We start from the raw sequence: 56340 nt of genomic DNA, 5'->3' as shown, positions 1-56340 counted from the left end.
GCCGCGCGGCGAGGTTCGGATCGTGGACGATCGCGAGCACGCCGAGCCGCCATTCGCGCGCGACCGTGCGCACCGTGTCGAGCAGGCGATGCTGATGCGCGAGATCGAGCGCGGCGGTCGGCTCGTCGAGCAGCAGGTAGCGCGGGCCGGCTTCCGGCGCGTCATCGTCCGGCCACAACTGCGCGAGCACGCGCGCGAATTGCACGCGGGCGAGTTCACCGCCGGACAGTGTCGTCACGTCGCGGCCGACGAGCGCGTCGGCGCCCGCGCGTTCGAGCGCTTGCCGCGCGATGTCGCGATCGCGATGCGCGATCACGTGCCGCGCGCCGCTGCGGCGCGCATGCGGATAGCGGCCGAGCAGCACGATTTCGTCGACGCTGAACGGAAACGCCGGCTGCGCGGCCTGCGGCAGCACGGCGCGCAGGCACGCGAGGCGCGGCGCGGCGATGCGCGCGAGCGGTTCGCCGTTCAGCGTGATGTCGCCGGTCACACGCACGCCGTTCGGCGCGGCGCTGCCGGTCAGCTCGCCCGCGAAGGTTTTCAGCAGCGTGCTTTTGCCCGCGCCGTTGCGGCCGAGCAGCGCGGTCACGCGGCCGGGTTCGATCGACAGCGACAGGTCGTGCAGAACGGCGCGGTGCCCGCGCGCGACGTCGAGATGGTGGGCGGTCAGCATGATGAGTGAGTGAAGGTCAGCCGCCGAGCGCGCCGCGGCTTTTCCACAGCAGCGCGAGAAAGAACGGCGCGCCGAGCAGCGCGGTGAGTACGCCGAGCGGAATCTCGGCGGGCGCGGCGACCGTGCGCGCGGCGAGATCGGCGGCGAGCGTCAGCAGTGCGCCGAGCAAGGCGGCGCCCGGCAGCACGACGCGCTGGTCGGGGCCGCACGCGAGGCGCACGCAGTGCGGCGCGACGAGGCCGATGAAACCGATGATGCCCGCGCACGACACGAGCGCGCCGACCGCGAGCGCCACCGCGACGAGCACGCGGCGCTTGAGCCGCTGCACGGGCACGCCGAGATGCAGCGCTTCGGTTTCGCCGAGCTGCAACGCGTTCAGCGCGTCGCGGTCGCGCGCGAGCAGCACGCAGCCGATCGCGACGCACGGCGCGACGGCCGCCAGCGCGGACCATTGCGCGCCGCCGAGGCTGCCGAGGCTCCAGAAGGTGAGCGAGCGCAGTTGCGCGTCGTCGGCGACGAACGTGAGCAAGCCGATCGCCGCGCCGACCAGCGCGTTGATCGCGATGCCGGCGAGCAGCAGCAGCGGCAGCGCGAGCCGGCCGCGCGACGCGGCGAGCCGGTAGACGAGCGCGGCGACCGCGAGCGCGCCCGCGAACGCGGCGACGGGTAGCACGGCGGCGCTCACGTGCGCGCCGAACAGCGCGGGGCCGAGCACGATCGTCGTGGTCGCGCCGAGCGCCGCACCGCTCGACACGCCGACTAGCCCCGGGTCGGCGAGCGGATTGCGAAACAGCGCCTGCATCGCGGCGCCGGCCGCGCCGAAGCCGCCACCGACCAGCAGCGCAAGCACGACGCGCGGCGCGCGGATGTCGAGCAGCACGGCGCGCGCCTGTTGTGCGGCCGGATCGCCTGCAAGCGCGGCCCAGGCTTCGGCGAACGGAATCCGGTATGCGCCCACACACAGCGCGACGACGGACATCACACACACGAGGACGGCGAGCGCGGCGAGCGCGAATGGTGCAACGCGCCGCGATGCGCCGACACGCGCGGCACCGGCCGCCGCGCCGCCACCTGCACGCGAGGCCGACGACGGCGCGGGGAAAGACGAAGCATGAGCACGCATCGGAACGATCCAGTATCAGGCGAGCGCATCCGACAGGCGTCGGTGCAGGGTCGTGACGGCGAGCGGCAAGCGCGGGCCGAAGCCGAGCAGGAACAGCGCGTCGAGCGACACGACGCGTTGCGCGCGGCCGGCCGGCGTCGCGCCGAAGCCGGGCGCGGCGAGCAGCGCGGCGCGACCGCCGACCGCCGCGAGCCCTTCGTCGGAGATCAGCACGATGTCGGGCGCGGCGGCGGCGAGCGCCTCGGTCGTCAGCGGCTTGTAGTGATCGAAGCCCTGCATCGCATTGCGCGCGCCAGCGTAGCGGATCATCGCGTCGGCGGCCGTGCGCTGGCCGGCGACGAGCGCCTGGTTGCCGGTATGGTTCAGCACGAACAGCACGCGCGGCGGCTGCGCGCCGCCGCCGGGCACGCGTGCGGCCACCGCGTCGCGGGCTGCCTGCCAGTCGCGATCGAAGCGTTGCAGCAGCGCGTTGCCGGCATCGCGTACGTCGAGTGCCTGCGCGACGCCGGTGATCTTCGCGCGCACCGAATCGACATCGTGGCGTTCGTCGAACGTCGTCACGGTGACGCCCGCGCTTTTCACCTGCGCGATCGCGGCAGGCGGGCCGGCTTCGGCCGATGCGAGCACGAGATCGGGCCGCAGCGACAGCAGCCCCTCGGCCGACAGCGCGCGCTGGTAGCCGACCTTCGGCAGCCGCTTCGCGGCGTCGGGGTACGTGCAGGTCGTGTCGGTGCCGACGAGCCGGTAGCCGCGCGCGTCGGCGCCGCCGAGCGCGAACGCGGTTTCCGCGAGCGCACCGCCGACCACGACGACGCGCTTCTCGCCAACCTTGGCAACCCGCGCGCCCTGCGCGAGCACGCGACCGGACAGCGCACCCGCGAGCGTCCCGGCGACCGCGACCGCGCTCGCGAGCACGACGCGGCGTCGCGGCACGAACGACTGCGCGCTCACCGCGCGCCTCCGCGCGCCGCGGACGGCAGCGTCGCGACGAGCGCGCGCCAGTCGTCGCGTTCGGCCTTGCCCGGCTTGCGTTCGCCGAACAGCAGCGCGACGTGGTCGCCCTGCCGGTCGAACAGTTCGAGCGACGTGACGATGCCGTCGCTCGTCGGCTTCTTCACGACCCACGCGGCGGCGATCAGGTCCTCGCGCACGTGCAAGTTGAAGCCCGGGTCGAGCACGTTGATCCACGCGCCGACCTCGCGCACGTTCGCGACGGGGCCCGTATGGATCTGGATCATCCCTGCATTGCCGACGAACACCATGATCGGCTGGCCGCTCGCCGCGGCCTGCTCGAGCACGTGCCGCAGCGCGCGCGCCGCTTCGACCGGATACGCGTATTGCGGATCGGCGAGGCGCAGCGCCTGCATCCGGCTGACGCCGAAGCGCTGCGTGATGCCGAAGAACTGGTGCGTGTCGGTCAGCGCATCCCACGCGGCACGAAAACCCGCGACGTCGATCTCGGTGTCCGCGCGCTCGGGCGTCTTCGCTGCGGCGGGCACGACATCGAGCCCCGGCTCCTGCGCCGCCGCGCGCCAGCGCTCGACGAACGCGTCGTACGCGGCGTGATCGCTGTGCGCGCGCAGGTAGACCTTGTGGATCGCACGACCTTGCGCGTCGAAGAATTGCAGGCTCTTCAGCGGACCATGCGCGGTCTCGTCGCGCACCGCGAACGCCGACACCCAGTGACGATAGAAGATGCGCAGGTCGATGTCGCCGAGCGCGAGGCCGACCGGGCCATCGTGGCTCATCTGCGCATATTCGCCGTCCTTCTCGTGGAGGGCCGCGTCGTTGCGCGTGAGCGCCATCACGCGGCCGAGGCGCGGCATTTCCTCGAACATCGCCGGAAAGCGTGCGTCGAGCCGCACCACGTGCTCGCCGACGAACGCGGCGAGCGCCTCGCCTTCGCTGACGCCGAGCGCCTGCGCGACGTCGCGATTGCGAAGCTGGCGCTCGGCCTTGAGCTTGACGAATGCGTCGCGCAACGCGGCGGGCGCGCGGGCCGGCGTGGCAGGCTGACCGGGAAGGGCGGAATGCATCATGTCGGACTCCTTCAAGTAACGGTTGGAGCAGGAACGCGCGACCGCGCGCATCGGTAAATCAGAAATCCACCTTCATGCTGACGGCGACGGTGCGTCCGGATGACGTATAGGCGTCGAGCACCTGCGAATCGGCCGCGATGCCGCGCACGTCCGACCAGTTCCAGTATTTGCGGTCGAACAGGTTGCGGATGCCGATCGTCGCGCTCACGTGCTTGTTGAAGCGGTAGCCGCCGCGCAGGTCGACGACGAACGACGACGGCGGCGCGAAGCACGCCTTGTTCGAGCAGTCGGACTTGTCGATGTCCTTGTCGCGTTTGCCGGCCTGGAACAGCAGGTCGGTCTGCACGAACCAGCGTTCGCCCGGTTCGTAGCGCACGCCGAACACAGCCGAAAAAGGGTTGATCGTGTTCAGCGGCTGGCTCGCCGCGCCATCGTTCCGCGTCGAGCCCTTCGTGAACGCCATCGCCGTCTTCAGCGTGATGCCGTTCGGCATGATCCATTCGGCGCGGCCTTCGAGGCCGTGAATGCGCGCATCGGCGAAGTTCACGTACTGGAACACGAACGGATCGATCGGGCGGCCGCTGCCGGCGACCGTCGTGCGCGAGATGAAGTTGCGGTAGCGGCCGGTGAACGCGGCCGCGCTATAGCGCACGACGCCGTAGCCGGTGTCGGCCTTGCCGCGCAGGCCCGCTTCGAACGTGTCGCTGGTCTCCGGCTTCAGGTTCGGATTGCCGATCGACGTGTAGCCGTACACCGGATTCGAGAAGCTGCTGTTCACCTGGTCGGGCGTCGGCGCGCGGAAGCCGTGCGCGTACTGCGCATACGGAATCAGCGCGGGCGTGATCTCGTAGAGCACCGCGACGCGCGGCGACACTTCGTTCGCGCGCGTCGACACCGCGGTGCCCGTGAACAGCGAATCGTTCCGTGTAGGGCTCAGCCGGTACGTATCGAAGCGCAGCCCCGGCGTGACGAGCAGGCGGCCGTAGCCGATCTGATCCTGCACGAACGCGCCGAACAGCGTGTAGTCGGTATCGGGAAACGCCTTGTTCGGGGACGCTTCGCCGACGCCCGGCACCGTGCCGTCGCGCAGGTTCGTCACGCGCGACAGGCTGCCGTCGACGCCATAGAGCAGCTTGTGCGCGAGCGGGCCGGTCGAGAATCCGCTTTCGGCGAACGCGGCGCCGCCGAACGTGCGCTCCTTGTACTGGTTGTCGCGCGAGCGAGAAGGCTGCGTGCCGCGCGTCTCGAATGCGTACTGATCCTGCTTCGCGTCCTGGTAGTAGAACTGCACGTGCGCGTTCTGGAACCCGCCGAACGCATCGTCGCGGAAGTCGTAGTCGACGCTGAAGCGGTTGCGCTCGAGCCGGTCGTGGGTCGTGAGCCCGAGCGTGACGGGCCGATTGAGCGCCGACAGCACGTCGGTGCTCACGCGGCGCTGCACGGTTTCGGCGGTGAACCTGATCGTGTCGCGTGCGGTGGGCGTCAGCACGAGCTTGCCGAGCAGTGACTCCGAATAGACGTCCTGCGGGTTCGACGTCGTGCGCCGCGTGCTCGCCGAGTTGTCGCTGCCGCGCGTGTCGACCTCGTGGCCGCGGCGGCCGTCGGCGATGATCATCCCCTGCACGCGGTCGTTGCCGCCGGCGGCCGACACCGTCGCGCCGATGCTGCGGTCGGCCGAATCGTAGCTCGGCCGGAACGAGAAGTAGGAAGGCTTGCCGTAGATCGACAGCAGGTCGCGCGGATCCTTCGTGATGAAGTTCACCGCGCCGGTGAGCCCGTCGCTGCCGTACAGCGCCGACGCCGGCCCGCGCAGGATCTCGATGCGCTTGAGCGTGTCGAGATCCGCGTAGTCGCCGCGGCCGGCTTCGAGCGGCCCGAACGAGAACGCGTTCGGCAGCCGGATGCCATCTTCCATCAGCAGCACGCGATTGCCTTCGAGGCCGCGGATGTTGATGCTCGAATCGCCGTCGCGGCCGCCACCGAGCGCGGCGCTGCCGGGGCGGTACGCGGTGCGGCGCACCGTGACGCCCGGCTCGTAGCGCAGCGCGTCCTTGATGTTGGCGGCCTGCTGTTCGTCGAGATCGTCGGCGGTGATCACCGACACGGACGCGGCCGTGCGGCTCGCGGCAGTGGCGGTGCGGGTTGCCGTGACGGTGACGGGGTCGAGCAGCGCCGCGTCGCCGCGCGTGGACGCGGCGGCGGTCAGGACGGCAGGCGGCGGGTTGGCGCCTTGTGGCGACGAAGCGGCGTAAGCCGGGGCGGCGGACAGGCCGAACGCGCCGAACAGCGCGGCACAGATCGGCCGCCGCGCCAGCGGATAGCAATGCACAGGTGGTCTCCCATTGACGATAACGAGCCCGAAGGCTGGCTGGGTGACGCATTCACCTGGCTGGCCCGTTCGCGCGCGACAGGCGGCGAACGGCGAATTGAAAGGCAACTGATAACTCGACAAGTGTAAATGAGAATCATTATCGATACAAGGACGAGACGCGGCATGGGCGGACGCGCGCCGTCGGCGCGGTTCGGGCGAACCGCGCGCGGAGACAGTCGGGAAAAACGGGCCGGCGCTAGGCCAGCGATTCGATGCGAATCAACAGGTTGCGCGCATGCGCGATGAACGCGTCGTGCGTTGCGCGATCGCCGTGGCCTTCGAAGCCGGTTTGTTCGGCGAACGCGAGCTGTTCGGCGTAGAGATCGACGAGCGCGCGGCGTGCATCGGGCGGCAGCGTGCGGATCATCGAGACGAGCAGCAGTTCCTGCGCGCGCAGCATGCCGGACAGCGTTTGGGCGTTCATGCCGACCTCCTCGAACGATGCGGCGGCGTGCCGCTCATTCAATAGTAGGTGGTCGGCGCGCGCAGCGGAAATCAGCCGGCGGCCGTTGCCGCGCGTGCATCGCGCACGATCTGCGCGACGCGTTCGACGAACTCGGCATCGACGCTCGACAGCGCCTCGCGTTTGCCGTCGGGCATCTCGACCATCAGCCGATATGTGACGTCCTGCGTGGCCCAGGCGAGATAGCCGACGACGGCGAGCATCACGCCCACGACGAGCGCGGCGCTCGACGCGGCGATGCCGCCGGCGATGGCGGTCGCCACGCCGATCAGCGAGATCAGCCAGGGCACGAGACGATTCTTCGGGATCTTGACGACGTCGACGGTGCGGATGTCACGCAGCGGGAAGACCTGGCCGGCGGCCGACAGGCCGTTGCGCGTGACCATCACGCCGCGTTCGTTGAATGCGTTTTCCATCGTGTGTTGCGTGGACGAAAACGCGCAGCGTAGCAGACTTCGTTGCCGCGTCAAACGGGACCGAGTGCCGCACGATGCGTGCGGGCCGGCCGCAATGCGCGCGGCGACGGGGAATGAGGGGGAGTCAGAACTGCAGCTGGCCGTCGCCGTACAGCCGGCCCGGCACGTGCGACGCGACGACCTCGGCGATCTCTTCGTCGGTCGATTCGGCCGGCACGATCTGGCGTCGCGCCGGGGCGTCGAGATGCATCGTCCATTCGACGAGCCGGTACGGGCGGCCCCACGGGCGCTGCATTTCCACCGACACGCGGCAGCTCTGGACCGGGAGCGAATGCTGGCGCGTCAGAATCGCGTGCAGATGGCTGAAAACGGTATCTTCGATCATCTTGGCCTCCGATCCTGTCTTGTGGGCAGTTGATGGCGGTGCCGTGGTGGGTCTCAAAAAAAAAGCCGCCGATGCTCATGCGGCCAACAGGGGGGGTGGGAGCATCCTCTCAGCCCAGAATTAAGCGAAACTTAAAAGCCCCATAAAAAAGCGCCCCGCGTGGAGCGGGGCGCTTCGTGCCGTCGTGATCCGTGGAATCCGCAGGATTCGCGAATCGTTAAGCGGATGCTTTAGAACTTGTGACGGATACCGACGCGAGCGGCGATCTGGTTCGACGCACCGTTGCCCGACGTGTTGAAGTAGCTCGTGCTCGAGCCGATCTGCGCTTGCACGTTGTTGCCCGACGCCTTCTGGCCGACGACCAGCGCGTACACGTCCGTACGCTTGCTGAGCGCGTAGTCCAGCGCCAGGTTGCCCTGGTTCCAGTGCGCCGAGCCGCCGTTTTGCGTGGCGTTCGTGTACGTGTAGCCGAGTGCTGCCGACAGGGCCGGCGTGATCGCATACTTCACGCCTGCTTCGTATGCGTTGTAGAACGTGCCCGATGCGCCTGCCGTGACCGGGGTGAACTGCGTGCGCGTCCACAGCAGCCATGCCGTTGCCGGGCCGAAGATGTAGCGGCCGCCGACGCCGTACGTGCGCAGGTCGCGGATGTTGCCCGTGCTGATGTTCGCGATCGTCGTCGAGAATGCCGGCGACGACTGGCTCGGGAAGCGGATGTCCGTGTAGGCCGCGCCGAGTGCGAACGGGCCGTTCGCGTAGTTCACGCCGAAGCTGTATGCACGCGACGAGCCTGCCGTCGTCGTGGTGCCCGTCGTCGTTGCCGGTGCGCCGGCGAAGTCGGTCGAGTTCGAGAAGCCGTACAACGCGCCGAACGTGAAGCCGGCGTAGTTCGCGCTCTGGAACTTCACTGCGTTGTTGATGCGGCTCGACGTGAGCTGGTCGACGTCGTTCACGTGGTAAGCGTAGTTGCCCGCGACCGTGTTGCCGCCCGTCGAGTAGTTCGAACCGAGGACGTCGGTCGAGAACGAGTACTGACGGCCGAGCGTGACCGTGCCGAATTGCGACTGGCTCAGGCCGACATAAGCCTGGCGGCCGAAGATCGCGCCGCCCTGGCCGATCGTGCCGTTGCCGCTGTTGAAGCCGTTTTCGAGCACGAAGAGCGCCTTCAGGCCGCCACCGAGGTCTTCGGTGCCGCGCAGGCCCCAACGGCTGCCCTGGGCCACGCCGTCGTCGTACTTGAACAGCTTGCCGCTGCCGCCGTTGGCGGTCTTGCTGTGGTTCACGTAGCTGATACCCGCATCGATCACGCCGTACAGGGTGAAGCTGCTTTGTGCGTGTGCCGTGCCGGCCGTTGCTGCGAGGATGGCGATGGTCAACAGTTTCTTGTTCAAAGGATTCTCCGAGCGATTAATGGCGTGTCCAGTTGCGGTTCCGGCGCTCTCTGCGGGCGCTTTCACGTACCGGCCGCAACTTTATCGGCGGGTCACGTAATGAATATGACAGCGACTGTCACATAACGAATGTGTGGTGCCGATGCGACACCGGATTTTGCCCGGTTGTACAGCAGGGAGTTATACCGATTCCGCCTGAGATTCTGTCGGGATGAGGAATATGCACATGACATAAGCTTGGTTGGCGCCGTTCCAGCCCCGTGCCACGATGCGCGCTTCCACAACGACACGGGACAAGAGGACACCATGCGACGTTCGATCCTGACCGGCCTCGGCGCGCTTGCCGCCGCGCTGGCTTTTGCCGCGCCCGGCGCGCACGCCGATTCCCAAACGCTGAAGATCGGCACGATGAGCGGCCCCGACGCGCAGATCTGGACCGAGGTGACGAAAGTCGCCGCCCGCGAAGGCCTCGCGATCAAGGTCATCGAATTCAACGACTACGTGCAGCCGAACGCGGCGCTCGACGCGGGCGACCTCGATGCGAACGGCTTCCAGCACCAGCCGTTTCTCGACAGCCAGATCAAGCAGCGCGGCTACAAGATCGTCAACGTCGGGCTGACCTATACGGCGCCGATGGGCTTTTACTCGAAGAAGCTCAAGTCGCTGAAGGACTTGCCGGCGGGCGCGAAGGTCGGGATCCAGAACGATCCGTCGAACGGCAACCGCGCGCTTCTGCTGCTGCAGAAATACGGCGTGATCAAGCTGAAGCCGGGCGTCGGCACGAACGGCGTGAACGCGACGCCGCTCGACATCGCCGAGAATCCGAAGAAGATCAAGATCGTCGAGCTTGATTCCGCGCAGCTGCCGCGCGCGCTGCCCGACCTCGACGCCGCGTCGATCAACACCGACTACGCGGTGAAGGCGGGGCTCACGCCGGTCAAGGATGCGATCGCGATCGAGGACCTGCGCGGGCCCTATGCGAACCTGATCGCCGTTCGCGCGCAGGACAAGGACAAGCCGTGGGTGAAGAAGCTCGTCGCGGCCTATGAATCGAACGACGTGCGCAAGTTCATCGAGCAGAAGTTCGGCGGCGCGATCGTGCCGGCGTTCTGAGCGCCGGCAGCGCGCCGCACCGCGGCCCGGCCGCGTTGCCGGGCGTCGCGCCAGGCCCAAAAGCAAATCGCCCGCGCAAGCGGGCGATTTCGTTTCGTGGGTGCGCGCCGTGATGCCGGCGCGCCGGCCCGTGACTGTGACTCAAGCGACTTGAGCGGCTTGTATCACTTGAGCCGCACGGCCCGCACCCTCCGCTCAGGCCGACAGCAGCGACCCGGTGCGGATCGGCGTCGCGCCGGCGATCCGCGCGACTTCCATCCCGGCGGTGGCGAAGCGCACGACCTGGCGCGCGTACAGCACGCCCGACACGCTGCTCTTCAGCGTGATCACGCGATCGGTGATCGGATCGACGATGTCGGCCACTTCCTGGCCGGCCTCGATCCACGCGCCGACCGGCGTGCGGAACACGATCACGCCGGACACCGGCGCGACGAGCGGATCGGTGCCCGCGAGCGGCGTGGCCGGATGCGAGAGCGGCGGCAGCGGCGCGGGCGTGCCGTCGATGACGCCGCGCTCGGTCAGGTATTCGACGATCGCCTGCGAATCCTTTTCCGCGAACTCGTACGACACGTCGCGCTCGCTGCGCAGTTCGACCGTGACCGAAATCGCGCCGTTCGGGATCGGGAAACGATCGCCGAAGCGGTTGCGCAGATCCGACCAGCAGAAGCTGTGGATCTCGTCGAACGGATTGCCGACCGAATTCAGCGCGAGCAGCGACGCCTGCGCATCGAGGTAGCGAGCCAGCGGTTCGACGTCTTCCCACAGGTCGGGGTTCGTGTACAGGTGCATCACCGCGTCGTTGTCGCAATGCAGGTCGAGCACGATGTCCGCGTCGAACGACAGCTTCTGCAGCGCGAGGCGCTGCGATTCGAGCTCGGTGCGCGGCTTCTGCTCGTGAAGCGCGTCGCGCATCGCGGCGCGTACCGCGGCGATGTTGCGCTGCGCGTCGTTCGTCAGCTGGCCTTCGATGCGCGGCAGCACGAGCGCCGCGAGATCGTGGAAATTGCGGTTGAAGTTCTGCATCGAGCCGAGCTCGAAGCGGCCGAGGTGATCGCCGAACACGTGCTGCGACAGGCCGATCGGGTTCGGCACCGGGACGATGACCACTTCGCCGCGCAGCTTGCCGGCCGCCTCGAGCGCGGCGATCTTGCGGCGCAGCAGCGCGGCGACCAGCATGCCGGGCAGTTCGTCCGCATGCAGCGACGACTGGATGTAGACCTTCTTGCCGCCGCGCGGGCCGTAGTGGAAGCTCGTGATCTGGCGTTCGGTGCCGACGGCGGGGGAAATCAGCGGATGGGTCTGCGTTTGCATGATGGGGGGAGGGCGGCGCAGCCGCGAGTGATCCGGTATGCGTGGAAGATCGATTGTACGTTGCCTTCCGCGAACCTATCAAACCGCCCGCCGCGTACGCAGTTTTCCTTTGCGAATCATCGGGTTGACGCGTAAAAAATTACGCTGGCGCGGCCCTTCAGGGATGCGCTTTTCGCAACTTCCGGTCGCCTGCACGCAAAAAAAACGGGCTCCTTGCGGAGCCCGTCTGCGCGGATGAGAAGCGCGCTTTTACGCGGTATTACTTGCCGTACACGTCGAAATCGAAGTACTTCTTCGCGATCTTCTGGTACGTGCCGTCCTTGCGCATGCCGCTGATCGCCCCGTCGATCTTCGCCTTCAGGTCGGTGTCTTCCTTGCGCAGGCCGATGCCCGCGCCGTTGCCGAGCGTCTTCGGATCGTCGATGTCCTTGCCGGCGAAATCGAAGCCCGCACCGCGCGGCGTCTTCAGGAAGCCGATGTCAGCCTGCACCGCGTCCTGCAGCGCTGCGTCCAGACGGCCCGCGATCAGGTCGGCGTAGACCTGGTCCTGGTTCTGGTAGGGCACGACCTTCACGCCCTTCGAGGCCCAGTACGTCTTCGCGTAGGTTTCCTGGATCGTGCCTTGCTCGACGCCGACCGACTTGCCCTTCAGCGATTCGGCGGTCGGCAGCAGGCCGGCACCCTTCTTCGCGACGAGGCGGGTCGGCGTGTTGAACAGCTTCTCGGAGAACGCGATCTGTTCCTGGCGCGCCGGCGTCATCGACATCGACGACAGGACGCCGTCGAACTTGCGTGCCTTCAGTGCCGGGATCATCCCGTCGAAGTCGTTTTCGATCCACACGCACTTGGCGTTGATGCGGCGGCAGATCTCGTTGCCGAGATCGACGTCGAAGCCGACCACCTTGCCGTCAGGTCCTTTCGATTCGAAAGGCGGGTAGCTTGCGTCGACGCCGAAGCGTACGGTCGTCCAGTCCTTCGCGTATGCCGTCGTGCCGGCCGATACGGCGAGCAGGGCCACGGTCACAGCCGCAAGAATCTTTTTCACTCGGTGACTCCTCGTTTTGTTCGATGGGTGCGCGGTTGTGCCGCGCCGTAAACCTTCGGCCCGGCGCGGTTTCGCGTCGGACTGCCCGTTTCGCCCACCCGATGCGGGCGCGCGACGTGCGCAAGATTATCAAGACAAAATACCGGCAGGGCGCCTAGGACATGCCCCGATACCGGACCGGACGGCCGCACGTGCGCCACGCGACCGTTTCAGAGGGAAAAACGATTCAGCCAAGCGTTTCGTTGACCGCGCGCTGCAGGCACGTGACAAATCGAGATACGGCGGGGGTCGGCAGCAGGTCGCGGCGCGCGATGATCGACAGGTCGAAGCGCGGCATGGTTTCGTCGAGTTCGGCCGTGCGGATGCCGAGCGGCGCCACCATCGCGGCCAGCGGGCGTGTGAAGCAGCCGATCACGTCGGAGCGCGCGACGAGCCCGAGCGTCACCGCGAACGACATCGGCGAGCGCAGCAGGCGCTTCGGCAGCGGCAGCCCGCGTGCCTCGAACATCGCGCTCATCACGCTGTGCGGGAATTGCTCGGCGCCGACCGTGACGATCCACTCGGCGTCGAGCAATTCCTCTAACCGGCGGGCACGCGCGAGCGGGTGGCCGTCGCGCATCACGACCGTGAATTCGGTCGACAGCAGCGGCACCTGCGTGAAATCACGGTCGAGCGCAGGCACATGGTGCATTGCAGCGATGTCGAGCGTGCCGTTGCGCAACTGCGCGAGCGCGTCCGGCACGGTTACTTCCTCGAGATGGAGGCTCACGTTCGGCATCGACTGGCGGAACGCGGTAACCGCGTGCGGCAGCGCGGTCAGCGCGATCGACGGCATCGTGCCGACCGCGACGCGCCCCGACATTTCCCCCTTCACCTGCTCGACGGCCTCGACGGTGCGGCGCATGTCGCCGAGTAGTTGCTCGGCGCGCGGCAGCAGCGCGTGGCCGCACGCGGTCAGCTCGACGCCGCGCACGCTGCGCACGAGCAGCTCGGCGTTCAGCGCCGTTTCGAGTTCGCGGATCGTATGCGTGATCGCGGGCTGCGTGACGCCGAGTTCGCGCGCAGCGGCGCGCAGGCTCTTGTGATGCGCGGCGGAGACGAACGCGTGGAGCTGCGCTGTGTTCAGGTGGTTGCGGATGCGGGTCATCGATCGGTTCGGAGCGGGCGGCGGGCCGGGGCGCCGGCGCGAAGACCGATAGGGTAGCGCGCCGCGCCGGCGTGCGCCGGGCGAAGCAAAATTCGCGGGACGGCGTACGGCATCGTTTCGCTGCGATCGACGGCAAAGCGGTCAGGATCGCAAATGACCGCGGATGGCGCGTACAGGTGCATCACGCTGTCGATATCCACGGCGAATCGACGGCTTCCTTCGATGCCGGGCGGGGAACCGGCCGTATCAGGCGAGCGCCAGTTCGACGGCCGCGAGCGTGCGGCGGCGGATCCAGCCGCTCCCGAGCCGGATCGCAAGCCAGTAAGGCAGGAACAGCATCCGCGTGCGTGTGCTCGGACAGTGGACGAAGGTTTCGGTGCGCAGGAACCGCGCGCCGGAAGGCAGCCCGACGACCTCGAACCGCAGCACCAGCTTCGCGTCGTCGGGATCGTCGTGCCGGATGAAGGCCGCGGCGTCGACGATCGTCCGCACGTCGGGCGTCGGGCGCCAGAAGCGGCCGACGAGCCCCAGCGACAGCGACGTGTCGTCGCGATGCAGCAGCGTGAACGAAGCGAAGCCGAAGCGCTCGCGTGCAGCGTCGGCCGGGCGTTTGCCGAGCGCGCGGGCGATGGCCGCCGGTGCTTCGCGCACCGCGAGCAGCGCGTCGATGACCGGATCGGCGCGCATGTCGAGCGCGGCCACCGCGTCGATGATGCGCGACGGAGGCGCATCGATCGGCCGCGATTCATGAACCTCGACGAACCCGAACGACGGGATGAACGGCGGCTTGCGCGCCGCGGTGCGCGTATCGGATTCGGAGACGATGCCGAACGGACTGCCGAACGGGTTCATGAGCGTTCCGGAGGACAAAACGCGATCGTAGCACCGCGGGTGCATTCGCGATGTGACGGAACGCAAGCTGCGTCGCGGCTTTGTCGGGTGGCGCCGGGTATCGCACCCTGCGTCGCACCCCGCACCGACAAAAAGAGCCTGGAAACATGCGCTCCCAGGCCTGGAGGCCATCAATGACGATGGTGGAGGAGACGGTGTCGTCCCGATGCGCGTTGCCCTTTTCGCGAGCGACGTCGCGCATCATCGGCGCTCAGATCGCCCAGCCGCCGAGATAGAACGTGACGAGCACGGCCGCGATGAGCACGGTGCCGACGTTGAGCTTGCGGAATTCGCCGCTGGCGATGCGGCCGATCACGAGCGTCGAGAAGCCGAGCATGATGCCCGTCACGATGTTCGCGGTCAGCACGATGAACACCGCGCACACGAGGCCCGACATCGCGTCGACCATGTCGTCCATGTGCAGCTTGCTCACGCTGCCGAGCATCAGCAGGCCGACGTACATCAGCGCGGGCGCCGTTGCATACGACGGCACGAGGCCCGCGAGCGGCGAGAAGAACATCACGACCAGGAACAGCACGCCGACCACCGCGGCCGCGAGGCCCGTCTTCGCGCCGGCGGCCACGCCGACGCTCGACTCGATGTACGCCGCCGCCGGCGCACCGCCGAGGAAGCCGGAGAAGATCGAGCTGATCGAATCGGCGGTCAGCGCGCGGCCGCCGTTGATGATGCGGCCGTTCTCGTCGAGCTGGCCCGCCTGGCCGGCGACCGCGCGGATCGTCCCGGTCGCGTCGAACACGGCGGTCATCACGAGCGCGAGCACGCTCGGCAGCACGGCCATCGACAGCGCGCCCTTGATGTCCATCGCGCCGATCAGCGATGCGTGGCCCGGTGCGCTCAGCGACGGCAGCGCGAAGATGCCGCGGTACTTCACGGCCGGATCGAACGCGAGGCCGATCAGCGAGATCGCGACCACGACGAGCAGGATGCCGCCCGGCACGCGCCGCTTCTCGAGCCCGAAGATCGCGGCGAGGCCGACGACCGACATGATGACCGGGAACGCGGTGATCTGGCCGAGCGACACCGGCAGGCCGGCGCCCGGATTCTTGATCACGAGGCCGACGTCGTTCGACGCGATCAGCAGCAGGAACAGGCCGATGCCGATCCCGGTGCCGTGCGCGACACCCGCGGGCAGGTTGCGCAGGATCCACGAACGCACGCCGGTGACCGAGATGCCCGTGAACACGAGGCCCATCAGGAACACGGCGCCGAGCGCGACGCTCGGGTGCAGGCCCTTGCCGAGCACGAGGCCGAACGCGGTGAACGCGGTCAGCGAAATCGCGCAGCCGATCGCGATCGGCAGCTTCGCCCACAGGCCCATCAGCAGCGAACCGAACGCGGTGGTGAGGCAGACCGCGACGAACACCGCACTCGTGTCGAAGCCGGCCTTGCCGAACATGCCGGGGACGACGAACACGGAATAGACCATCGCGAGGAACGTGGTCACGCCCGCGACGATTTCGCGGCGCTGCGTGCTGCCGCGCGACGAAATGCCGAAGTACCGGTCAATGACTCCCGTGGTGCCGAGGTCCGTTTCTTCCGCGCCGACGCCGACCGTCGGCTGCACCGGGGTATCACTCATGAGCTTGCTCCTTTATCAGCATGCTGAAACGGGCCGTGGCGGACCGTCGTCAGGGTGTCTCGAATCTGGTTGGAATGTTCGGCAACGTCGTGGGGACGCATGACGCATGACGCATGACGCATGACGCGTGATTCGTGTCGTCGTACGCGCTTCGAAGCGGGCGCGAGTGTGTCGCGTCGTACGACGCGTGGTGTGGTCGACCGCGTCACGTGTGCTTTGCCGTAGCGAAGGTTAGGCGAACGGCCCATCACGTCCCATTGGGGGAAGAGCATGCAGCGCATGTCGCAGCGCTTATATCGGCGTGCAACGGGGCTTCGTCGTCGCGGAACGCGTGTATACGCCTAGTTCGAATCCGTTAAGGCGATTATTTGAATGCAGCGGTGGCGGGCGGCGCGGGGCGGGGGATGCATCGAGTCTTACGGAGATCTTTCATCGGAGCCGCGCAGAGGCGCAAAAAACGACTGCAGGTGACGTGAAGCGCGACCGCGCGCAACCTGCGTCCGGATGATACCGGCGCCGCGCGCATGCCGCGCTCACGCGTGTGCTGACCGCCGTTGCGTCAGGCCCGAGCCTGCTGCACCAGATGCGCGAGGTACGCGCAGAACATGTCGGCCATCGCGTCCGAATAGGCGTCGATTTCCGCCGGCGTGCGCGCGGTTTCGGAGAACGCCTTGCCGCCCGTCGTGAGCGTCGTCAGGACCAGTTCGCACGCGAGTGCGTGCGTGGCGTCGGGCACGTCGGGCAGCGCCTCGCGCATGAACGCGCTGAAGGCCCGCTTGCCTTCGGCCCTCGCTTCCTGCGCCTCGGGCGCGTCGCGATAAAGCGGCGCGGCGTCGTCGAGCGCGGTGCGCATGGGCGCCTCGTCGCATTCCGACCGGATGAACGCGTGGACGGCGCTGCGCAGCCGCTCGGGCGGCGTCGTCCGCGGGTCTTGCAGGATTGCGCACAGCATGTCGGCCGTCTGCCGCCACTCGTCGTGCTGCAGCCGGAACAGCACGGCCGCCTTGTTCGGGAAGTACTGGTACAGCGAGCCGACGCTCACGCCGGCACGCTCGGCGACGCGCGCCATCGTGAAGCGCTGCGCGCCTTCCGTCGCCAAAACCTGAATAGCGCCCTCCAGCACATCGTCGACGAGCTGGGTCGAGCGCGCCTGCCGAGGCTGTCTGCGCGAGGCGATCGGGGCGTTGCGGCGGTCGGTCATGACGGGTCTGCCAATGCGAATAGTAAAACATGAATAGTTCGTCATATTCTAGCCACGTGCACTGACGCACTCAACCCGACACCGGAGAAACGCATGACCACCCTGATTCACGACCCGCTCGCGTCGTTGCTCGCACGCCTGTTCGACGAAGCCGACGCGTCGTCGCCCGCATCGAACCCGGATTTCGCCGACCTGACGCACGACGAGCAAGCGCGGCTAATGCGCAGCAAGACCGACTACGCCGAGTTGTATGCGCGCCTGAAGGACTATCCGCTTCCCGTGTCGCGCGAGACGGGCACGCTGCTGTACATGCTCGCGCGCAGCGGCGGCGCGAAGGCAATCGTCGAATTCGGCACGTCGTTCGGCATCTCGACGCTGCACCTCGCGGCGGCGCTGCGCGACAACGGCGGCGGGCGGGTGATCACGAGCGAATTCGAAGCGTCGAAGGTTGCGCGAGCGCGGGCGAACCTGACGGCGGCCGGGCTGGCCGATCTGGTCGAGATCCGCGAAGGCGATGCATTGCGGACGCTGGCGACCGATCTGCCGGACACCGTCGATCTACTGCTGCTCGACGGCGCGAAGGCGCTGTATCCGGAGATCCTCGCGCGCGTCGAGTCGCGGCTGCGGCCCGGTGCGTTCGTCGTCGCCGACAACGCCGAATACAGCCCGGACTACCTCGCCTATGTGCGCGCGCCGCGCAACGGTTACCTGTCGGTGCCGTTCGGCGGCGACGTCGAACTGTCGATGCGGCTCGGCTGAAGCATGCGGGACGGATGCGGCCCGCGGCGCGCGTGGCGGGCGGCGCGCGCCGTGCGGCCGGTCGACCTGGCGATCGCAGCCGTGTCACGGCCGCCGTCTGCCCGCCAGGTCACGCTGGCACCCGGCAATCGATCGGCGCGCGGCCCGCGCAATCAGCGTATCGCGACCGGGTTGATGTTGACCTGCGTCGAGCCGACGTACAGCGGCTGGCCGAGCACGAACAGGAATTCCCAGGCCTTGTCGCGCACCAGCGCGCGGCTGTCGATCAGTTCCAGGTTGTAGATGCCGCGCTTCGCGAGCATGTACTGGTTGATCGGGAATTCGTCGTGCGTGTGCGGATTCGGATAGACCTCCGACGCCCACGTATCGCCGCCGAACGCGACGATGCCCTGATCCGCGAGCCACTTCGCGGCTTCCATGCCGATGCCCGGCTCGACTTCGAGAAACTGCTTGTTGTCCTTGCCGATCAGCTCGAGCCAGCCGGTGTTGAACAGCACGACGTCGCCCTTGCGCAGCGTCAGCCCTTCCTTCTTCAGCACGGCATGGATGTCGGCGACCGTGAACTCGGTGCCGCCCGGCACGATCGGCTTGCCGTAGTGAGCGGTCATGTCGAGCACGACGCCGCGCGTGACGATCGGCGGCACCTTCTCGACGCCCAGCTTCTTCACGCCGTCGACGGTCACGAAATCGGCCGCCCGGTTGCCGTTGTAGTACACGTTGTCGATGCCGATGTGGCCGATGCCGTTCAGCTGCGTGCCGACGCCGGTCCACGCGTTCACGAGTTCGTCGTTGAACGTGAACTTGTTCGGGCCGAGGCTCTTGCCGGCCTGTTGGCCGACCTGCACGTTGTACAGCCGGAAGCTGCGGTGGCGGAACGCCGGCAGGTTCTTGTCGACCGGCACGGCCAGCGGATAGGTCTTGCCGGCCTTCACGAGGCCGACCGCCTGCCTGACCACGTCGGGCGTCAGCAGGTTGGCCGCGCCGATTTCATCATTCGCGCCATACACGGACGGATACCAGTCGGCCGCGGAGGCGGCCGGCGCGGCGTGCGCCGCCTGGGCCATCGTCAACGGCAGGATCGCGGCGAGCGCGAGCCGCGCGAGCGTTGCTTTCATTCTGGATTCCTGTTGATTCGCGATGCTCGTCACGCCGCGGCCTGCGCGAGCGTCGGATAGTCGGTCAGCCCCTGTGCGCCGCCGCCGAACAGCGTGTTGCGATCGTGCGGCGCGAGCGCCGCACCGGTGCGCAGGCGCTCCGGCAGGTCGGGGTTCGCGACGAACGGGCGGCCGAACGCGACGAGGTCGGCCCAGCCGCCGGCGATTGCCGCGCGCGCACGCTCGGCAGTGTACGCGCCGGCATAGATGAGCACGCCCGGGAACGCGGCACGCAGCTGCTGCTTGAATTCGACCGGCATCAGCGGCGCGTCGTCCCAGTCGGCTTCCGCGATGTGCAGATAGCCGACGCCGAGTTCGCCGAGCAGCGTCGCGGCGGCGAGGTAGGTCGTTTCCGGATCGTCGTCGACGCAGCCGTTCAGCGTGGTCAGCGGCGCGAGGCGGATGCCGACGCGCGATGCGTCGCCGGTCCCTTCGATCAGCGCCTGCGTGACTTCGCGCAGGAACCGCAGCCGGTTTTGCAGCGAGCCGCCGTACGCGTCGGTGCGCGTGTTCGCGTTCGAGTCGATGAACTGGTTCACGAGGTAGCCGTTCGCGCCGTGCAGCTCGACGCCGTCGAAGCCGGCTTCGATCGCGTGGCGGGCGGCCGCGCGATATTGATCGACGATCTCGTGGATTTCGTCGACCGACAGCGCGCGCGGCTCGGACGCCTGCACGAAGCCCGGCGTGCTGCCGTCCTCGGCGGCGACGAACACGTTCACGCCCTTCGCCTGGAGCGGCGACGACGACACGGGCTGCTGGCCGCCGAGCAGGCTCGTGTGGCTCAGGCGGCCGACGTGCCACAGCTGCGCGAAGATGCGGCCGTGCGCCGCGTGGACGGCGTCGGTCACCTTGCGCCAGCCGGCGACCTGCGACGGCGTATGGATGCCGGGCGTCCACGCGTAGCCCTTGCCGAGCGGCGCGATGTAGGTGCCTTCGCTGACGATCAGGCCCGCACTCGCGCGCTGCGCGTAATACGCGGCCATCAGTTCGTTGGCTTCGTCGCCGGGCTGGCTGGCGCGCGAACGCGTCATCGGCGGCATCACGATGCGGTTCGGCAGCGTCAGCGCGCCGAATTGCAGCGGTTGGAACAGCGGGTCCTGGGTCATGTCGATGTCCTTGTTTTTGCCGCGGCCGGCGGGCCGCGGACGGGTCGATTTCGATTGAGGGTAGGGCGTTTCAGTCCCACTTCGGCGCGAGGCCGGCCGGATCGACTTCGCGGCCGTTGCGCTCGAGCGCGGCGATCTGCGCCATGTCTTCGTCGGTCAGGCGCAGCGTCTGCGCGAGCAGGTTGCTCGCGAGGTTCTCGCGCTTGGTCGACGACGGAATCACCGAGTAGCCGAGCTGCAGCGCCCACGCGAGCGCGACCTGCGCCGGCGTCGCGTTGTGGCGTTGCGCGATCGCGCCGATCACCGGGTCGCCGAGCACCTTGCCGTACGCGAGCGTCATGTACGAGGTCACGTGGATGCCTTCGGCATTCAGGAACTCGACCAGCTTGCGGTTCTGCAGGTACGGGCTCAGTTCGATCTGGTTCGTCGCGATCGCCTCCTTGCCGACGGCCGCGATCGCTTCCTTCGTCAGTTCGATGTTGAAGTTCGAGACGCCGATCCGGCGCGTGAGGCCCTTCGCCTTCGCGTCGGCCAGCGCGGTCATGAAGGCCTGGAGCGACACGCCGTTGTCCGGGGCCGGCCAGTGGATCAGCGTCAGGTCGACGTAGTCGGTGCGCAGCTTGCGCAGGCTTTCCTCGAGGCTGGCGACCAGCTTTTCCGGTGCGTAGTTGTCGACCCAGATCTTGGTCGTCAGGAACAGGTCTTCGCGGCGCACGCCCGACGCGGCGATCGCTTCGCCGACTTCGGCTTCGTTGCCGTAGATCTGCGCGGTGTCGATCGCGCGGTAGCCGAGTTCGAGGCCGTTGCGGACCGAGTCGATCACGACTTCGCCCTGCAGGCGGAACGTGCCGAGGCCGAATGCGGGAATGTTGCTCATCATGTGCTCCTGAAAAGGTGGAACGATTGCGGTATGGAAGTCATTCTGGCGCTTGCGACTGATGAGATAAACGCCTTCAGAGGTCAAAAATATTTGATTTGAAATCAAATATTGGGGGGTGGTGCGCCCGTTCGGTCGCGCTTGCCGGCCTTATGCGACGCGGGCCAGCGCCTTCACATGGAATGCGGGCAGCACGTCCGACGCGATCTCGGACATCGTCTCGTCGAGCGGACGCAGGTTGCGGCGGAAATGCAGGCCGATGTGCTGCACGCCTGCGTCGCGCATCGCCGCGAGCTCTTCCATCAGCCCGATGCGTCCGGCACGCGCGCCGAAGCGGTGTCGCTGCAGCGGCTCGTGCGGGTCTTCCGCGAGGTCGAGGTGGATGAAGCTCACGTACGGCTTGTTGCCGGCCACCGCGCGCCAGTTCGCGACGCGCTGCACGTGATCGTCCGGCGTGCCCGGATACGCGAGGCAGCCGTCCATGTGTTCGCCGATCCATGCGGGCGTCTGCTGCGCGAGACCCGCGACGAGCAGCGGCACCGGCGAGCGCGCGGCAGGCAGCACGTCGAGGCCGGGCGGCAGGTGCCCGCGCGCGCCGTCGCGCAGCAGCGCGATCTGGTTGCGGAAATTCGTGCCGCGCGTGGCGAAGTCGCGGCCGAACAGCGGATATTCGACCGGGCGATCGCCGCTCGCGACGCCGAGCAGCAGGCGGCCGCGGCTCAGTTCCTGGATCGACGCGGCCGACTTCAGCGTCAGCAGCGGCTCGCGCAGCGGCAGCACGACGGCTGCGGTGCCGAGCAGGATGTCGCGGGTGATGCCGGCGAGGTAGCCGAGGTACGAGAAGGTCTCGAACACCTGCGCGGCGTCGCCGAACGACGGGTCGTACACCGGCACGTCGCGCACCCAGAGTGCGCGGAAGCCGAGCGTGTCGGCCAGTCGCGCGAGCTCCGCGTGGCTTTCGAGGCTGGGCACGCCGGGGTGGCGGCCGTCATGCCGGCGTTTTGCGTTGCCGGACGGCGTCCAGTCGTTGTCGAGCGGCAGTTCGACGCCGATGCTGAAGCCGCCGTCGGCGAGGGTGGCGAGTGAAGTGGACATGGTTGGCATCTCCGTCCGTTCAGACCGCGCGCAGGCTGCCGTCGAGCCGATGGAAATCGAGCGACGCCGCGGTAAAGAACGAGCGCGACGTGCCGGCGGCGAAATCGTCGATGTGCACGACGGTAGCGCGATCGGCTTCCTGCCACGAGATCGCGTAGGTCTCGCCCGCGACGTGCTGCCACGTGTACGCGACTTCGCCCTTCGCGCCGGCGTACGCGCCTTCGGTGATCTCGTAGCGCATGTGGCGGCCGTCGTCGTCATAGGCGTTGAGCGCGGTGAGCCCGTCGTAACGGACTTCGAAAGTCTTGCCGGCGAACGGCGGACGTTGGGTCGATGCGTTCATGCTGAGTAGCTCCTGCAAAAAGTGACGTTCAATGGGCGAGTTCGACGGGTTCGGCCGTGCGTTCCGGCAGGCCCTGGCCGCGGTCGAGACGGCCGCTCAGCGCGGTCAGCGCGAATGCGCCGAGCGTGACGGCGGCGGCGATCCACGGCGTATGGCCGAGGCCGACGTTCGCGACGATCAGGCCGCCGAGCGACGAGCCGCCCGCGACGCCGAGGTTGAACGCGGCGATGTTGAAGCCCGACGCGACGTCGGTCGCGTCCGGCGCGAAGTGACGCGCCTGCTTGACGACGTACACCTGCAGCCCCGGCACGTTGCCGAACGCGACGGCGCCCCACGCGAGCATCGTCAGCACCGCGAGCCACTTCACGTGCACCGTGAAGGTCAGCGCGAGCAGCACGATCGCGAGCAGCAGGAAGATCCGCTTGAGCGCCTTGACCGGGCCGACGTGGTCAGCGAGCTTGCCGCCCCACACGTTGCCGAACGCGACCGACACGCCGTAGCCGACGAGCACGAGGCTGACCTGCGACGGCGTGAAGCCGGCGATCTGCTCGAGCAGCGGCGCCATGTAGGTGAACGCGATCAGCGAGCCGCCGTAGCCGACCGCCGTCATCGCATAGACGAGCAGCAGGCGCGGTTGGGCGAGCACGCGGAACTGGCGGGCGAGCGGCGCGGGCTGTGTTTGCGGCAGGCCGCGCGGCACGAACGCCACCGCGCCGACGAACGCGACGAGGCCGAACAGCGCGACGATCAGGAACGTCGCGCGCCAGCCGAAGTGCTGGCCGATGAAGGTGCCGAGCGGAATGCCGGCGACGAACGCGACGGTCATGCCGCTGAACATCGTCGCGATCGCACTGGCCGCCTTGTCCTTCGGCACGAGCGTGGTCGCGATGATCGAGCCGACCGAGAAGAACACGCCGTGCGCGAGGCCGGTGAGCACGCGCGCGACGATCAGCGATTCGTAGGTCGGCGCCTGCCACGCGACGAGGTTGCCGACGGTAAACAGCGCCATCAGCGCGGCGAGCAGCGTCTTGCGCGGCACGCGGCCGGTGAGCGCGGTGAGGAGCGGCGCGCCGATCGCGACGCTGAGCGCATAGAGGCTGACGAGCAGGCCGGCGGATGGCAGGCTGACGCCGAGGTTGGCGCCGATCGTCGGAATCAGCCCGACGATCACGAATTCGGTGGTGCCGATGGCAAAGGCGCTGATGGTCAGCGCAAGCAGGGCGAGTGGCATGATGGGATCCAGGTTCCGGTAGGGATGGATCGCAGTGTGCCGCCTTTACTTTTGCAGAAAAACTGGGCTATAAACCAAATTGTTTTGATTTGAAATCAACAATGAAAATCACGCTCGACGAACTCCAGGCCTTTGCGGCCGTGGTCGACACCGGCTCGATCACCGCTGCCGCGCAGCAGCTCGACCTCACCGTGTCGGCCACGAGCCGCACGCTCGCGCGCCTGGAGGAGAAGCTGAAGACCACGCTGCTGCGCCGGACCACCCGCCGGCTCGAACTGACCGAAGAAGGGCGCGCGTTCCTGCAGGACACGCGCGCGATCATCGAGTCGGTCGAGAACGCCGAGGAGCAGATGCTCGCGCGGCGCGAGATGCCGTCGGGGCGGCTGCGCGTCGACGCCGCGACGCCGTTCATGCTGCACGTGATCGTGCCGCTCGTGCGCGGCTACCGCGAGCGCTTTCCGAAAGTCGACCTGGAGCTGAACAGCAACGAAGGGATCATCGACCTGCTCGAGCGGCGCACCGATGTCGCGATCCGGATCGGCCGGCTGAAGGACTCGACCCTGCACAGCCGGCGGATCGGCAACAGCCGGGTGCGCATTCTCGCGAGCCCGGCGTACATCGAAACGCACGGCCAGCCGCGCAAGGTCGAGGATCTCGGCAAGCACACGCTGCTCGGCTTCACGCAGCCCGAATCGCTGAACGTGTGGCCGATCCTCGGCGCGGACGGCGAGCCTGCCCGTATCGAGCCCGGCATCTGGTCGTCGAGCGGCGAGACGCTGCGCCAGCTCGCGCTGGAAGGCGCGGGCATCGTATGCCTGTCGGATTTCATGACCGCGCAGGATCGCGAGGCCGGCCGGCTCGTGCCGGTGCTCGTGCGGCAGACGCTCGACGTCCAGCAGCCGATCAACGCGGTGTATTACCGGAACACGGCGATCTCGTCGCGGATCGCGTCGTTCGTCGATTACATGATCGAGGTGCTGGGCGGAGGCGGGAGCGTGGGCGATGCGCCGGCGCGGCGCAAGGCGACGTGGATGGGGCAGGTGTAGCGGGGGCGGCTGCGTGGCGGGAAACCGGATGCCGTTCCGCCGCGTGGCGGCTGCGTTGCGAAAGCCGGAGGTCGTTCCGGCGCGCGCCGGCTCGCCCGATTTCCGCGCGCTGAAGCTGACGGCGAGGCGGGCATGCGGCGGTCGCCGCGATGTGACCCGGCATGCCAACGGCGCTCGGGCCACCGGCATGCCTTCGTGGGTCGGGCTTCTCGCGCCGCTTGCCTCGATTGCGCGTTCCGTTACGCCTCTTCAGACCACGACATGTTGTCGCGCGCGAGCAGCGCCGACGATGCCGCGGGCCCGAACGTGCCGGACGTGTAAAGGCGCGGGCGGTCGCCGAGCTGCTTCCAGCCGTTGAGGATCGGCTCGACCCACGACCACGCGGCTTCGAGTTCGTCGCGGCGCATGAAGTGCGTGAGGCGGCCGCGGATCACGTCGATCAGCAGCCGCTCGTACGCTTCCGCGCGGCGTTCCGGAATCGCCTGCTGCAGATCGAGGTTCAGGCTCACCGGCACCATCTTCATCCCGCTGCCCGGCTCCTTCGCGAGCATCTGCAGCTGGATCGACTCTTCCGGCTGGAGCTGGATCACGAGGCGGTTACTGTAGTGGCGCGGGCCGGTCGGGATGATCGAGAACGGCATGTCCGCGAACTCGATCACGATTTCCGACTGGCGGCGCTGCAGCCGCTTGCCGGTGCGCAGGAAGAACGGCACGTTCGCCCAGCGCCAGTTGTTGATGTGTGCGCGCAGCGCGACGAAGGTTTCCGCGTGGCTGTCCGCCGGCACGTTCTCCTCGTCGAGATAGCCCTTGACCGGCTGGCCGTCGACCGCTCCGGCCGTGTACTGGCCGCGCACCGTGTCGCGCGCGACGTCCGACAGCGCCATCGGCCGCAGCGAGCGCAGCACCTTCAGCTTCTCGTCGCGCACCGCGTCCGGGTCGAGCGACACCGGCGGCTCCATCGCGACGATGCACAGCAGCTGCAGCAAGTGGTTCTGCACCATGTCGCGCAGCGCGCCGGTGTGATCGTAGAAGCCCGCGCGGCTGCCGACGCCGACCGTCTCGGCCACCGTGATCTGCACGCTGCGGATGCTCGGCGCCTGCCACAGCGGCCCGAAGATCGGGTTGCCGAAGCGCAGCACCATCAGGTTCTGCACCGTTTCCTTGCCGAGGTAATGGTCGATCCGGTAGATCTGCGATTCCTCGAAGTGCTTGCCGACCGCGTTGTTGATCGCCTTCGCCGACGCGAGGTCGTGGCCGAGCGGCTTTTCGAGGACGACGCGCGAGCGCGCATCGACGAGGTGCGCGGCCGACAGGTTGTCGCAGATCGTCGTGAACAGCTCCGGCGACGTCGACAGGTAGAACACGCGGATCGCGTCGCCGCGCGCCGCTTCGGCGAGCCGCGCGTAGTCTTCCGGCGCGTTCACGTCGATCAGCACGTACTTGAACAGATCGAGGAAGCGGTCCCACGCTTTGGCGTCGAATGCCTTCTCGTCGATGAACGGGCGCGATTGCTCGTCCATGAATGCGCGGTAGCCGTCGATGCCCCAGTCGCGCCGGCCGACCGCGATGATGCGCGTCTCCGGCGGCAGGTTGCAGTGCAGATGCGCCATGTACAGCGCGGGCAACAGCTTGCGGGCGGCCAGGTCGCCGCCGCCGCCGAAGATGATCATGTCGACGGGCTGCTCGGCTTCGGTCTGGTTGGGCTGATTCGTCATGAGTGGTTCGCGGTCTGAAACGGGTGAGCGTGGAACGAACATCGAGGTGCCGGCTGCCGATGGATTGACGTGCCAGTACGTGAAAACGCTAATAGTGCACGGTTTTGACGAATTGCGGATGAGTTCGCCTATGTAACGGCGCTTGCATTGCCGCTGAAAACAGGATTATGATTGAGCGCTCACTCATTAAAGGAATCCGACGTGGCCCGACCGCGTAGTCCCGACAAGCACGACGCCATTCTGTCCGCCGCTGCCCGCGCGCTCGCGGAAGACGGAGCGGGCGCGACCACCGCGCGCATCGCGCGGCTCGCCGGCGTCGCGGAAGGCACGGTGTTTACCTATTTCGACACCAAGGACGTGTTGCTGAACGCGCTGTATCTGAGCCTGAAGGCCGACATGCGCGCTGCGATGATGACCGGGTTTCCGGAGCACGCGCCAGCCGAGCAGGCGATGCGGCATGCGTGGAACGGCTACGTGTCGTGGGGCGTCGGGAATCCGGACGGGCGGCGCGCGCTGCAACAGCTCGGCGTCAGCGGCCGTATCGACGACGCGCACCGCGCGGCCGGGGCCGAGGGCTTCGGGGCGGTGCGTGCGCTGCTGCGCGAACACGCCGCCGCGGCGCGCGGGTTGAAGGCCGACGACGCGCATGCGTTCTGCGCCGCGCTTTTCACGTCGATCGCGGAAACGGCGATGGAGTCGATCGCGCGCGATCCGGCGCAGGCCGATGGATACCGGGAAGCCGGGTTCCGAGCGCTGTGGGCCGTGTTGCAAGCGGTGTGAGTGGAGCGGTTGCTAACGAAAAGCCGAAGGCGGCATCCGCGGCCGAACTGTCGCTGGCGCCGCCGCCGCACGGAAGGACGCGGTTTCAGGCTGGGCGAGACACAGCGAAAACGATCGTGTGGTCGCCCATATTAATGAGTGAGTAATCATTCATTTTTTGGTTTCAACCCTGTCAAGGAGCGAGAAATGTCGAAAGTCTGGCTGGTAACGGGGGCCGCGCGCGGCCTGGGGCGTTCGATCGCGGAAGCGGTGCTGGCGGCGGGCGACCGGCTGGTGGCCGGCGCGCGCGATCCCGAGCGGCTTGCGGATCTGGTGGAACGGTACGGCGACCACGTGCTCCCGGTCGCGCTCGACGTGACCGATGAAGCGGCGGCCGCGCATGCGGTGACGGCCGCCCGCGACGCGTTCGGTCGCGTCGACGTGCTGGTGAACAACGCCGGCTACGGTCATACGGCGCCGTTCGAGCAGATGAGCGCCGACGACTTCCGCGATCAGATCGAAACGAACCTGTTCGGCGTGATCAATCTCACGCGCGCGGTGTTGCCGACGATGCGCGCGCAGCGCGCGGGCCACATCTTCCAGGTGTCGTCCGTCGGCGGGCGCACGGCGACGCCCGGCTTGTCCGCGTATCAGGCCGCGAAATGGGCGGTCGGCGGATTCAGCGACGTGCTGTCGAAGGAAGTCGCGCCGTTCGGCGTGCGGGTATGCACGCTCGAGCCGGGCGGGATGCGGACCGAATGGGCCGCGCAGGCGAAGCGCGACGTCGACGGCCTGCTGCCCGACTATCAGCCGTCGGTCGGGAAGATTCTCGAATTGTTCGGCGCATACGGCGGCCGCGAGGTCGGCGATCCCGTGCGGATCGCCGCGCTGATCGTCGAGTTGTCGCGTCGTGACGACGTGCCGCTGCGCTTGCTGCTCGGCGGCGATGCGTTGTTCGTGTGCGAGCAGGCGGAGACGCAGCGCGCGCAAGAGGCGGCGCGGTGGCGGGACACGACGTTGTCGACGATGTTCCCGGACGCGAAGCTGCCGGATGGGCTGCAGGCGTTGAAGCAAGCCGATTGAGTCGGGAACGACGGCATCGCGCGTTCCGGTGAGCGGCATGCCGGTTGCCGCCGGTGGGGCGGCGCGCGAGCGCAAGCAGAAGACGGCGGCATGCGCGCCCCGTCCACGCTGCTCGTCGCCGCCCCCGACCCGTCACCGCCCCAGCGCGTAAAACTCCGCGTTCGGCCGCATGTTCGTCACGTTCGCGAGGCGATTCGACATCCCGAAGAATGCCGAGATCGCCGCGATGTCCCACGCGTCCTCTTCGGTGAAGCCGTGCGACTTCAGCGTATCGAAGTCCGCTTCGCCGACCAGATGCGCGGCCTGCGACACTTTCATCGCGAAGTCGAGCATCGCCTTCTGCCGCACGGTGATGTCGGCCTTGCGGTAGTTCGTCGCGACCTGATCGGCGATCAGCGGATCCTTCGCGCGAATGCGCAGGATCGCACCATGCGCGATCACGCAGTACTGACACTGGTTCACGCTGCTGGTGGCCACGACGACCATTTCGCGTTCGGCCTTCGTGAGGTTGCCGGGCTTGTCCATCAGCGCGTCGTGGTACGCCATGAACGCGCGGAACTCGTCCGGGCGATGCGCGAGCGTGAGGAACACGTTCGGGATGAAACCGGACTTTTCCTGTACGGCCGCGATCCGCTCGCGAATGTCGTCGGGCAGGTCTTCGAGCGCGGGTACCGGGAAGCGGCTGACGGGCGCGTTGTCTGCAGCAGTCATGGGGTCTCCTGAATAAAGTGGCGCGGGCGGTCTCGATGCGCGAGCCGCCGGCTGAGAAAGAAGCGATGGGTTGCCGTTGCCGGCGTCATGCGTTGACGTCGGATGAATGCGCTTCCGGCTCCGCGATTCTCGACGATTGCATGCGCCACTTCGCCGGCGTCATGCCTACCTGCCGTTTGAACACCCGTTGGAACGCGGCCTCGGATCGATATCCGACCGATTCGCCGATCTCCGCGACGGACAGCGTCGTTTGCGCCAGCTTGCGCCCGGCAAGCGCCATGCGGATTTCCGTCAGTACATCGCTTGCCGAGCGGCTGATCGCCTCGTCGAAGTGGCGTGCGAACGTCGCGCGCGACATATGGCAGCGCTCGGCCAGCTGCGCCAGCGTCCACGGCTTTTCGGGCTCGTCGAACATGGCCGCGAGAGCCGGCTGCAGCCGATGACGTTGTGCCAGCGCAAGCAGCCCGCGCGGCGCGTGGCCCGCCTCGGACGCACTGCGCAGGGTCAACGCGAACAGCGCGCCGGACAGGTGATCCACGACCGCGGCACTGCCGGCGCGTTGCTCCAGCGCTTCCTCCCGCATCAATTCGATGACCCGCGCTAGCCGCGTGGCTGCAAACGCGGCGTCGCGCGTCTGTCCAGCGCCCGCGGTTACGCTGCTCACGAGCAGACGTCGCGGCAGATGGTCGCGCAGCAACTGCTGCGGGACCGCCGGCAGCACGAAGCGTCCGCACAGCACATCGGTGCTCGCATTGGCGCTGCCGTTCGTCGCAATGGTCAGACCGTTCCTGTGCCGCTCGCGCGCCGCGCGCGGCGCCTCGCCGCTGCCGTCGTGCAGCCGATGGGCACTGCCGGAGGGAAACACCACGATGTCGCCCGCCTTCATTCGGAGCGTCGGTTCGTCTTCTCCGTCCGTCTCGCATTCGACGACAGCCTCGCCGCGCAACAGTATGTGATAGGGGAGTTCCCACTCGTTCGACTCGGGATGGTCGATGCGCCACGGCGACCCGAAGTGGCACCGTACGTCCAGCCGCCCGGTGACCGGCATCATCGACAGCAATCGGTCGAGCATTTCCATATGAGACGTTTGAGCATGGAGTTGCGGCAGTATGGCATTAAAGAAACGGTCGCACATCCCTACACTGGCTTCCACGCCATACGACATGGCTAACCGTTCAACCACGAAGCAAGGAGTCGATCATGTCCCGTCTCACCACCATTCGCCCTGAAGATGCAACCGGCGCGGCCGCTGAAGTGTTCGCGAAGATCAAGAAGGCTGTCGGCAAGGTGCCCAACGCATACGCGACCATCGGAACGCAAAGCCCCGAAGCGCTCGGCGCGGCGCTGGCGTTCGATGCGGCGGTCGCGGCGAGCACACTCGGCAAGGTAGATATCGAAGTGATCAAGCTGGCGGTCAGCGAATACGTGGGATGTGATTACTGCGTCGCCGCTCACACGCTGATGGGCAAGGTGGCAGGCCTGACGAGCGATCAGATGAAGCAGGTGCGTGCGGGCGAGGCAACCGGCGACGCCGCGCGGGACGCGCTGGTCGCGTATGTCCGTACGCTCGTCGGCACGCATGGCACGGTGCCGGTTGCGGCCGTCGATGCGGTGCGCGCAGCTGGCTATACGGAACGTCAGCTCATCGAGATCAATCTCGCCATCGCATCGATCACCTTCACGAACCTCGTCAATCGCGTGAACGATACGACGCTCGATTTTCCGGCCGTGGCGTAACGGCGCGTCGTTGCGCGGCCTCGGCGACGGAACGCAGTCAATGAGGCTGCGTTCCGTCGTGAGGCCGTTAATGACGGGAGAGTACGACGTCTATTTGGATTGAAAATTGGAGTAGGACTCCGATGTGTAATTCCACGATGGATCAAGTCGCGGCGGCCGAACCCTCGGACAACAGGCATGCGCGTTGCCGACCCTAATCGCAAGCGCGCCGGAAAAATGCGCGCGCCACGGGCGGGATCCCAATCAAATCGAAAGCTACAAGCCGGCCCATCCCGTCCGTACTAACCCTGATTAAAAAAACTTATCACGGTGAAAAATTCCGCATCTTATTGAGCCGATATCGGCTCGCTATAGTGGCTCGCTTTCCCCGCACGCAATCGCTCGCGTGCGGCTGACACGCTGACGATCAGCAGGAGCTGCTTGATGACCACCGACGCCCGATTCACCGAAATCGAGGATCTGTTGCCCGCCGCCGGCGCGCTGCGCGAGATCCGCCATCACATTCACCACCACCCGGAACTCGCGTACGAAGAGCATGAGACGGCCGCGCTCGTCGCGGACAAGCTCGAGCAATGGGGCTGGCAGGTGACGCGCGGCGTCGGCAAGACGGGCGTGGTCGGCACGCTGCGCGTCGGCGACGGCACGCGCAGCATCGGCATCCGCGCGGACATGGACGCGCTGCCGATCCTCGAGGCGACCGGCCTGCCGTATGCGAGCGGCACGCACGGCAAGATGCACGCATGCGGCCACGACGGCCACACGACGATGCTGCTCGGCGCCGCGCAGCACCTCGCGAAGACGCGCAACTTCTCCGGCACCGTGCACCTGTATTTCCAGCCGGCGGAAGAGCACGGCGTCGACAGCGGCGCCAAGAAAATGATCGACGACGGCCTGTTCGAGCGCTTTCCGTGTGATGCAGTGTTCGGGATGCACAACCACCCGGGCGCGGCGCCCGGCGTGTTCCTCACCCGGCGCGGCCCGTTCATGTCGGCCGGCGACAAGGCGATCATCTCGATCGAGGGCGTCGGCGGCCACGCGGCGCGGCCGCACCTGACGGTCGACCCGGTGGTGGTTGCGGCGAGCATCGTGATGGCGCTGCAGACGATCGTCGCGCGCAACGTCGACCCGTCGCAGCCGGCGGTCGTCACGGTCGGTTCGATGCACGCGGGCACGGCGAACAACGTGATCCCCAACGGCGCGCGCCTCGAACTGAGCGTGCGCTCGTTCAGCCCCGAAGTGCGCGCGCTGCTCAGGCGCCGCATCGTCGAGCTCGCCGAATCGCAGGCCGCGAGCTACGGCGCGACCGCCAACGTCGAGTACATCGAAGGCTATCCGGTGGTCGTCAATACGGATACCGAAACGGATTTCGCCGCGCAGGTCGCGCGTGAACTCGTCGGCGACGCGCACGTGGTCGAGCAGGCCGACCTGCTGATGGGCAGCGAGGATTTCGCGTTCATGCTGCAGCAGCGGCCGGGCTCGTTCGTGCGGCTCGGCAACGGCGAAGGCGAGGACGGCTGCATGGTGCACAACCCGAAGTACGACTTCAACGATCGCAATCTGCCGATCGGCGCGGCGTTCTGGACGCGTCTCGTGGAGCGCTACCTCGGGCAGTAATCCCAGCAGTGGCGCGCGGCCGGCGCTTCCGGTCGCATTGACAGGAGGCACGAATGATGCAGAAAGACCATCTCGCGCTGCACCCGGCGTCGACGGGGGCCGTTGGAACCGATGCGCGCAGCCAGCCGGCCGTCACGAAGCGCGGCGCGATCGCCGCGGCCGTGATCGGCAACTGGCTGGAGTTCTTCGATTTCACCGTGTACGGCTTCTTCGCGGTGGTGATCGGCAAGCTGTTCTTCCCGTCGAGCGACCCGACCACGTCGCTGCTGCTGTCGGTCGCGACGTTCGCCGCCGGCTTCTTCACGCGGCCGCTCGGCAGCGTCGTGCTCGGCGTCTATGCGGACCGCAAGGGACGCAAGGCCGCACTGAACCTGACGATCATGCTGATGGCGCTCGGCACCGGCCTGATCGCGATCGCGCCGACCTACGCGCAGGTCGGCGTGGCCGCGCCGATCCTGGTCGTCTGCGCGCGGCTGATGCAAGGCTTCTCGCAGGGCGGCGAGTTCGGCGCGGCCACCTCCACGCTGATCGAGCAGGGCGGCACGTCGCGACGCGCGTTCCGCGCGAGCTGGCAGCTCGCGACGCAGGGCGGCGCCGCGCTGATGGGCGCGGGCTTCGCGGCGCTGCTGTCGAACACGCTGACGAAGGACGCGCTGGAAGGTTGGGGCTGGCGGCTACCTTTCCTCGTCGGTGTGCTGATCGCACCGGTCGGCATGTTTCTGCGCCGCCGGCTCGCCGACGACGCGCCCGGCGACAGCCATCACGGGATCGAACGCGGCGTGCTGCGCGAGCTGTTCTCGCGGCACACGCGCACGGTGGTGCTGCTGATGCTGACGGTGATGGGCGGCACGGTGTCGACCTACATCCTGACCTTCTACATGCCGACCTATGCGATCCATACGCTCGGGTTGCCGATGAAGCTGTCGATGTTCGTCGGCGTCGCGTCGGGCTGCGTGATGCTGGTGACGTGCCCGCTGTTCGGCTGGCTGTCGGATCGCCTCGGCAGCCGGCGCATGCCGATCTTCGTCGGGCGGGGCGTGCTCGTGCTGCTGCTGTTTCCGGCGTTCTGGCTGATGAACCATCATCCGACGCTGTCGGTGATCCTGCCGCTCACCGCGCTGATGCTGCTGTTCTATTCGCTTGGATCGGCATCCGAAATGGCGCTGATGTGCGAATCGCTGCCGCGCCACGTGCGCGCGACGGGCATCTCGATCGCGTACGCGCTCGCGGTGACGATCTTCGGCGGCACCGCGCAGCTGATCGCGACGTGGCTCGTGAAGACGACCGGCAGCAAGCTCGCGCCGGCCGGCTATGTGGCCGCGTGCGTGGTGCTGTCGCTGATCGCGGTCGTGATGCTGCGCGAAACGGCGCGCGAGTCGATGGACTGACGCTACGTGATGCGACGCGCGGTGCCGCGGGCGGCGCCGCGGCCATTGCGCTTACCGCCCGCGCACCACCCTCAGATACGACGCGAGCATCGTCGCGAGTTCCTGCGCGGCCGGCGTCAGCGGCACGGCGGCGCGCTGCAGAAGGCAGATGTCCTGCGCTTCGGCCTGTTCGCGCACGGGCACCTTCGCGAGCGCGCCGGCGAACGGCCCGTGCCGCGTGATGGCTTCGGTTTCGAGCGCGAGGGAATCGGTCTGCGTGACGATCTGCAGCGTCTCGAACATCCCTTCGACGGTCGCGAGAATCTTCGGCGGCGGCTGGCCGTGCGCGTCGAAGTACGCGAGCAGCCGGTTGACGACCGGGTCGGCGCTCAGATTCGGCGAGCGCGTCGACACCCATCCATAGTCGGCCAGCTCGGCGAGCGATTGCGCATGCATCGCCGGGTGCCCGTTACGGCAAACGACCACCGGCGCCGACGTGCGCAGCGGCGTGATCGCGAGATCGGTCGTGTCGGTCTGCTTCGCGACCAGCGCGATCGCGAAATCGACCGCGCGCTCGCGCAGCCAGCCGATCATCATCCGCGACGTGCCGGTGCGCAGATGCACATCCACCTTGTCGAAGCGCGCGCGAAACGCGGTCAGCACCGGCGCGAACGCGTCGATCAGCGGTTCCGTTACGAGGCCGAGCGTGACGGTGCCTTCGTAGGCGCCGCTCAACTGACGGATTTCGCGCTCGACCTGCTCGCATTCGCCGAGGATCGAACCGGAACGCGCGAGCAGCCGCTGGCCGACGGCCGTCGGCACGATCCCGCGATTGGTACGCGTGAACAGCGTCGCGCCGAGCGTCGCCTCGAGGCCCTGCAGTTGCTGCGTGACGCCGCTTTGCGCGAGATCGAGCGCGCGTGCGGCCGCGCGCAGGCTGCCGTGCTCGACGACGGCCTGGAAGATGCGGAGCTGGGACAGCGTGAACGCCATGGGAAGCAGCGAGGCCGGTGATCGGAAATACCGATCATGATAAGTCAGCCGATGGTTCCGGCGCTGGCCCCGCGCTTCTACGATCGCAGGCAGTCCGGCTCATGCCGTTTGTTCCTCTTCCTGCCCATCCGTTGACCATGAAACGTTTCCTCGTTCCGCTCGTTTCCCTGTGCATTGGCCTGGCGGCCACGTCCGCGTACGCGCTCGACGCGCACGTGGTGCGGCTCGGCATCGACCCGACCTACCCGCCGATGGATGCGAAAGCGCCCGACGGCAGCCTGAAGGGCTTCGACGTCGATCTCGGCAACGAGATCTGCCGCCGCGCGCAGTTGCGCTGCCAGTGGGTCGAGCTCGAATTCTCCGGGATGATCCCCGCGTTGCAGGCGCGCAAGATCGACGCGATCCTGTCGTCGATGGCGATCACCGCGAAGCGCGAGAAACAGATCCTGTTCTCGTCGAAGCTGTTCCGCTTCAAGTCGCGGCTCGTCGCGCGGCCCGGCAGCGGGCTCGACGGCACGGCGGCGTCGCTGGCCGGCAAGCGCGTCGGCGTGCAGTCGGGCACGCAGTTCGAATCGTGGGCGCTCGCGCACTGGGCACCGGCCGGCGTCGGCGTGATGCCGTACAAGAGCCAGGACGACGTGTTCGCCGATCTCGTGAACGGCCGCCTCGACGCGGCGCTGCTCGGCGCCGTGGAGGCCGACTACGGGTTCCTGCGCCAGCCGCGCGGCAAGGGTTTCGCGTTCGTCGGCGCACCGCTCGACCTGGGCGATCGCGGCGTCGGCATCGGCATGCGGCAGTCGGACACCGCACTCAAGGCGTCGATCGACGGCGCGATCGCGTCGATGCTGAAGGACGGTACGTACGACCGGATCGCGAAGCAGTACTTCGATTTCAACCCATACGGCGACTGAGTGCCGTGCAGGCCCGCTCTCCCAATTCCCTCCCGATTCTCCGTTTTCATCCATTCGAGACCATCGATGCAGATTCGCACCACGCCGCTCCTGCCGCCGTCGATCGGCACGCAGCGCACGCTGACGAGCTTTCATTTCGGGCCGGCCGATAGCGGCCGCAAGATCTACCTGCAGGCCGCGCTGCACGCCGACGAGACGCCCGCGATGCTCGCCGCCGTCGCGCTCAAGCAGCGGCTCGCTCAGCTCGACACGGACGGCCGGCTCGCCGCCGAAGTCGTGCTGGTGCCGGTCGCGAACCCGGTCGGCCTCGATCAGCATCTGCTCGGGCAATTCATCGGCCGGTTCGATCTCGCGAGCGGGCGCAACTTCAATCGCGGCTTCCTGCCGCTCGCGGAGATCGCCGCGCGTGCACGCGACCGGCTTGGCGACGACGGCGCACGCAATCGCGCGATCGTGCGCGAATGCGTCGGCGCGGCGCTCGACGAAATCGCGCCGCGCACCGAATTCGATGCGCTGCAGCTTGCGCTGCTGAAGCTGTCGCACGACGCCGACGTCGTGATCGACCTGCATTGCTCGCTCGAAGCGGTGATGCACGTGTATACGAGCGAAACCGCGTGGCCGGACGTCGAGCCGCTCGCGTGTTATCTCGGTGCGGAGGTTTCACTGCTTGCCGAGGATTCCGGCGGGCATGCGTTCGACGATGCGCATCACCTGCTGTGGTCGCGATTGCGCGCGCATTTGCCGGACGGCTCGCCGATGGCGGCTGGCACCGTCGCCGTGACGGTCGAGTGTCGCGGCCAGCGCGACGTGACGTATGAATACGCGCAACGCGACGCCGATGCGCTCGTCGACTATCTCGTGTGGTGCGGCGCGGTGCGCGGCGAGCGCGCGCCGCTGCCGCGGCTGGTAGCGCCTGCCACGCCGCTCGCGGGCAGCGAGCAGTTTTATGCGCCGGTGAGCGGGATCCTCGTGCACCGCGCGACGATCGGCGCGTCGATCCGTGCCGGCGATCCGCTGTTCGACATCGTCGATCCGCTGACGGATGCGGTCACGACGATCTCGAGTGCGACCGACGGCGTGTTCTACATGCGGCGCGCGATCCGCTTCGTGACGGCAGGCGCGCCGCTCGGCCGCGTGACGGGGACGGCGCCGGTGCGTACGGGCATGCTGCTCGGCGCGTGAGCGGCTTGCGGCTGGCAAGGTGTCCGAGAAGCACCGTGCAATTTCGTTCTTGTCAAATTGACCGGGTTTTGCCGCGTGACTAAATTGGGCAATACGGAGTTCGCTCCGTGTCCCGTGAGACGGACGTTACACCCGAGTCAGAGAGTTGAGAGGGCGGCCACGTGCCGCCCGCTTTTTTTCCGCCCGCGAGTCGCGCGATCGTCGATCTGTCGATCTGCCGGTTCGCCGATGTGCCGATGCGCCGATGCGCCGATGCGCCGACCCGCCGATTCGCCCGACTCGCTGGCTCACCGACCCACCCGATCGCTCACCCGCGCCGTGCCACCAGCTCAGAAACCGTCTGCGCGGCCTGCTGCAGCGGCCCGAGAAACTCCTTCACCATCTGCTTCGCGGTATGCCGCTGCGCGTTGCCGCTGATGTTCATCGCGGCGATCACCTGCCCGCGCCGGTTGCGGATCGGCGCGGAGATCGACAGCAAGCCCACTTCGAGTTCCTGGTCGACCACGGCCCAGCCTTGCTGGCGCGCCTGCGCGATCGTCGCCTTCAATTCGCCGAGATCGGTGATCGTATGCTGCGTGTGCGCACGGATGCTGCTCTGCGCGAGCGTTTCGTCGAGCGCCGCATCGTCGAGGGCGGCCAGCAGCACGCGGCCCATCGACGTGCAGTACGCGGGCAGGCGGCTGCCGATCGACAGGTTGATCGTCATGATCTTGCGGGTCGGTACGCGCAGCACGTAGACGATCTCGGTGCGGTCGAGCACGGCGGCCGAGCAGCTTTCGTGGATCTGTGCGGACAGCTGTTCCATCACCGGATCGGCGAGATTCCAGAACGGCATCGACGTGAGATACGCAAAGCCGAGCTCGAGGATCTTCGGCGTGAGCCGGAACAGCCGGCCGTCGGCCTCGACGTAGCCGAGCGTCTGCAGCGTGAGCAGGATCCGGCGCGCACCGGCGCGCGTGAGCCCGGTGGCCGACGCGACCTCGGTGAGCGTCTGCTCCGGGCGCTGCGCGTCGAACGCGCGGATCACCGCGAGGCCACGCGCGAACGACTGCACATAGGAGTCGCCGGGTTTCTGGATGTCTTCGGTTGTCATGAACGGTCGGTTTGTCGTGCAGCCGAGAAGATAGCGCATGGGGCCTGACACGCCAACCGCACGGCGGACCGCGCGCTTGACAGGTCGTCCCCGCACTCCCTATGATGCGTTGAACGTTCGATACACGATCTTATGTTCGTATATAGAACATTTAAGCGCATCCCGGCGGGCAATGCAAGGGGCGCGTTTGATTGACTTCCCAGCCTTGCATGAGACCGGAGACACTGATGACCGAAGCTTTTCTGTGTGATGCGATTCGTACCCCGATCGGCCGTTACGGCGGCGCGCTGTCCGGCGTGCGCGCCGACGACCTCGGCGCGGTGCCGCTCAAGGCGCTCGTCGAGCGCAACCGCGAGGTTGACTGGACCGCGATCGACGACGTGATCTACGGCTGCGCGAACCAGGCCGGCGAGGACAACCGCAACGTCGCGCGCATGTCCGCGCTGCTCGCGGGTCTGCCGGAAGGCGTCCCGGGTTCGACGATCAACCGCCTGTGCGGTTCCGGGATGGACGCGGTCGGCGTGGCCGCGCGCGCGATCAAGTCGGGCGAAGCCGCGCTGATGGTGGCCGGCGGCGTCGAAAGCATGACGCGCGCACCGTTCGTGATGGGCAAGGCCGCCAGCGCGTTCGCGCGCCAGGCCGACATCTACGACACGACGATCGGCTGGCGCTTCGTCAATCCGCTGATGAAACAACTGCATGGCGTCGACTCGATGCCGGAGACCGCCGAAAACGTCGCGGTCGACTACAACATCAGCCGTGCCGACCAGGACCTGTTCGCGCTGCGCAGCCAGCAGAAGGCCGCGCGTGCGCAGCAGGACGGCACGCTCGCCGAGGAAATCGTGGCGGTCACGATTCCGCAGAAGAAGGGCGATCCGGTCGTGTTTTCGCGTGACGAGCATCCGCGCGAAACGTCGCTCGAGACGCTCGCGAAGCTCAAGGGCGTCGTGCGCGCGGACGGTTCGGTAACGGCCGGCAACGCGTCGGGCGTCAACGACGGCGCCGCCGCGCTGCTGCTCGCGAACGAAGCCACCGCGAAGCGCTTCGGCCTGACGCCGCGTGCGCGCGTGCTCGGCATCGCGACGGCCGGCGTCGCACCGCGCGTGATGGGCATCGGTCCGGCGCCCGCCACGCAGAAGCTGCTCGCGCGGCTCGGGATGACGATCGACCAGTTCGACGTGATCGAGCTGAACGAAGCGTTCGCGTCCCAAGGTCTCGCGGTGCTGCGCATGCTCGGCGTCGCCGACGACGATCCCCGCGTGAACCCGAACGGCGGCGCGATCGCGCTGGGCCACCCGCTCGGCGCATCGGGCGCGCGCCTCGTGACGACGGCGATGTATCAACTGCATCGCACCAACGGCCGCTTCGCGCTGTGCACGATGTGCATCGGCGTGGGCCAGGGCATCGCGATCGCGATCGAACGCGTCTGATCGCGCGGCGCGGCGCGGCCAAGCGCGCAGGCGTGCTTCGCCGTGCACGCGTTTCAGCACGTTTCAATCGAGGTGGCCGGCACGCGTTCGTCGTGCCGGCCACCTCGTCATTCAGCCCCTGAAAAGGGCGCGAGGCGCGCGGCGAGCGCGTCGATCCCGATCGCCGTATCGGCGAACACCTCGATGCCATGCTGGCGCAGCAGCGCCGCCGTCACCCCGGCGCCTGCATGCCGCCGGCCCGCAAAACTCCCGTCGTAAATGAAACTGCTGCCGCACGACGGACTCCCGTCTGCCAGGATCGCGAAGCGGCAACCGTGCGCGCGAGCTAGTGCGAGTGCGGTGTGCGCACCGTCGACGAACGGCGCGGTCACGTCGGCGCCGTGCACGTCGACGATCCGCGCGGCGCCCGCCAGCACGCGCTGGCCCGATTCGCCGTGCGCGATTTCCGCGGGCGGACGCGGCACGCTCAATCCCCCCGCCAGTTCCGGACACACGGGCACCAGCCGCCCTTCGCGCTGCCATCGTGCGAGCGTTTCATGCGCGGCGGTCTTTGCCGAGCCGTTGTAGCGGACCGGGTGACCGAGCACGCACATGCTGACGAGGATTTTCGGCGTGGCGGCCGGTTGCGGCATGGTCTGCAATGTCGTTCTCCGGGGGAGCGGCGTTGAGCAAGCAGAAATTCTGCGCGCGGGCGGTGTTCGCGCGCGTCAGGCGGTCGGTGCTTCCAGGTGGATGTCGTCCGGCTCCAGCGCGAACAGCGCCGGGTCGGGCGACGTGCTGACGGTGAAGCCCAGGCGCAGGTAGAAGTCGATCGTGCGCTGCGACGGCGTTGCGGACACATATAGTCGTTCGGCACCCATCGCGCGCGCCTGCTCACGGGCCGCGCGATAGAGCTGCTCGCCGAGCCCGCAGCCGCGCCAGTCCTGGCTCACGTGCAGGAACTTCAGTTGCAGCATGTCGCGTCGCGGGCCGAGCCGGTCGTTGTCGACGATGACCGCCGCGACGAGTCGCGCGCCGTCGAACATGCCGAGACACCAGCCGCCGCGATCGTGGCAGTCGAGCAGGATCGGCGTGTAGTGTTCGGCTTCGCCGTCGGGCCAGCCGCGCACGTCGTAGAAGTCGGAGACGAGCTGCAGCTCGCCGTCGCGCAGCGCGTACAGATGATGGATGATCTCGCGCCGGTCGATGGTCCAGACGAGCGGCAGTTCGTCGCGAGAGAGCAGCCGTGGCGACAGTGCGTCGAGTTCGGTGGCGGTGCGGCGGGTCATGCGGTGGTCCGGCAATGGGCGAGCGGTGTGTGGGTCGGGGTGTGTGGTCATGCGTTGGCTACGTTGTCGTGAATGTCGTCGCGTTACAGTCAATTGGATCGAATCGCGATCGCGAAAAAGGAGCGTTCGATTATGCGCATCGCTAGTCGTGCATGAGAAACCGCGGCATTTTCGTACGACCGTTTCAATGGGTGTCGTGATTTTCTCATCGCGCTCGAATGCCGGTTGAATGAAGCCGATCACGGCGAGTCGTTTCGCCGCATGCAACGACTGAGCGGATTGGCGCGCTATCGGGCGCCATCCATAAGGCATCGAGTCGCCCGTGAAAAGCGCCGGACGCGATTATCGCGGGATTATTTGATCGAAATCATCCTGTCGCGAGAATCCGATATTTTACGCGCTTCCGGATTAAGGTTTTCCCGGAGATTGCCGACAGCAAGGACGAGACCGTCGTAAAGCGAGCAACCGTTTTTCGGCTACTGAGCGTGATTTTCGCGCTGCGCGGATTCCGTATCCGGATCCGCCTTTCGGAGCCTTGCATGCGTAACAACCAGCCTGTTACCCAACAGGAATTCAATTTTCCCGACGACGTCACGCTGATGTCGACGACCGATGCGGACAGCATCATCACATATGCGAACACGACGTTCGCATACGTGAGCGGCTTCTCGACCGATGAACTCGTCGGCCAGCCGCACAACGCCGTTCGGCACCCGGACATGCCGAAGGAGGCGTTCGCCGATATGTGGGCGACGCTGAAGAACGGTGAGCCGTGGACCGCGCTCGTGAAGAACCGCCGCAAGAACGGCGACCATTATTGGGTGTCCGCGAATGCGGTGCCCGTGATGCGCAACGGCGCGCCGCATGGATACATGTCGGTGCGCACCAGCGCGCCGCGCGACGAGATCGCGGCTGCCGACGCGCTGTATCGCGCGTTCCGCGAAGGCAAGGCCGGCAACCGCCGTTTTCACAAGGGATTGATCGTACGGACCGGGTTGCTGCGGATCGCGTCGCTGCCGCAGACGATGTCGGTGCGCGCACGCGTTCACGCGGCGCTGTGCGTGCTGGCGCCGGCCGTCGTCGGCGCGGGCTGGGCGTGCGGGCTTGCCGGCGGCGGCCTCGCGGCGTTCGCGGCCGCGACGGCCGGCGTGTCGGTGGCGGCCGGCCTGTGGCTCGACGCGCAGATCGTGCGCCCGCTGAAGCGGCTGCGCGAGCAGGCACTGAACGTCGCGACCGGCGAAAGCCGCCGCGGCGTGCGGATGAACCGCGTCGACGAGATCGGCATGACGCTGCGTACGATCAATCAGCTCGGGCTGATGTTCCGCTGGCTCGTCGATGATGTGAGCGAGCAGGTGCACAACGTGCAGCGCGCGAGCAACGAGATCGCACAGGGCAACAACGACCTGAGCGCGCGCACCGAACAGGCTGCGTCGGGCGTGCAGGAGACCGCCGCGTCGATGGCCGAAATGACGGCCACCGTCGACAGCAATGCGGAGACCGCGCTGCAGGCGAACCAGCTCGCGGGGGCCGCGAGCGATGCGGCCGAGCGCGGTGGGCAGGCAGTGAGCGAAGTCGTCACGACGATGCGCGACATCACCGACAGCTCGCGCAAGATCGCCGACATCATCGGCGTGATCGACGGGATCGCGTTCCAGACCAACATCCTCGCGTTGAACGCGGCCGTCGAAGCGGCGCGCGCGGGCGAACAGGGGCGCGGTTTCGCGGTGGTGGCCGGCGAAGTACGGGCGCTCGCGCAGCGCAGCGCGAATGCGGCCAAGGAGATCAAGACGCTGATCGGCGCGAGTGTCGAGCGCGTCGAGTCGGGCGCGCGGCGGGTCGACGATGCGGGCAGGACGATGGAGGACATCGTCGCGCAAGTGAAGCGTGTGTCCGACCTGATCGCGGAGATCAGCTCGTCGACGGCCGAGCAGAGCACGGGCGTCGCGCAGGTCGATCAAGCGGTGGTGCATCTGGACAACATCACGCAGCAGAACGCGGCGCTGGTCGAGCAGAGCACGGCGGCGTCGGAAAGCCTGAAGCAGCAGGCGACGCGGCTCGTGGATGCGGTGAACGTGTTTCGGTAATCGTCGGGGCGCGGCCCTACGCGGCCGCCGCACGCCAGGATGGCGAATTCCTGTTTTCGCTGCGATCCGAATCGCCAAACGACAGGAATTCCTATTTGCGTTTTTTTGAACTGGTTCGTTAATCCGGTTGTGAATGCGCTTTAATTGTCAGACGATTGGATTTCAACTCCTTGATGAAAAGGAGTTTTTGATTCACGTATAAACGAAACATTCGGGTAAACAAGATGATTCAAATATAGTGCGCATTTACCCGCGGTCGGCATAATGTTTTCGCCAGATTTGCCGAAAGCGCAGGAGTGGGATCGGACGTATGCGGGCCGACCGCGATACGCACGGTCTCGATCCAATTCCAATCTCCAAGCGGACGCAAGATCCGCCACCCGGGAACTCCACACCATGCGCAATAACCAGCCTGTCACCCAACGCGAATACGAATTTCCCGACGACGCGACGCTGATGTCGACCACCGACGCGAACAGTTATATCGCGTACGCGAACGCCGCCTTTATCCAGGTCAGCGGATTTTCTCCCGAGGAGATCGAAGGTCAGCCGCACAACGTCGTCCGGCACCCCGACATGCCGAAGGAGGCGTTTGCCGACATGTGGGCGACGCTGAAGAACGGCGAGCCGTGGACCGCACTCGTGAAGAACCGCCGCAAGAACGGCGATCACTACTGGGTGCGCTCGAATACGGTGCCCGTGATGCGCAACGGGCAGCCGACGGGCTACATGTCGGTGCGCACCAAGGCGTCGCGCGACGAGATCGCGGCTGCCGACGCGCTGTATCGCGCGTTCCGCGAAGGCAAGGCCGGCAACCGCCGTTTTCACAAGGGGTTGATCGTCCGTACCGGGCTGATGCGTATCGCGTCGCTGTTCCAGACGATGTCGGTACGCGCGCGCCTGCATTCGACGCTGTGCGTGCTGGCGCCGGCCGTGGTCGGTGCGGGCTGGGCATGCGGACTGACCGGCGGCGGGCTTGCGGCGTTCGCGGGCGCGACGGCCGGCGCGTCGATGGCCGCCGGCCTGTGGCTCGACGCGCAGATCGCGCGTCCATTGACGCAGTTGCGCGACCAGGCGCTGCGCGTCGCAACCGGCGAGAGCCGCACCGGCGTCGCGATGAACCGCGTCGACGAGATCGGCATGACGCTGCGCACGATCAACCAGCTGGGGCTGATGTTCCGCTGGCTCGTCGATGACGTGAGCGAGCAGGTGCACAACGTGCAGCGCGCGAGCAACGAGATCGCACAGGGCAACAACGACCTGAGCGCGCGCACCGAACAGGCGTCGACAAGCGTGCAGCAGACGGCCGCGTCGATGGCGGAGATGACGGCCACCGTGTCGAGCAATGCGGAGACGGCGCTGCAGGCTAATCAATTGTCGGTGTCGGCGAGCGAAGCGGCCGAGCGCGGCGGGCAAGCGGTGAGCGAGGTCGTCACCACGATGAACGACATCACGGCAAGTTCGCGCAAGATCGCCGACATCATCGGCGTCATCGACGGAATCGCATTCCAGACCAACATTCTCGCGCTGAACGCGGCCGTCGAGGCGGCGCGCGCGGGCGACCAGGGGCGGGGTTTCGCGGTGGTGGCAGGCGAGGTGCGGGCGCTCGCGCAGCGCAGCGCGAATGCGGCGAAGGAGATCAAGACGCTGATCGGCGCGAGTGTCGAGCGGGTCGAATCGGGCTCGCGGATCGTCGACGGCGCGGGCAAGACGATGGAAGACATCGTCACGCAGGTGAAGCGCGTGTCGGACCTGATCGCCGAGATCAGCTCGTCGACGGCCGAGCAGAGCACGGGCGTCGCGCAGGTCGATCAAGCGGTGGTGCATCTGGACAACATCACGCAGCAGAACGCGGCACTGGTCGAGCAGAGCACGGCGGCGTCGGAAAGCCTGAAGCAGCAGGCGACGCGGCTCGTGGATGCGGTGAACGTGTTTCGTTGACGGGGGGAGCGGCGCGGCACGGCAATGCACCGCAAGCGCGCACAGGCATCAAGGTGACGCGGGCACGGCGGAGAGGGGTACCGGCCCGCGTCGTGACCGCCCGGTTCCGGCCGGGCGGTCAGGGCCTGTCGCCGAAGCGGCAGGCCCGAACCGTCAGACGGCCAGGCAGAGGTACTTGATCACGACGTAGTCGTCGATGCCGTAGTGCGAGCCTTCGCGGCCGAGGCCCGACTGCTTGACGCCGCCGAACGGCGCGACTTCGTTCGAGATCAGGCCCGTGTTGATGCCGACCATCCCGTATTCGAGCGCTTCGGCCACCTTCCACACGCGGCCGATGTCGCGGCTGTAGAAATACGCGGCCAGGCCGAACTCGGTGTCGTTCGCGAGACGGATCACTTCGTCGTCGCTGCTGAACTTGAACAGCGGCGCGAGCGGCCCGAACGTCTCTTCCTTCGCGACCTTCATCGCCGGCGTGACGCCCGTCAGCACGGTCGGCTCGAAGAAGCCGTGGCCGAGCGCGTGGCGCTTGCCGCCCGTCACGACGGTCGCGCCCTTCGCGAGCGCGTCCTCGATATGCGCCTCGACCTTCAGCACGGCCGCTTCGTTGATCAGCGGACCCTGCGTGACGCCCGGCTCCGTGCCGCGCCCGACCTTCAACTGGCCGACCGCCGCCGCAAGCTTCTGCGCGAACTGGTCGTACACGGCTTCATGCACGTAGAAGCGGTTGGTGCACACGCACGTCTGGCCGCTGTTGCGGTACTTCGACGCGATCGCGCCTTGCACGGCCGCATCGAGATCGGCATCGTCGAACACGATGAACGGCGCGTTGCCGCCGAGCTCCAGCGACACCTTCTTCACCGTCGCCGCGCACTGCGACATCAGCAGGCGGCCGACCGGCGTCGAGCCGGTGAACGACAGCTTGCGCACGATCGGGTTCGACGTCAGTTCGCCGCCGATCGCCTTCGGGTCGCCCGTGACGACGCTGAATACGCCGGCCGGCACGCCCGCACGCTCGGCCAGCACGGCCATCGCGAGTGCGGAAAACGGCGTCGCTTCAGCCGGCTTCACGACGATCGGGCAGCCTGCCGCGAGCGCGGGGCCGACCTTGCGGGTGATCATCGCTGCCGGGAAGTTCCACGGCGTGATCGCCGCGCACACGCCGATCGCTTCCTTTGTCACGACGATGCGCTTGTCGCTCGCCGGCGTCGGGATCGTGTCGCCGTACACGCGCTTGCCTTCTTCCGCGAACCACTCGAGGAACGACGCCGCGTAGCCGATCTCGCCCTTCGCTTCGGCCAGCGACTTGCCTTGCTCGGTGGTCAGGATCAGCGCGAGGTCGTCGGCGTTCTCCATCATCAGGTCGTGCCACTTGCGCAGGATCGCCGCGCGTTCCTTCGCGGTCTTCTTGCGCCACGCCGGCCATGCGGCGTTCGCGGCTTCGATCGCGTGACGCGTCTCGGCCGTGCCCATCGCCGGCACGGTGCCGAGCAGGCCGCCGTTTGCCGGGTTGCGGACTTCGAACGACTCGCCGTTCGCCGCGCCTTGCCATTCGCCGTTGACGTACGCCTGCTGGCGGAACAGCGACGGATCTTTCAGTGCCAGGGTTTCCTGAACAGTGCTCATATGAATCGCCTGCTATGAAGAGGTGAAACGGCCGCCGCCCTCTTCACGACGGCGGCGGCGCATTCAGTTGAAGCGGACGGGAACTCAGGCCGGCACGCCGACCGTTTCCTTCAGCACTTCCTCGAGGATCACCAGCGCTTCGTCGAACACGGCTTGCGTGATCGTCAGCGGGAACAGGAAGCGCACGACGTTCGAGTACACGCCGCACACGAGCAGCAGCAGGCCGCGCTCGAGCGCACGCGTCTGCACGCGCTTCGTGAATTCGGCGTCCGGCTCGCCCGAACCCGGCTTCAGGAACTCGACCGCAATCATCGCACCCGGACCGCGCACGTCGGCGATCTGCGGCACGTCGGCCTGCAGTGCGCTCAGCTTCGCCTTCAGCACGTCGCCGAGTTGCGTCGCGCGTTCGCACAGCTTCTCTTCGTCGATGATCTCGAGCACCGCGTGCGCCGATGCGACGGCCAGCGGGTTGCCCGCGTAGGTGCCGCCGAGGCCACCGGGCGCCGCTGCATCCATCACGTCCGCACGGCCGACGACGCCCGACAGCGGCATGCCGCCCGCGAGGCTCTTCGCCATCGTGATCAGGTCGGCCAGCACGTCGTAGTGCTGCATCGCGAACAGCTTGCCGGTACGCGCGAAGCCCGTCTGCACTTCGTCGGCGATCAGCAGGATGCCGTGTTCGTTACAGATCTTGCGCAGCGCGCGCACGAACTCGGCCGGCGCCGGGTTGAAGCCGCCTTCGCCCTGGACCGGTTCGAAGATGATCGCGGCGACGCGCTTCGGATCGATGTCGGCCTTGAACAGCATCTCGATCGCCTTGATCGAGTCGGCCGTCGTCACGCCGTGCAGCGCGTTCGGGTACGGCGCGTGGAACACGTCGCCCGGGAACGGGCCGAAGTTCAGCTTGTACGGCGCGACCTTGCCGGTCAGCGCCATGCCCATCATCGTGCGGCCGTGGAACCCGCCCGAGAACGCGATGACGCCCGGACGGCCGGTCGCGGCGCGCGCGATCTTGATCGCGTTTTCGACGGCTTCGGCGCCGGTCGTGAAGAACGCGGTCTTCTTCGGGAAGTCGCCCGGCGCGCGTTCGTTGATTTTCTCTGCCAGCTCGACGTACGACGCGTACGGGACGATCTGGTAAGCGGTGTGCGTGAAGTTGTTCAGCTGGTCGGCGATCGCCTTGACGATCTTCGGGTGGCGGTGGCCCGTGTTCAGCACCGCGATGCCGGCGGCGAAATCGATGAAGCGGCGGCCTTCGACATCCCACAGCTCCGCGTTCTCGGCGCGGGCTGCGTAGAAATCGCACATCACGCCGACGCCGCGCGGGGTGGCGGCGTTCTTGCGGGCCTGCAGGTCGGCATTCTTCACGGTCATCTCCTTGATGTTCTGTCCGGTGGGATAAGAAACGGCCGCGTTGGCAGCCCATGGAGGCGACTATAATCACATTTGGCTCCGGCAATCAGAGCCATTTCAATAAATATTCAGGAGCCAATCATGCGCGCAAGCGTGTTGTCGGACTGGCTGGCGCAGCGCCTCGTGCGCGGCAGCGAACAGCCGATCTACCGGCAGTTGCACCGGTTGCTGCAGCAGGCGATCCTGTCGCGCGAACTGCCGGCCGGCACGCGCGTGCCGTCGTCGCGGCTGCTCGCGGCCGAGCTCGGGATCGCCCGCAACACGGTCACGCAGGTTTACGAACAGCTTGCGCTCGAAGGCTATGTGAACTCGGCAACGGGCCGCGGCACCTTCGTCGCCGACAGCGCGCCGGACGAGATCGTCGGCGCGCCGTCCGATCCGGCGGCCGGCACGGCGGTGGTCGCGTCGCCGGCGCGGCGGCTGTCCGCGCGCGGCACGCGGCTCGTCGAAGGCGCGGGCGTGTCGAAGCGCCAGGGCGGCGCGTTCATGCCGGGCGTGCCCGATGTGTCCCGCTTTCCGGCGCGCGTGTGGACGCGGCTGCACAACAAGTACTGGCGGCGCCTGCGCCCGGACCTGCTGACCTATGCGCCCGGCGGCGGGCTCGCGCTGCTGCGCGAGGCGCTGGCCGACTACCTGCGCACGTCCCGTTCGGTGCGCTGCACGCCCGAGCAGATCGTGATCACGACCGGGATCCACCAGTCGATCGACCTCGCGGTGCGGCTGCTGACCGATCCGGGCGACGCGATCTGGACCGAGGATCCGTGCTACTGGGGCGTGCGCAGCGTGCTCAACGTGTCGGGGCTGACCACGCGGCCGATTCCGGTCGACGACGAAGGGATCGCGCCGTCGGCCGCCGATCTCGCCGAGCCGCCGAAGCTGATGCTCGTCACGCCGTCGCACCAGTACCCGCTCGGGATGGTGATGAGCCTCGCGCGGCGGCGCATGCTGCTCGAATACGCGCGCCAGCACGGCTGCTGGATCATCGAGGACGACTACGACAGCGAGTTCCGCTACGGCAGCCGGCCGCTCGCGTCGCTGCAGGGGCTCGACTCGTCGGGGCAGGTGATCTATGTCGGCAGCTTCGGCAAGACGCTGTTCCCGGGGCTGCGCGTTGGCTACCTGGTCGCGCCGGAGCCGCTCGCGGAGAGCTTCGCGACCGCGAGCGCCGAGCTGTATCGCGAAGGTCAGCTGCTGCAGCAGGCGGTGCTCGCCGAGTTCATCGCGGAAGGGCACTTCGTGTCGCATATCCGCAAGATGCGCACGCTGTACGGGCAGCGCCGCGAGGTGCTGCTCGATGCGGTCGCGCGCCGCTACGGCGACACGCTGCAGGCGCTCGGCAGCGATGCGGGGCTGCATCTCGTCACGCGGCTGCCGGACGGCGTCGACGATCGCGCGGTCGCGCAGGCCGCGCTCGAGCGCAACATCGTCGTGCGGCCGCTGTCCGGGTATTACGCCGAGCGCAAGCGCGCCGCATCGGGCTTGCTGCTCGGCTATGCGTGCGTGCCGGAGGACGAGATCCCGGCCGCTTTCGCGACGCTCGCCGAGGCGATCGACGAGCGGGCGTTCGGGAAGTCGGCGGTGGCCGCTTGAAGGGCGAGTCACCCGCATCATCGCATCGCGATGGCGCAGATGATCGATCCGGTGCGAGGCAAGCTGCTGCCTTCTTCATGCCCGCGGGAAGGCTTAAGGTCGCTTCTCGCGGGGCGTAGCGCAAACGTCGAAGGCATACCTGACAGGGTGTTTTCGCTGGCCGATAGGCTCGAATCATGAAACGGCGGGAGCGGGCCGGCGCGTTCGAATATGTGGGTATCGGGCGCGCTCCCGCAGAATTGTCGATAATGGAACGTTGTTATTCACCGGATGCCGACGATGACCGAAGCCACCCTCCACCCGCCCGCCGTTCCGCGCCTCACGAGCCTGTCGCACGGGGGCGGCTGCGGCTGCAAGATTGCGCCGGGCGTGCTGTCCGAACTGCTGAAGCGCGCGACGCCGCCGGCGCTGTTCCCCGATCTGCTGGTCGGCACCGAGACCTCCGATGATGCAGCCGTCTACCGGCTCAACGACGAGCAGGCGATCGTCGCGACCACCGATTTCTTCATGCCGATCGTGGACGATCCGTTCGACTTCGGCCGCATCGCCGCCACCAACGCGCTGTCGGACGTGTACGCGATGGGCGGCAAGCCGATTCTCGCGCTCGCGCTGGTCGGGATGCCGATCAACGTGCTGCCGCACGAGACGATCGCGGCCGTGCTGCGCGGCGGCGAATCCGTGTGCGCGGATGCCGGCATTCCGGTCGCGGGCGGCCATTCGATCGATTCGGTCGAGCCGATCTACGGGCTGGCGGCGATCGGCGTCGTGCATCCGTCGCGCGTGAAGCGCAACGCGGCGGCGCGCGCCGGCGACGTGCTCGTGCTCGGCAAGCCGCTCGGCGTCGGCGTGCTGTCGGCCGCGCTCAAGAAGAACCAGCTCGACGACGCAGGCTATGCGCAGATGGTCGCGACGACCACCAAGCTGAACCGGCCGGGCACCGAACTCGCTGCGTTGCCGGGCGTGCATGCGCTGACCGACGTCACGGGCTTCGGGTTGCTCGGCCACACGCTCGAGCTTGCGCGCGGCGCGAAGCTCACCGCACGCGTGCATTACGCATCGCTGCCGTGGCTGGCGGGCGTCGAGGCGTTCGTCACCGACGGTGTGTTCACCGGTGCATCGGGGCGCAATTGGGCTGCTTATGGTTCTGACGTGCGGCTCGCCGAAGGGCTGCCGCCGGTCGCGCAGGCGCTGCTGACCGATCCGCAGACCTCCGGTGGCCTGCTGGTCGCGTGCGCACCGGAAGCAGTCGACGACGTGCTCGCATGCTTCCGCGCCGACGGTTTCGACCGCGCGGCCGTGATCGGCGAGATGGTGGACGGGCCTTCTCGCGTCGACGTCGCCTGACGCGTTTTTTTCTCACGCCGGATTGCTATCGGTCGATAGAATCGATGCCTTCTCATGAAGGCATCGACGACTGGTGAAGGATTGCCTGGTCGATCAGTCATTCGCGAATCACGTCAGCTCGTCGTGGTTCGCATCGGGCAATCTTCGTCGGCATTGTCACCACGGTACATTCGCCGACCATAAAGATAGTATTCCTGACGTTATGGCGCGGCGCGCAGGTTGATCTCGTCGGGCCTTGCTCGCGTGCCGCACGCGTGCGTTGAACAGGGAACGCCGCCCCGATTCGTAGTCGGGTTCCGCACCGCGCGCCCGCGTTCTATACTCCCTCGCGCAGTCTCCGACAGCCGTTCTCACCCAATCACCGAAACAAGGAACGCCGATGCTGACTCGCTCCATTCTCTCTGCCGCCGCATTCTCGCTTGCCGCCTGTGCGACCGCGCCGTCGATCGCGCAGGACAACCAGGGCAACGACGCGGGCAACGCGGCATTCGCCGAGACCGGTTCACAGGGCCGCCCGGTCAAGGTCATGATCATCACGATGTTCGGCCCGGAAGGCCAGGCATGGCTCGACCGGCTCGGTCCGTGGCGCGACATCACCGTGCCCGGCCTGTCGCCCGACTATCCGGCCGTTCACTGCAACAAGCAGGACGTGTGCGTGGTGACGACGGGCATGGGCTACGCGAACGCGTCCGCGACGATCATGGCCCTCACGTTCTCGCAGCGCTTCGATCTGCGTCGCACGTACTTCCTGGTATCCGGCATCGCGGGCGTCGACCCCGCGCAAGGCACGGTCGGCTCCGCCGCATGGTCGAAATACCTGGTCGACTTCAGCCTGCAGTGGGAACTCGATGCGCGCGAGATTCCGGCCGGCTGGAACACCGGCTATCTCGGCATCAACACGAAGAGCCCGAACGACAAGCCGCCGCTCGACTACCGCACCGAAGTGTTCCAGCTGAATCCGCAGCTGACCGACGCCGCGTATGCGCTGTCGCGCAACGTCGTGCTGGCCGACAGCGCGCAGGCTCAGGCCGCACGTGCGAAGTTCACGTACGCGCCGGCGAACCGGCCGCCGACGGTGATCCAGTGCGACACGTCATCGGGCAACACGTGGTTCTCGGGCACGCTGATCGGCGAGCGCGCACGTCAGTGGACGAAGATCCTCACCGACGGCAAGGGCACCTACTGCATGACCGCGCAGGAAGACAACGCGACGTATGAAGCGCTCAAGCGTGCGGCGAGCGTGAAGCGGGTCGACCTGTCGCGCGTCGCGGTACTGCGCACGGGCTCCGATTTCGACCGGCCGTATGCGGGGCAGACGAGCGCCGACAACCTGCTCAACTACGCGGATCAGGGCGGCTTCGCGCCGGCGACCGAAAACCTGTACCGCGCGGGCAATCCGCTCGTGCAGGACATCGTCACGCACTGGGGCGAATGGCGCGATGGCGTGCCGCGCCGCTGATGATCGCATGACGGTATCAGCGACACGCGACGCAAACATCAATGCGATTGCGGCGAGGAACGGAACGGCGTCCAGACGGGCGTCGTGTCGTCCCAATGATCGAGCGGCGAAGGAAGGTGGTCGTTCATCACAGACTCCTGCAACTAACTGAGTAATCGATTGTTCGGCAGCGGCATCGCGACGCCGCGCGGCGGATCATCTGCTGCGCGGCGTTGCACGTTTACCGACGTTTAGCGGGCCCCGCCAGCGAGCTGATTGCTTTCCGGCATCGAGCGATACGGGCCTTGCGCGAGCTCGAGCCCTTGCGGATACGAAGTCGCCTTGCGCAGGTACGCGAGCGTGCCGTCCTTGCGTGCCTGCTCGACTTCCGCGTTGACTTCGGCGCGCGTGCGCGGGCCATTGTTGTGTTGCGAGTACGACGACGTGTTGCCGTAGTCGCCGGCATGCGGGGCGTCCGTATCGGCGAAGGACGGTGCGGACACGGCGAGTGCGAGCGCGACGGCGGAGAGAAGATGGCGGCGGTTCATGACGTAACTCCTGTGTTGGTCGGAGTTGGCGCGTGAGCGCTTGCTCCGGTCCCGTCAAACGGGGCTGTTCGATGCGCAACGAGGTGCGCGACAGGGTTTACTCTAGGGACGAGCCGCGCCCGGATAAATGCCGCTTTGACGAATAGAATTATCGCTAACGTCGAACAATCGCCACGGCTCCCGCTTCCCTGGTCGACGGGCATGGTGCCGCCGGCAACGCTCTCTTCCGACCCCGCAACGGTTCGTACACCGCCGGCATTCGCCGTGTCAGACGCCCTCGACCCGATAGCCGAGCGAGTAAATCGCGCTGAGTCGCACGTTGTTCGACGGATGCAGCGCGAGTTTCGTCCGCAACCGATAAATATGCGTATCGAGGCTGCGCGATGCGCCTGCCATGTCGCGTCCCCATAGTGAACGAATCAACGCATCGCGAGGCATGATGCGGCCGAAATGACGAAACAACAGGACGGCCAGATCGAATTCGCGCGGCGTCAATTTGATCGGTTCACCCCGCAACGTGATCTCACGTGCTTTCATATCGAAGCCGTAAAAGCCTACTTCGAACCGGACCTGCTCCGGGCTGCCGCTCCGGTAGGCGCGACGCAACAATGCACCGATGCGCGCCAGCAATTCACAACGGTTGATCGGCTTGACCATGTAGTCGTCCGCGCCGGCATTGATCGCGGCAACGAGTCCTTGCTCCGGCGCACGGATCGTGAGGAACAGGATCGGCAATCCGCCGCCGATCCTTTCTCGAGCCCATCTGAGCACGTCGAAGCCTGTGAGTCCCGGAACTTGCCAATCGAGAATCAGCAGGTCGACGACCGAACGTTCGAGGTAGCGGATCGCCTGATTGCCGTCCCCGACGGCATGTACGTGATATCCCGCGTCTTCCAGTATCGAGGTGACGAACTGGACGTGCGTAAGGTCGTCCTCGAGATATAAAACGTTCATCTTATGGGTGAGCCCTTGTATCGAATGACGAGATCGCGTCCGGCCGTGCGAAACCTGATGCCGGTTCCATCGCTTCGATCGACGATTCTCTGCTCGTGTTCACATCGCGGCCCACCGGCATATGTCAACGATTCTGAACATGGGATGGAAAATGCGGGGCCTGAGTTGATCATGATTTAGTATGTTAGTTGTCCATATTCATATGGGCATGCGAAACAATTTTTTAAATCGTTATATTCAGCCTGCGTAACTGCGAATTCGATGGATTCTTAACTGGCGATGCAACGCATCGTGGAGGACGTCATGCTGATCTATAAATCCTTTATCGAAAAGAAGGCGCTTCTGGAAGCGCAGCTGGCCCGCGAGCGAGAGGCCATTTCCGCCGCTGTGCTGAATGAAGTCCGGAATTGCATCGAGGAATTCGGATTCACGCAGAACGACTTATTCCCGTCTCGGCCGCGCGCGACTGCAAGGAGACGTCGCGCGAAGTATTTCAATCCCGATACGGGCCAGACATGGTCGGGAGTCGGCCGGGAGCCGGTATGGATGCGTGGCCGTGACCGGACGCACTTTCTCATCGACGCGGCAGAAAACGGCAGCTCGATTGACGAGAGCCCCGAACTGGAAAATTGCTGATCAATCATGATGTCGACATCGATTCTTGATTCCGCGGGCCGCTGGTCCAACGATGCAGCACCCCGCCGATTCGCGTTGCTCTGTCGGTACGTTGCCGTGCGACTCAGGCACGGAATTGGAACCGGTTTCACCCAACAATACGCTTTCAATGTGACAGTTTTCAATGTGAACGTCACGACTGTGGCGTGCAACGGACACATCGGGGTGCAGTATGGTCAGTGAGGCGGAGGGCCAAGCGCGTGAGCCGGGCTGGCCGCGGTCGGTTCGGGTCGGGATTGGTGTGACGCGCGATACGCTCGAAGTGTGCGCGGCGTCGGTGCATCTCGTATTCGGATACCGGAACGAGACGTTCGGTATCGAGTCGCTCACGGATGCGGTGGCCGAATGGTTGCCGCGCCTCGTGGTGGTGGAGGCCGCCGGCGGTCTGGAGTGCATGGTCGCCTGTTCGCTGCAGGCGGCGCGATTGCCGGTCGCGGTGGTGCAACCGCATCAGGCCCGGGGGTTCGTCGACAGACCGCCGTCCAGCGAAAAGGGCGCGCAGGCCCGCCTGATGGCGGAGCTGGCACGTATGCTGGACGATCTCGTGCCCGGCGCAAGCGTCATCGAACCCTTGTCGGACCCTGACCTGCACTATGTTCAGGCGCTCGTGCAACGCCGGCGACAGCTCGCCCATGCGTTGATCGCGGAATATCAATCGCTGGCGCGGTGCCATCCGAGCGTCCGTCGCGGTGTCGAGCAGACCATCGCTTGCCTGAGCAGCCAGATCGATGCGATCGACCGCCAGTGCGGCCGGCAAGTCCGTACGCAACGGGTCGGTGTGGCGCGCCTGCTGGCACGCACGAAGCGGCCGGCGCGCAGCATGCGTCCGTCGTGCGCTGAACGCTGAACGCTGAACGCGGACGCGACCGGCGCGGCTACGGGCCGGCCAGCACGGCGCCGGCCGTGCGTTCCGCGACGATTACTCGACGACCACTCGACGCCTACTCGACGACTACGCGACCCACTCGTTGATGACCGGCGTATCGAGCACCGGCGCGCGCTCGGCTTCCTCGAACGTACGCTTGCTGCACGTCGCGTCGAGGCTGCCCTTGCCGCTCAGCAGCGGGCAGCGGTCGAACACTTCGGCGATCCAGTCGACGAACACGCGCACCTTCGGCGACAGGTGCCGGCTGTGCGGATACACGACCGAGATCGGCATCGGCAGCGGCTTCAGCCCGGGCAGCACTTCCTTGAGGCGGCCGTCGCGCAAGTGCGGCAGCACCATGAACAGCGGCGGCTGGATCAGGCCGAAGCCTTCGAGCCCGCACGTCACGTACGCATCGGCGTCGTTGACCGACACGATGCCCTCCATCTTCATCTCGACTTCCTTGCCGTCGATCAGGAAGGTCCAGTCGATCGTGCGGCCGGTGCGGCTCGAGAAGTAGTTGACGGCCTTGTGGTGGCTCAGGTCGTCGATCGTCTGCGGCTCGCCGTGGTGCTCGAGATAGTCGGGCGACGCGACCGTCACGCATTCGAACAGGCCGACGCGGCGCGCGACGAGCGACGAGTCCTGCAGCGCACCGACGCGGATCACGCAGTCGACGCCTTCCTGCAGCAGGTCGACCGGCCGGTCCGACAGGCCGAGCTGCAGATCGATGTCCGGGTAACGTGTATGGAATTCGCACAGCGACGGAATCACCAGCAGCCGCCCGATCGAGCCCGGCATGTCGATACGCAACTTTCCGTGCGGCTTCCGGTTGTTGGCCTGGAAGCTTGCTTCGGTTTCCTCGACATCGGCGAGGATCCGCACGCACCGTTCGTAGTACGCGGCGCCGTCCGGCGTGAGCGACAGCCGGCGCGTGGTCCGGTGCATCAGGCGCACGCCGAGGAACGCTTCGAGATTCTGAATGATCGTCGTGACGGACGCCCGCGGCAGGCTGAGCGTTTCTGCTGCCTTGGTGAAGCTGCTTGTATCGACGACGCGAGTAAACACCTGCATGGCCTGAAGCCGGTCCATCACAACCTCCACGATCTAATGAGCCTCAGGAACAAAGAGGCTGCGCCGCTTTGTAGGCGACGCAGCCTGGGATTGTTCGGGGGCGTTGAATTGTGTTGCCGGATTATAGGCATTTATCCCGATGTCTGCC

The 56340-nt window shown here is 67.0% G+C and carries 52 protein-coding genes (1 of these 52 running past the window's edge); 18 read left to right on the top strand and 34 right to left on the bottom strand.

What is annotated here, in order from left to right; genetic code table 11:
- From C7H84_RS25935 to C7H84_RS25895, 9 genes are all read right to left on the bottom strand, one after another.
- A protein-coding gene (locus C7H84_RS25935) for a heme ABC transporter ATP-binding protein (RefSeq protein ID WP_121861450.1) crosses the window boundary here: on the bottom strand, positions 1-673 show its 5' portion. It extends 158 nt beyond the left edge of the window; only the first 673 of its 831 coding nucleotides appear in the window; the start codon lies at positions 671-673; its stop codon lies beyond the left edge, outside the window.
- Positions 674-689: 16 nt separating this feature from the next.
- Positions 690-1796: an iron ABC transporter permease gene (locus tag C7H84_RS25930; protein ID WP_121861449.1), complete on the bottom strand. Its 1107-nt coding sequence runs from the start codon at positions 1794-1796 to the stop codon at positions 690-692.
- Between the two features lie 15 nt (positions 1797-1811).
- Entirely contained in the window at positions 1812-2747 is a 936-nt protein-coding gene (locus C7H84_RS25925; RefSeq protein WP_121861448.1) for an ABC transporter substrate-binding protein, read from the bottom strand.
- Positions 2744-3835 carry a ChuX/HutX family heme-like substrate-binding protein gene (locus C7H84_RS25920; protein WP_121861447.1) on the bottom strand — a complete coding sequence of 364 codons (1092 nt, stop codon included), beginning with the start codon at positions 3833-3835 and terminating at the stop codon, positions 2744-2746. The genes C7H84_RS25925 and C7H84_RS25920 overlap by 4 nt, the downstream gene beginning before the upstream one ends.
- 58 nt (positions 3836-3893) lie before the next feature.
- Positions 3894-6164 (bottom strand): TonB-dependent hemoglobin/transferrin/lactoferrin family receptor, encoded by a 2271-nt coding sequence (locus tag C7H84_RS25915; protein WP_121861446.1) that lies wholly within the window; start codon positions 6162-6164, stop codon positions 3894-3896.
- Between the two features lie 238 nt (positions 6165-6402).
- The gene (locus C7H84_RS25910; RefSeq protein ID WP_121861497.1) at positions 6403-6630 is read right to left on the bottom strand and encodes a hypothetical protein; all 228 of its coding nucleotides are present in this window, start codon (positions 6628-6630) and stop codon (positions 6403-6405) included.
- 71 nt (positions 6631-6701) lie between these two features.
- The gene (locus C7H84_RS25905) at positions 6702-7085 is read right to left on the bottom strand and encodes a DUF6232 family protein (protein ID WP_121861445.1); all 384 of its coding nucleotides are present in this window, start codon (positions 7083-7085) and stop codon (positions 6702-6704) included.
- 124 nt (positions 7086-7209) lie between these two features.
- Positions 7210-7470: a DUF2866 domain-containing protein gene (locus C7H84_RS25900; protein WP_059467243.1), complete on the bottom strand. Its 261-nt coding sequence runs from the start codon at positions 7468-7470 to the stop codon at positions 7210-7212.
- A 230-nt stretch (positions 7471-7700) separates the two neighbouring features.
- Entirely contained in the window at positions 7701-8861 is a 1161-nt protein-coding gene (locus tag C7H84_RS25895) for a porin (RefSeq protein WP_121861444.1), read from the bottom strand.
- A 306-nt stretch (positions 8862-9167) separates the two neighbouring features.
- On the opposite strand from C7H84_RS25895, the gene C7H84_RS25890 reads away from it, so the two are divergent.
- Complete coding sequence (locus C7H84_RS25890; protein WP_121861443.1) at positions 9168-9974, top strand: MetQ/NlpA family lipoprotein; 807 nt, start codon at positions 9168-9170, stop codon at positions 9972-9974.
- A gap of 195 nt (positions 9975-10169) precedes the next feature.
- On the opposite strand, the gene C7H84_RS25885 is transcribed toward C7H84_RS25890, so the two are convergent.
- From C7H84_RS25885 to C7H84_RS25855, 7 genes are all read right to left on the bottom strand, one after another.
- Positions 10170-11285, bottom strand: coding sequence for a succinylglutamate desuccinylase/aspartoacylase family protein (locus C7H84_RS25885; RefSeq protein ID WP_121861442.1), 1116 nt, complete (start codon positions 11283-11285; stop codon positions 10170-10172).
- 259 nt (positions 11286-11544) lie between these two features.
- Positions 11545-12330: an ABC transporter substrate-binding protein gene (locus C7H84_RS25880; protein WP_121861441.1), complete on the bottom strand. Its 786-nt coding sequence runs from the start codon at positions 12328-12330 to the stop codon at positions 11545-11547.
- Positions 12331-12556: 226 nt separating this feature from the next.
- Complete coding sequence (locus C7H84_RS25875; protein ID WP_162999364.1) at positions 12557-13477, bottom strand: LysR substrate-binding domain-containing protein; 921 nt, start codon at positions 13475-13477, stop codon at positions 12557-12559.
- On the bottom strand, positions 13474-13677 hold the full coding sequence (locus tag C7H84_RS25870; RefSeq protein ID WP_121861440.1) for a hypothetical protein: 204 nt from the start codon (positions 13675-13677) through the stop codon (positions 13474-13476). The genes C7H84_RS25875 and C7H84_RS25870 overlap by 4 nt, the downstream gene beginning before the upstream one ends.
- A gap of 46 nt (positions 13678-13723) precedes the next feature.
- Complete coding sequence (locus tag C7H84_RS25865; RefSeq protein ID WP_121861439.1) at positions 13724-14329, bottom strand: hypothetical protein; 606 nt, start codon at positions 14327-14329, stop codon at positions 13724-13726.
- Between the two features lie 250 nt (positions 14330-14579).
- Positions 14580-15968: an NCS2 family permease gene (locus tag C7H84_RS25860; RefSeq protein ID WP_121861438.1), complete on the bottom strand. Its 1389-nt coding sequence runs from the start codon at positions 15966-15968 to the stop codon at positions 14580-14582.
- A gap of 559 nt (positions 15969-16527) precedes the next feature.
- The gene (locus tag C7H84_RS25855) at positions 16528-17214 is read right to left on the bottom strand and encodes a TetR family transcriptional regulator (protein ID WP_121861437.1); all 687 of its coding nucleotides are present in this window, start codon (positions 17212-17214) and stop codon (positions 16528-16530) included.
- A gap of 48 nt (positions 17215-17262) precedes the next feature.
- Between C7H84_RS25855 and C7H84_RS25850 the strand changes: the two genes are divergently transcribed.
- A complete protein-coding gene (locus tag C7H84_RS25850; protein WP_121861436.1) occupies positions 17263-17928 on the top strand; it encodes an O-methyltransferase in 666 nt (221 codons plus the stop codon).
- Between the two features lie 152 nt (positions 17929-18080).
- Here the strand turns inward: C7H84_RS25850 and C7H84_RS25845 are convergent, their stop codons facing one another.
- From C7H84_RS25845 to C7H84_RS25820, 6 genes are all read right to left on the bottom strand, one after another.
- Positions 18081-19043 (bottom strand): cyclase family protein, encoded by a 963-nt coding sequence (locus tag C7H84_RS25845; RefSeq protein ID WP_121861435.1) that lies wholly within the window; start codon positions 19041-19043, stop codon positions 18081-18083.
- A 29-nt stretch (positions 19044-19072) separates the two neighbouring features.
- Positions 19073-20188: an alkene reductase gene (locus C7H84_RS25840; protein ID WP_121861434.1), complete on the bottom strand. Its 1116-nt coding sequence runs from the start codon at positions 20186-20188 to the stop codon at positions 19073-19075.
- Between the two features lie 70 nt (positions 20189-20258).
- Positions 20259-21065 carry a 2,5-didehydrogluconate reductase DkgB gene (gene dkgB, locus C7H84_RS25835; RefSeq protein ID WP_121861495.1) on the bottom strand — a complete coding sequence of 269 codons (807 nt, stop codon included), beginning with the start codon at positions 21063-21065 and terminating at the stop codon, positions 20259-20261.
- Between the two features lie 150 nt (positions 21066-21215).
- Entirely contained in the window at positions 21216-22160 is a 945-nt protein-coding gene (locus C7H84_RS25830; protein WP_121861433.1) for an LLM class oxidoreductase, read from the bottom strand.
- Between the two features lie 19 nt (positions 22161-22179).
- Positions 22180-22503 (bottom strand): adenylate cyclase, encoded by a 324-nt coding sequence (locus C7H84_RS25825; RefSeq protein ID WP_121861432.1) that lies wholly within the window; start codon positions 22501-22503, stop codon positions 22180-22182.
- A gap of 28 nt (positions 22504-22531) precedes the next feature.
- Complete coding sequence (locus C7H84_RS25820; protein WP_121861431.1) at positions 22532-23734, bottom strand: MFS transporter; 1203 nt, start codon at positions 23732-23734, stop codon at positions 22532-22534.
- Between the two features lie 101 nt (positions 23735-23835).
- On the opposite strand from C7H84_RS25820, the gene C7H84_RS25815 reads away from it, so the two are divergent.
- A complete protein-coding gene (locus C7H84_RS25815; RefSeq protein ID WP_121861430.1) occupies positions 23836-24780 on the top strand; it encodes a LysR family transcriptional regulator in 945 nt (314 codons plus the stop codon).
- 239 nt (positions 24781-25019) lie between these two features.
- Here C7H84_RS25815 and zwf read toward each other — a convergent pair whose 3' ends face one another.
- On the bottom strand, positions 25020-26495 hold the full coding sequence (gene zwf, locus C7H84_RS25810) for a glucose-6-phosphate dehydrogenase (RefSeq protein ID WP_121861429.1): 1476 nt from the start codon (positions 26493-26495) through the stop codon (positions 25020-25022).
- 201 nt (positions 26496-26696) lie between these two features.
- Here zwf and C7H84_RS25805 point away from each other — a divergent pair, with 201 nt between their 5' ends.
- Together C7H84_RS25805 and C7H84_RS25800 are read left to right on the top strand one after the other, a co-directional pair.
- A complete protein-coding gene (locus C7H84_RS25805; RefSeq protein ID WP_121861428.1) occupies positions 26697-27275 on the top strand; it encodes a TetR/AcrR family transcriptional regulator in 579 nt (192 codons plus the stop codon).
- Between the two features lie 186 nt (positions 27276-27461).
- The gene (locus C7H84_RS25800) at positions 27462-28337 is read left to right on the top strand and encodes an SDR family NAD(P)-dependent oxidoreductase (protein WP_121861427.1); all 876 of its coding nucleotides are present in this window, start codon (positions 27462-27464) and stop codon (positions 28335-28337) included.
- A 132-nt stretch (positions 28338-28469) separates the two neighbouring features.
- Here the strand turns inward: C7H84_RS25800 and C7H84_RS25795 are convergent, their stop codons facing one another.
- Together C7H84_RS25795 and C7H84_RS25790 are read right to left on the bottom strand one after the other, a co-directional pair.
- On the bottom strand, positions 28470-29048 hold the full coding sequence (locus tag C7H84_RS25795; RefSeq protein ID WP_121861426.1) for a peroxidase-related enzyme: 579 nt from the start codon (positions 29046-29048) through the stop codon (positions 28470-28472).
- A gap of 85 nt (positions 29049-29133) precedes the next feature.
- Positions 29134-30126: an AraC family transcriptional regulator gene (locus C7H84_RS25790; RefSeq protein WP_240462097.1), complete on the bottom strand. Its 993-nt coding sequence runs from the start codon at positions 30124-30126 to the stop codon at positions 29134-29136.
- Between the two features lie 122 nt (positions 30127-30248).
- Between C7H84_RS25790 and C7H84_RS25785 the strand changes: the two genes are divergently transcribed.
- From C7H84_RS25785 to C7H84_RS25775, 3 genes are all read left to right on the top strand, one after another.
- Entirely contained in the window at positions 30249-30785 is a 537-nt protein-coding gene (locus C7H84_RS25785) for a carboxymuconolactone decarboxylase family protein (RefSeq protein ID WP_121861424.1), read from the top strand.
- A 423-nt stretch (positions 30786-31208) separates the two neighbouring features.
- The gene (locus C7H84_RS25780; protein ID WP_121861423.1) at positions 31209-32399 is read left to right on the top strand and encodes a M20 aminoacylase family protein; all 1191 of its coding nucleotides are present in this window, start codon (positions 31209-31211) and stop codon (positions 32397-32399) included.
- A gap of 56 nt (positions 32400-32455) precedes the next feature.
- A complete protein-coding gene (locus tag C7H84_RS25775) occupies positions 32456-33787 on the top strand; it encodes an MFS transporter (protein WP_121861494.1) in 1332 nt (443 codons plus the stop codon).
- Positions 33788-33838: 51 nt separating this feature from the next.
- Here the strand turns inward: C7H84_RS25775 and C7H84_RS25770 are convergent, their stop codons facing one another.
- The gene (locus C7H84_RS25770) at positions 33839-34759 is read right to left on the bottom strand and encodes a LysR family transcriptional regulator (protein ID WP_121861422.1); all 921 of its coding nucleotides are present in this window, start codon (positions 34757-34759) and stop codon (positions 33839-33841) included.
- Between the two features lie 137 nt (positions 34760-34896).
- Here C7H84_RS25770 and C7H84_RS25765 point away from each other — a divergent pair, with 137 nt between their 5' ends.
- Positions 34897-35670 carry a transporter substrate-binding domain-containing protein gene (locus tag C7H84_RS25765; RefSeq protein WP_121861421.1) on the top strand — a complete coding sequence of 258 codons (774 nt, stop codon included), beginning with the start codon at positions 34897-34899 and terminating at the stop codon, positions 35668-35670.
- A 66-nt stretch (positions 35671-35736) separates the two neighbouring features.
- Positions 35737-36852, top strand: a complete 1116-nt coding sequence (locus C7H84_RS25760) for a succinylglutamate desuccinylase/aspartoacylase family protein (RefSeq protein WP_121861420.1) — start codon at positions 35737-35739, stop codon at positions 36850-36852.
- A gap of 307 nt (positions 36853-37159) precedes the next feature.
- Here the strand turns inward: C7H84_RS25760 and C7H84_RS25755 are convergent, their stop codons facing one another.
- On the bottom strand, positions 37160-37945 hold the full coding sequence (locus tag C7H84_RS25755; protein ID WP_162999363.1) for an IclR family transcriptional regulator: 786 nt from the start codon (positions 37943-37945) through the stop codon (positions 37160-37162).
- Between the two features lie 227 nt (positions 37946-38172).
- On the opposite strand from C7H84_RS25755, the gene pcaF reads away from it, so the two are divergent.
- On the top strand, positions 38173-39375 hold the full coding sequence (gene pcaF / locus C7H84_RS25750) for a 3-oxoadipyl-CoA thiolase (RefSeq protein WP_121861418.1): 1203 nt from the start codon (positions 38173-38175) through the stop codon (positions 39373-39375).
- A gap of 107 nt (positions 39376-39482) precedes the next feature.
- Here the strand turns inward: pcaF and C7H84_RS25745 are convergent, their stop codons facing one another.
- Together C7H84_RS25745 and C7H84_RS25740 are read right to left on the bottom strand one after the other, a co-directional pair.
- A complete protein-coding gene (locus C7H84_RS25745) occupies positions 39483-40007 on the bottom strand; it encodes a DUF523 domain-containing protein (RefSeq protein ID WP_121861417.1) in 525 nt (174 codons plus the stop codon).
- Between the two features lie 75 nt (positions 40008-40082).
- Positions 40083-40643 (bottom strand): N-acetyltransferase, encoded by a 561-nt coding sequence (locus tag C7H84_RS25740; protein WP_121861416.1) that lies wholly within the window; start codon positions 40641-40643, stop codon positions 40083-40085.
- A gap of 539 nt (positions 40644-41182) precedes the next feature.
- Between C7H84_RS25740 and C7H84_RS25735 the strand changes: the two genes are divergently transcribed.
- Both C7H84_RS25735 and C7H84_RS25725 read left to right on the top strand, forming a co-directional pair.
- On the top strand, positions 41183-42727 hold the full coding sequence (locus C7H84_RS25735; protein ID WP_121861415.1) for a PAS domain-containing methyl-accepting chemotaxis protein: 1545 nt from the start codon (positions 41183-41185) through the stop codon (positions 42725-42727).
- Between the two features lie 396 nt (positions 42728-43123).
- Positions 43124-44668 (top strand): PAS domain-containing methyl-accepting chemotaxis protein, encoded by a 1545-nt coding sequence (locus C7H84_RS25725; RefSeq protein WP_121861413.1) that lies wholly within the window; start codon positions 43124-43126, stop codon positions 44666-44668.
- A 153-nt stretch (positions 44669-44821) separates the two neighbouring features.
- On the opposite strand, the gene gabD is transcribed toward C7H84_RS25725, so the two are convergent.
- Entirely contained in the window at positions 44822-46291 is a 1470-nt protein-coding gene (gene gabD / locus C7H84_RS25720) for an NADP-dependent succinate-semialdehyde dehydrogenase (protein WP_121861412.1), read from the bottom strand.
- 84 nt (positions 46292-46375) lie between these two features.
- Positions 46376-47659, bottom strand: coding sequence for a 4-aminobutyrate--2-oxoglutarate transaminase (locus tag C7H84_RS25715; protein WP_121861493.1), 1284 nt, complete (start codon positions 47657-47659; stop codon positions 46376-46378).
- 126 nt (positions 47660-47785) lie between these two features.
- On the opposite strand from C7H84_RS25715, the gene C7H84_RS25710 reads away from it, so the two are divergent.
- From C7H84_RS25710 to C7H84_RS25700, 3 genes are all read left to right on the top strand, one after another.
- Positions 47786-49294, top strand: a complete 1509-nt coding sequence (locus C7H84_RS25710; RefSeq protein ID WP_121861411.1) for a PLP-dependent aminotransferase family protein — start codon at positions 47786-47788, stop codon at positions 49292-49294.
- Between the two features lie 279 nt (positions 49295-49573).
- Positions 49574-50638: a selenide, water dikinase SelD gene (selD, locus tag C7H84_RS25705; RefSeq protein WP_121861492.1), complete on the top strand. Its 1065-nt coding sequence runs from the start codon at positions 49574-49576 to the stop codon at positions 50636-50638.
- Positions 50639-51017: 379 nt separating this feature from the next.
- Positions 51018-52097, top strand: a complete 1080-nt coding sequence (locus tag C7H84_RS25700) for a purine nucleoside permease (protein WP_121861410.1) — start codon at positions 51018-51020, stop codon at positions 52095-52097.
- Positions 52098-52327: 230 nt separating this feature from the next.
- On the opposite strand, the gene C7H84_RS25695 is transcribed toward C7H84_RS25700, so the two are convergent.
- Both C7H84_RS25695 and C7H84_RS25690 read right to left on the bottom strand, forming a co-directional pair.
- Positions 52328-52624 (bottom strand): DUF4148 domain-containing protein, encoded by a 297-nt coding sequence (locus C7H84_RS25695; protein WP_121861409.1) that lies wholly within the window; start codon positions 52622-52624, stop codon positions 52328-52330.
- 267 nt (positions 52625-52891) lie between these two features.
- A complete protein-coding gene (locus C7H84_RS25690) occupies positions 52892-53578 on the bottom strand; it encodes a response regulator transcription factor (protein ID WP_121861408.1) in 687 nt (228 codons plus the stop codon).
- Between the two features lie 303 nt (positions 53579-53881).
- Here C7H84_RS25690 and C7H84_RS25685 point away from each other — a divergent pair, with 303 nt between their 5' ends.
- Positions 53882-54214, top strand: a complete 333-nt coding sequence (locus tag C7H84_RS25685) for an H-NS histone family protein (RefSeq protein ID WP_121861491.1) — start codon at positions 53882-53884, stop codon at positions 54212-54214.
- A gap of 280 nt (positions 54215-54494) precedes the next feature.
- Entirely contained in the window at positions 54495-55100 is a 606-nt protein-coding gene (locus tag C7H84_RS25680; RefSeq protein WP_121861407.1) for a hypothetical protein, read from the top strand.
- A gap of 105 nt (positions 55101-55205) precedes the next feature.
- Here the strand turns inward: C7H84_RS25680 and ceoR are convergent, their stop codons facing one another.
- Positions 55206-56210: a putative multidrug efflux transcriptional regulator CeoR gene (ceoR, locus tag C7H84_RS25675; RefSeq protein ID WP_121861406.1), complete on the bottom strand. Its 1005-nt coding sequence runs from the start codon at positions 56208-56210 to the stop codon at positions 55206-55208.
- Between the last annotated feature and the right edge of the window lie 130 nt (positions 56211-56340).

Source organism: Burkholderia sp. Nafp2/4-1b (assembly GCF_003635165.1).
In the GTDB taxonomy this organism is placed as follows: Bacteria; Pseudomonadota; Gammaproteobacteria; order Burkholderiales; family Burkholderiaceae; genus Burkholderia.
The sequence above is the reverse complement of the archived record's forward strand: the minus strand, read 5'-3'. Positions and strand labels throughout refer to the sequence as shown.

Excerpts from the sequence above, each read along its gene's own strand:
- C7H84_RS25930 (WP_121861449.1), bottom strand. The coding sequence starts at position 1,796 with ATGCGTGCTCATGCTTCGTCTTTCCCCGCGCCGTCGTCGGCCTCGCGT.
- C7H84_RS25920 (WP_121861447.1), bottom strand. The coding sequence starts at position 3,835 with ATGATGCATTCCGCCCTTCCCGGTCAGCCTGCCACGCCGGCCCGCGCG.
- C7H84_RS25910 (WP_121861497.1), bottom strand. The coding sequence starts at position 6,630 with ATGAACGCCCAAACGCTGTCCGGCATGCTGCGCGCGCAGGAACTGCTG.
- C7H84_RS25905 (WP_121861445.1), bottom strand. The coding sequence starts at position 7,085 with ATGGAAAACGCATTCAACGAACGCGGCGTGATGGTCACGCGCAACGGC.
- C7H84_RS25900 (WP_059467243.1), bottom strand. The coding sequence starts at position 7,470 with ATGATCGAAGATACCGTTTTCAGCCATCTGCACGCGATTCTGACGCGC.
- C7H84_RS25890 (WP_121861443.1), top strand. The coding sequence starts at position 9,168 with ATGCGACGTTCGATCCTGACCGGCCTCGGCGCGCTTGCCGCCGCGCTG.
- C7H84_RS25885 (WP_121861442.1), bottom strand. The coding sequence starts at position 11,285 with ATGCAAACGCAGACCCATCCGCTGATTTCCCCCGCCGTCGGCACCGAA.
- C7H84_RS25875 (WP_162999364.1), bottom strand. The coding sequence starts at position 13,477 with ATGACCCGCATCCGCAACCACCTGAACACAGCGCAGCTCCACGCGTTC.
- C7H84_RS25865 (WP_121861439.1), bottom strand. The coding sequence starts at position 14,329 with ATGAACCCGTTCGGCAGTCCGTTCGGCATCGTCTCCGAATCCGATACG.
- C7H84_RS25860 (WP_121861438.1), bottom strand. The coding sequence starts at position 15,968 with ATGAGTGATACCCCGGTGCAGCCGACGGTCGGCGTCGGCGCGGAAGAA.
- C7H84_RS25855 (WP_121861437.1), bottom strand. The coding sequence starts at position 17,214 with ATGACGAACTATTCATGTTTTACTATTCGCATTGGCAGACCCGTCATG.
- C7H84_RS25850 (WP_121861436.1), top strand. The coding sequence starts at position 17,263 with ATGACCACCCTGATTCACGACCCGCTCGCGTCGTTGCTCGCACGCCTG.
- C7H84_RS25845 (WP_121861435.1), bottom strand. The coding sequence starts at position 19,043 with ATGAAAGCAACGCTCGCGCGGCTCGCGCTCGCCGCGATCCTGCCGTTG.
- C7H84_RS25840 (WP_121861434.1), bottom strand. The coding sequence starts at position 20,188 with ATGACCCAGGACCCGCTGTTCCAACCGCTGCAATTCGGCGCGCTGACG.
- dkgB (WP_121861495.1), bottom strand. The coding sequence starts at position 21,065 with ATGAGCAACATTCCCGCATTCGGCCTCGGCACGTTCCGCCTGCAGGGC.
- C7H84_RS25830 (WP_121861433.1), bottom strand. The coding sequence starts at position 22,160 with ATGTCCACTTCACTCGCCACCCTCGCCGACGGCGGCTTCAGCATCGGC.
- C7H84_RS25825 (WP_121861432.1), bottom strand. The coding sequence starts at position 22,503 with ATGAACGCATCGACCCAACGTCCGCCGTTCGCCGGCAAGACTTTCGAA.
- C7H84_RS25820 (WP_121861431.1), bottom strand. The coding sequence starts at position 23,734 with ATGCCACTCGCCCTGCTTGCGCTGACCATCAGCGCCTTTGCCATCGGC.
- C7H84_RS25815 (WP_121861430.1), top strand. The coding sequence starts at position 23,836 with ATGAAAATCACGCTCGACGAACTCCAGGCCTTTGCGGCCGTGGTCGAC.
- zwf (WP_121861429.1), bottom strand. The coding sequence starts at position 26,495 with ATGACGAATCAGCCCAACCAGACCGAAGCCGAGCAGCCCGTCGACATG.
- C7H84_RS25800 (WP_121861427.1), top strand. The coding sequence starts at position 27,462 with ATGTCGAAAGTCTGGCTGGTAACGGGGGCCGCGCGCGGCCTGGGGCGT.
- C7H84_RS25795 (WP_121861426.1), bottom strand. The coding sequence starts at position 29,048 with ATGACTGCTGCAGACAACGCGCCCGTCAGCCGCTTCCCGGTACCCGCG.
- C7H84_RS25790 (WP_240462097.1), bottom strand. The coding sequence starts at position 30,126 with ATGGAAATGCTCGACCGATTGCTGTCGATGATGCCGGTCACCGGGCGG.
- C7H84_RS25785 (WP_121861424.1), top strand. The coding sequence starts at position 30,249 with ATGTCCCGTCTCACCACCATTCGCCCTGAAGATGCAACCGGCGCGGCC.
- C7H84_RS25780 (WP_121861423.1), top strand. The coding sequence starts at position 31,209 with ATGACCACCGACGCCCGATTCACCGAAATCGAGGATCTGTTGCCCGCC.
- C7H84_RS25775 (WP_121861494.1), top strand. The coding sequence starts at position 32,456 with ATGCAGAAAGACCATCTCGCGCTGCACCCGGCGTCGACGGGGGCCGTT.
- C7H84_RS25770 (WP_121861422.1), bottom strand. The coding sequence starts at position 34,759 with ATGGCGTTCACGCTGTCCCAGCTCCGCATCTTCCAGGCCGTCGTCGAG.
- C7H84_RS25765 (WP_121861421.1), top strand. The coding sequence starts at position 34,897 with ATGAAACGTTTCCTCGTTCCGCTCGTTTCCCTGTGCATTGGCCTGGCG.
- C7H84_RS25760 (WP_121861420.1), top strand. The coding sequence starts at position 35,737 with ATGCAGATTCGCACCACGCCGCTCCTGCCGCCGTCGATCGGCACGCAG.
- C7H84_RS25755 (WP_162999363.1), bottom strand. The coding sequence starts at position 37,945 with ATGACAACCGAAGACATCCAGAAACCCGGCGACTCCTATGTGCAGTCG.
- pcaF (WP_121861418.1), top strand. The coding sequence starts at position 38,173 with ATGACCGAAGCTTTTCTGTGTGATGCGATTCGTACCCCGATCGGCCGT.
- C7H84_RS25745 (WP_121861417.1), bottom strand. The coding sequence starts at position 40,007 with ATGCCGCAACCGGCCGCCACGCCGAAAATCCTCGTCAGCATGTGCGTG.
- C7H84_RS25740 (WP_121861416.1), bottom strand. The coding sequence starts at position 40,643 with ATGACCCGCCGCACCGCCACCGAACTCGACGCACTGTCGCCACGGCTG.
- C7H84_RS25735 (WP_121861415.1), top strand. The coding sequence starts at position 41,183 with ATGCGTAACAACCAGCCTGTTACCCAACAGGAATTCAATTTTCCCGAC.
- C7H84_RS25725 (WP_121861413.1), top strand. The coding sequence starts at position 43,124 with ATGCGCAATAACCAGCCTGTCACCCAACGCGAATACGAATTTCCCGAC.
- gabD (WP_121861412.1), bottom strand. The coding sequence starts at position 46,291 with ATGAGCACTGTTCAGGAAACCCTGGCACTGAAAGATCCGTCGCTGTTC.
- C7H84_RS25710 (WP_121861411.1), top strand. The coding sequence starts at position 47,786 with ATGCGCGCAAGCGTGTTGTCGGACTGGCTGGCGCAGCGCCTCGTGCGC.
- selD (WP_121861492.1), top strand. The coding sequence starts at position 49,574 with ATGACCGAAGCCACCCTCCACCCGCCCGCCGTTCCGCGCCTCACGAGC.
- C7H84_RS25700 (WP_121861410.1), top strand. The coding sequence starts at position 51,018 with ATGCTGACTCGCTCCATTCTCTCTGCCGCCGCATTCTCGCTTGCCGCC.
- C7H84_RS25695 (WP_121861409.1), bottom strand. The coding sequence starts at position 52,624 with ATGAACCGCCGCCATCTTCTCTCCGCCGTCGCGCTCGCACTCGCCGTG.
- C7H84_RS25690 (WP_121861408.1), bottom strand. The coding sequence starts at position 53,578 with ATGAACGTTTTATATCTCGAGGACGACCTTACGCACGTCCAGTTCGTC.
- C7H84_RS25685 (WP_121861491.1), top strand. The coding sequence starts at position 53,882 with ATGCTGATCTATAAATCCTTTATCGAAAAGAAGGCGCTTCTGGAAGCG.
- ceoR (WP_121861406.1), bottom strand. The coding sequence starts at position 56,210 with ATGGACCGGCTTCAGGCCATGCAGGTGTTTACTCGCGTCGTCGATACA.